The 57,281-nt window shown below is 60.5% G+C and carries 54 protein-coding genes and 1 pseudogene (1 of these 55 running past the window's edge); 20 read left to right on the top strand and 35 right to left on the bottom strand.

What is annotated here, in order from left to right; all coding sequences use genetic code 11:
• Nucleotides 1–442: 442 nt before the first annotated feature.
• Together AC1RR7_RS28465 and AC1RR7_RS28470 are read left to right on the top strand one after the other, a co-directional pair.
• On the top strand, nt 443–1,219 hold the full coding sequence (locus tag AC1RR7_RS28465) for a hypothetical protein (protein WP_493158850.1): 777 nt from the start codon (nt 443–445) through the stop codon (nt 1,217–1,219).
• A gap of 72 nt (nt 1,220–1,291) precedes the next feature.
• Nucleotides 1,292–3,211 (top strand): alkaline phosphatase D family protein, encoded by a 1,920-nt coding sequence (locus AC1RR7_RS28470; RefSeq protein WP_493158851.1) that lies wholly within the window; start codon nt 1,292–1,294, stop codon nt 3,209–3,211.
• 90 nt (nt 3,212–3,301) lie between these two features.
• Here the strand turns inward: AC1RR7_RS28470 and AC1RR7_RS28475 are convergent, their stop codons facing one another.
• Complete coding sequence (locus AC1RR7_RS28475) at nt 3,302–4,474, bottom strand: aspartate aminotransferase family protein (RefSeq protein ID WP_493158852.1); 1,173 nt, start codon at nt 4,472–4,474, stop codon at nt 3,302–3,304.
• A 102-nt stretch (nt 4,475–4,576) separates the two neighbouring features.
• Here AC1RR7_RS28475 and AC1RR7_RS28480 point away from each other — a divergent pair, with 102 nt between their 5' ends.
• The 3 genes from AC1RR7_RS28480 (at nt 4,577) to AC1RR7_RS28490 (ending at nt 6,523) form a co-directional block, all read left to right on the top strand.
• Entirely contained in the window at nt 4,577–5,482 is a 906-nt protein-coding gene (locus tag AC1RR7_RS28480) for a LysR family transcriptional regulator (protein ID WP_102622688.1), read from the top strand.
• A 57-nt stretch (nt 5,483–5,539) separates the two neighbouring features.
• Entirely contained in the window at nt 5,540–5,944 is a 405-nt protein-coding gene (locus tag AC1RR7_RS28485) for a GNAT family N-acetyltransferase (protein WP_493158853.1), read from the top strand.
• Between the two features lie 63 nt (nt 5,945–6,007).
• Nucleotides 6,008–6,523: a DUF6622 family protein gene (locus AC1RR7_RS28490; protein ID WP_273541341.1), complete on the top strand. Its 516-nt coding sequence runs from the start codon at nt 6,008–6,010 to the stop codon at nt 6,521–6,523.
• An 18-nt stretch (nt 6,524–6,541) separates the two neighbouring features.
• Here the strand turns inward: AC1RR7_RS28490 and msrA are convergent, their stop codons facing one another.
• The 3 genes from msrA to msrB are packed head-to-tail and all read right to left on the bottom strand — an operon-like array spanning nt 6,542 to nt 9,632.
• Complete coding sequence (gene msrA, locus AC1RR7_RS28495; protein ID WP_096822801.1) at nt 6,542–7,246, bottom strand: peptide-methionine (S)-S-oxide reductase MsrA; 705 nt, start codon at nt 7,244–7,246, stop codon at nt 6,542–6,544.
• Nucleotides 7,247–7,261: 15 nt separating this feature from the next.
• The gene (locus AC1RR7_RS28500; RefSeq protein WP_493158854.1) at nt 7,262–9,070 is read right to left on the bottom strand and encodes a cytochrome c biogenesis protein DipZ; all 1,809 of its coding nucleotides are present in this window, start codon (nt 9,068–9,070) and stop codon (nt 7,262–7,264) included.
• A 43-nt stretch (nt 9,071–9,113) separates the two neighbouring features.
• Entirely contained in the window at nt 9,114–9,632 is a 519-nt protein-coding gene (gene msrB, locus AC1RR7_RS28505; RefSeq protein ID WP_493158855.1) for a peptide-methionine (R)-S-oxide reductase MsrB, read from the bottom strand.
• 151 nt (nt 9,633–9,783) lie between these two features.
• On the opposite strand from msrB, the gene AC1RR7_RS28510 reads away from it, so the two are divergent.
• From AC1RR7_RS28510 to AC1RR7_RS28520, 3 genes are all read left to right on the top strand, one after another.
• Nucleotides 9,784–10,500, top strand: a complete 717-nt coding sequence (locus AC1RR7_RS28510) for a response regulator transcription factor (RefSeq protein ID WP_096822804.1) — start codon at nt 9,784–9,786, stop codon at nt 10,498–10,500.
• On the top strand, nt 10,497–12,017 hold the full coding sequence (locus tag AC1RR7_RS28515; protein WP_493158856.1) for a sensor histidine kinase: 1,521 nt from the start codon (nt 10,497–10,499) through the stop codon (nt 12,015–12,017). Before AC1RR7_RS28510 ends, AC1RR7_RS28515 begins: the two co-directional genes overlap by 4 nt.
• Nucleotides 12,018–12,137: 120 nt before the next feature.
• Nucleotides 12,138–12,842, top strand: a complete 705-nt coding sequence (locus AC1RR7_RS28520) for a hypothetical protein (protein ID WP_493158857.1) — start codon at nt 12,138–12,140, stop codon at nt 12,840–12,842.
• Between the two features lie 69 nt (nt 12,843–12,911).
• On the opposite strand, the gene AC1RR7_RS28525 is transcribed toward AC1RR7_RS28520, so the two are convergent.
• The 11 genes from AC1RR7_RS28525 to hmpA all read right to left on the bottom strand — a co-directional run bounded on the left by AC1RR7_RS28525 (nt 12,912) and on the right by hmpA (nt 22,480).
• Complete coding sequence (locus AC1RR7_RS28525; protein WP_085709372.1) at nt 12,912–13,403, bottom strand: RidA family protein; 492 nt, start codon at nt 13,401–13,403, stop codon at nt 12,912–12,914.
• A 199-nt stretch (nt 13,404–13,602) separates the two neighbouring features.
• Nucleotides 13,603–13,917, bottom strand: coding sequence for a helix-turn-helix domain-containing protein (locus AC1RR7_RS28530; RefSeq protein WP_096822807.1), 315 nt, complete (start codon nt 13,915–13,917; stop codon nt 13,603–13,605).
• Entirely contained in the window at nt 13,914–14,258 is a 345-nt protein-coding gene (locus AC1RR7_RS28535) for a toxin (RefSeq protein WP_493066643.1), read from the bottom strand. The genes AC1RR7_RS28530 and AC1RR7_RS28535 overlap by 4 nt, the downstream gene beginning before the upstream one ends.
• A gap of 125 nt (nt 14,259–14,383) precedes the next feature.
• Nucleotides 14,384–15,271, bottom strand: coding sequence for a heme o synthase (cyoE, locus tag AC1RR7_RS28540; RefSeq protein WP_085668163.1), 888 nt, complete (start codon nt 15,269–15,271; stop codon nt 14,384–14,386).
• Between the two features lie 10 nt (nt 15,272–15,281).
• Nucleotides 15,282–15,617 (bottom strand): cytochrome o ubiquinol oxidase subunit IV, encoded by a 336-nt coding sequence (gene cyoD / locus AC1RR7_RS28545; RefSeq protein WP_065261339.1) that lies wholly within the window; start codon nt 15,615–15,617, stop codon nt 15,282–15,284.
• On the bottom strand, nt 15,617–16,243 hold the full coding sequence (locus AC1RR7_RS28550; protein WP_007956720.1) for a cytochrome o ubiquinol oxidase subunit III: 627 nt from the start codon (nt 16,241–16,243) through the stop codon (nt 15,617–15,619). Before AC1RR7_RS28550 ends, cyoD begins: the two co-directional genes overlap by 1 nt.
• Nucleotides 16,244–16,246: 3 nt before the next feature.
• Nucleotides 16,247–18,277 carry a cytochrome o ubiquinol oxidase subunit I gene (gene cyoB, locus AC1RR7_RS28555; RefSeq protein WP_096822810.1) on the bottom strand — a complete coding sequence of 677 codons (2,031 nt, stop codon included), beginning with the start codon at nt 18,275–18,277 and terminating at the stop codon, nt 16,247–16,249.
• A gap of 3 nt (nt 18,278–18,280) precedes the next feature.
• A complete protein-coding gene (cyoA, locus tag AC1RR7_RS28560) occupies nt 18,281–19,222 on the bottom strand; it encodes a ubiquinol oxidase subunit II (protein ID WP_096822811.1) in 942 nt (313 codons plus the stop codon).
• A gap of 823 nt (nt 19,223–20,045) precedes the next feature.
• Nucleotides 20,046–20,555 (bottom strand): disulfide bond formation protein B, encoded by a 510-nt coding sequence (locus AC1RR7_RS28565; RefSeq protein WP_025109264.1) that lies wholly within the window; start codon nt 20,553–20,555, stop codon nt 20,046–20,048.
• Between the two features lie 25 nt (nt 20,556–20,580).
• Nucleotides 20,581–21,141, bottom strand: coding sequence for an ester cyclase (locus AC1RR7_RS28570; protein ID WP_493066587.1), 561 nt, complete (start codon nt 21,139–21,141; stop codon nt 20,581–20,583).
• 157 nt (nt 21,142–21,298) lie between these two features.
• Nucleotides 21,299–22,480: an NO-inducible flavohemoprotein gene (hmpA, locus tag AC1RR7_RS28575; protein ID WP_493158858.1), complete on the bottom strand. Its 1,182-nt coding sequence runs from the start codon at nt 22,478–22,480 to the stop codon at nt 21,299–21,301.
• Between the two features lie 163 nt (nt 22,481–22,643).
• On the opposite strand from hmpA, the gene norR reads away from it, so the two are divergent.
• The 5 genes from norR to AC1RR7_RS28600 all read left to right on the top strand — a co-directional run bounded on the left by norR (nt 22,644) and on the right by AC1RR7_RS28600 (nt 26,928).
• The gene (gene norR / locus AC1RR7_RS28580) at nt 22,644–24,197 is read left to right on the top strand and encodes a nitric oxide reductase transcriptional regulator NorR (RefSeq protein WP_493073529.1); all 1,554 of its coding nucleotides are present in this window, start codon (nt 22,644–22,646) and stop codon (nt 24,195–24,197) included.
• Nucleotides 24,198–24,322: 125 nt separating this feature from the next.
• Entirely contained in the window at nt 24,323–25,225 is a 903-nt protein-coding gene (locus AC1RR7_RS28585; RefSeq protein WP_096822815.1) for a chemotaxis protein CheV, read from the top strand.
• A gap of 27 nt (nt 25,226–25,252) precedes the next feature.
• On the top strand, nt 25,253–25,711 hold the full coding sequence (locus AC1RR7_RS28590; protein WP_102622694.1) for a GNAT family N-acetyltransferase: 459 nt from the start codon (nt 25,253–25,255) through the stop codon (nt 25,709–25,711).
• 62 nt (nt 25,712–25,773) lie between these two features.
• Nucleotides 25,774–26,091 carry a hypothetical protein gene (locus tag AC1RR7_RS28595; RefSeq protein WP_102622676.1) on the top strand — a complete coding sequence of 106 codons (318 nt, stop codon included), beginning with the start codon at nt 25,774–25,776 and terminating at the stop codon, nt 26,089–26,091.
• A gap of 87 nt (nt 26,092–26,178) precedes the next feature.
• A complete protein-coding gene (locus AC1RR7_RS28600) occupies nt 26,179–26,928 on the top strand; it encodes a YkgJ family cysteine cluster protein (protein WP_273540385.1) in 750 nt (249 codons plus the stop codon).
• On the opposite strand, the gene AC1RR7_RS28605 is transcribed toward AC1RR7_RS28600, so the two are convergent.
• The 4 genes and pseudogenes from AC1RR7_RS28605 to AC1RR7_RS28620 form a co-directional block, all read right to left on the bottom strand.
• Nucleotides 26,925–27,989, bottom strand: a complete 1,065-nt coding sequence (locus AC1RR7_RS28605; RefSeq protein ID WP_404943113.1) for a methyl-accepting chemotaxis protein — start codon at nt 27,987–27,989, stop codon at nt 26,925–26,927. The two genes, AC1RR7_RS28600 and AC1RR7_RS28605, sit on opposite strands and share 4 nt — an antisense overlap.
• 243 nt (nt 27,990–28,232) lie before the next feature.
• A pseudogene (locus AC1RR7_RS28610) lies at nt 28,233–28,514 on the bottom strand (PAS domain-containing protein); the annotation flags it as partial.
• A gap of 147 nt (nt 28,515–28,661) precedes the next feature.
• Nucleotides 28,662–28,901 carry a hypothetical protein gene (locus AC1RR7_RS28615; RefSeq protein ID WP_096822819.1) on the bottom strand — a complete coding sequence of 80 codons (240 nt, stop codon included), beginning with the start codon at nt 28,899–28,901 and terminating at the stop codon, nt 28,662–28,664.
• Nucleotides 28,902–29,012: 111 nt separating this feature from the next.
• A complete protein-coding gene (locus tag AC1RR7_RS28620) occupies nt 29,013–29,318 on the bottom strand; it encodes a fimbrial protein (RefSeq protein ID WP_096822820.1) in 306 nt (101 codons plus the stop codon).
• A 638-nt stretch (nt 29,319–29,956) separates the two neighbouring features.
• On the opposite strand from AC1RR7_RS28620, the gene AC1RR7_RS28625 reads away from it, so the two are divergent.
• The 7 genes from AC1RR7_RS28625 to AC1RR7_RS28655 all read left to right on the top strand — a co-directional run bounded on the left by AC1RR7_RS28625 (nt 29,957) and on the right by AC1RR7_RS28655 (nt 39,732).
• Nucleotides 29,957–31,117: an efflux RND transporter periplasmic adaptor subunit gene (locus AC1RR7_RS28625; RefSeq protein WP_096822821.1), complete on the top strand. Its 1,161-nt coding sequence runs from the start codon at nt 29,957–29,959 to the stop codon at nt 31,115–31,117.
• Entirely contained in the window at nt 31,114–34,215 is a 3,102-nt protein-coding gene (locus tag AC1RR7_RS28630) for a multidrug efflux RND transporter permease subunit (RefSeq protein WP_249484779.1), read from the top strand. The genes AC1RR7_RS28625 and AC1RR7_RS28630 overlap by 4 nt, the downstream gene beginning before the upstream one ends.
• An 8-nt stretch (nt 34,216–34,223) precedes the next feature.
• Nucleotides 34,224–34,901 carry a heavy metal response regulator transcription factor gene (locus AC1RR7_RS28635; protein ID WP_053123617.1) on the top strand — a complete coding sequence of 226 codons (678 nt, stop codon included), beginning with the start codon at nt 34,224–34,226 and terminating at the stop codon, nt 34,899–34,901.
• Entirely contained in the window at nt 34,891–36,255 is a 1,365-nt protein-coding gene (locus AC1RR7_RS28640; protein ID WP_493158859.1) for a heavy metal sensor histidine kinase, read from the top strand. Before AC1RR7_RS28635 ends, AC1RR7_RS28640 begins: the two co-directional genes overlap by 11 nt.
• A gap of 121 nt (nt 36,256–36,376) precedes the next feature.
• The gene (locus tag AC1RR7_RS28645; protein WP_493158860.1) at nt 36,377–36,598 is read left to right on the top strand and encodes a hypothetical protein; all 222 of its coding nucleotides are present in this window, start codon (nt 36,377–36,379) and stop codon (nt 36,596–36,598) included.
• A gap of 196 nt (nt 36,599–36,794) precedes the next feature.
• Nucleotides 36,795–38,111: an OprD family porin gene (locus AC1RR7_RS28650; RefSeq protein ID WP_273540036.1), complete on the top strand. Its 1,317-nt coding sequence runs from the start codon at nt 36,795–36,797 to the stop codon at nt 38,109–38,111.
• Between the two features lie 112 nt (nt 38,112–38,223).
• Nucleotides 38,224–39,732 carry a sensor domain-containing diguanylate cyclase gene (locus tag AC1RR7_RS28655; protein WP_102621248.1) on the top strand — a complete coding sequence of 503 codons (1,509 nt, stop codon included), beginning with the start codon at nt 38,224–38,226 and terminating at the stop codon, nt 39,730–39,732.
• Between the two features lie 61 nt (nt 39,733–39,793).
• Here AC1RR7_RS28655 and lpxC read toward each other — a convergent pair whose 3' ends face one another.
• The 16 genes from lpxC to mraZ all read right to left on the bottom strand — a co-directional run.
• A complete protein-coding gene (gene lpxC / locus AC1RR7_RS28660; RefSeq protein ID WP_007916984.1) occupies nt 39,794–40,705 on the bottom strand; it encodes a UDP-3-O-acyl-N-acetylglucosamine deacetylase in 912 nt (303 codons plus the stop codon).
• 112 nt (nt 40,706–40,817) lie between these two features.
• Complete coding sequence (gene ftsZ / locus AC1RR7_RS28665; protein WP_025109282.1) at nt 40,818–42,014, bottom strand: cell division protein FtsZ; 1,197 nt, start codon at nt 42,012–42,014, stop codon at nt 40,818–40,820.
• 67 nt (nt 42,015–42,081) lie between these two features.
• Nucleotides 42,082–43,341, bottom strand: coding sequence for a cell division protein FtsA (gene ftsA / locus AC1RR7_RS28670; protein ID WP_007956755.1), 1,260 nt, complete (start codon nt 43,339–43,341; stop codon nt 42,082–42,084).
• Between the two features lie 15 nt (nt 43,342–43,356).
• Entirely contained in the window at nt 43,357–44,223 is an 867-nt protein-coding gene (locus AC1RR7_RS28675) for a cell division protein FtsQ/DivIB (RefSeq protein ID WP_096822827.1), read from the bottom strand.
• 4 nt (nt 44,224–44,227) lie between these two features.
• Nucleotides 44,228–45,202, bottom strand: coding sequence for a D-alanine--D-alanine ligase (locus AC1RR7_RS28680; protein ID WP_096822828.1), 975 nt, complete (start codon nt 45,200–45,202; stop codon nt 44,228–44,230).
• The gene (gene murC, locus AC1RR7_RS28685; protein ID WP_085733672.1) at nt 45,199–46,659 is read right to left on the bottom strand and encodes a UDP-N-acetylmuramate--L-alanine ligase; all 1,461 of its coding nucleotides are present in this window, start codon (nt 46,657–46,659) and stop codon (nt 45,199–45,201) included. Before murC ends, AC1RR7_RS28680 begins: the two co-directional genes overlap by 4 nt.
• A complete protein-coding gene (gene murG, locus AC1RR7_RS28690) occupies nt 46,652–47,722 on the bottom strand; it encodes an undecaprenyldiphospho-muramoylpentapeptide beta-N-acetylglucosaminyltransferase (RefSeq protein WP_096822829.1) in 1,071 nt (356 codons plus the stop codon). The genes murC and murG overlap by 8 nt, the downstream gene beginning before the upstream one ends.
• Complete coding sequence (gene ftsW, locus AC1RR7_RS28695; protein ID WP_096822830.1) at nt 47,712–48,929, bottom strand: putative lipid II flippase FtsW; 1,218 nt, start codon at nt 48,927–48,929, stop codon at nt 47,712–47,714. The genes murG and ftsW overlap by 11 nt, the downstream gene beginning before the upstream one ends.
• Nucleotides 48,926–50,272 (bottom strand): UDP-N-acetylmuramoyl-L-alanine--D-glutamate ligase, encoded by a 1,347-nt coding sequence (gene murD / locus AC1RR7_RS28700; protein WP_493158861.1) that lies wholly within the window; start codon nt 50,270–50,272, stop codon nt 48,926–48,928. The genes ftsW and murD overlap by 4 nt, the downstream gene beginning before the upstream one ends.
• Nucleotides 50,273–50,277: 5 nt before the next feature.
• Nucleotides 50,278–51,360, bottom strand: coding sequence for a phospho-N-acetylmuramoyl-pentapeptide-transferase (mraY, locus tag AC1RR7_RS28705; protein ID WP_096822832.1), 1,083 nt, complete (start codon nt 51,358–51,360; stop codon nt 50,278–50,280).
• Nucleotides 51,360–52,727 carry a UDP-N-acetylmuramoyl-tripeptide--D-alanyl-D-alanine ligase gene (locus AC1RR7_RS28710; RefSeq protein WP_493158862.1) on the bottom strand — a complete coding sequence of 456 codons (1,368 nt, stop codon included), beginning with the start codon at nt 52,725–52,727 and terminating at the stop codon, nt 51,360–51,362. Before AC1RR7_RS28710 ends, mraY begins: the two co-directional genes overlap by 1 nt.
• Nucleotides 52,720–54,183, bottom strand: coding sequence for a UDP-N-acetylmuramoyl-L-alanyl-D-glutamate--2,6-diaminopimelate ligase (locus tag AC1RR7_RS28715; protein WP_102621245.1), 1,464 nt, complete (start codon nt 54,181–54,183; stop codon nt 52,720–52,722). Before AC1RR7_RS28715 ends, AC1RR7_RS28710 begins: the two co-directional genes overlap by 8 nt.
• On the bottom strand, nt 54,183–55,922 hold the full coding sequence (locus AC1RR7_RS28720) for a peptidoglycan D,D-transpeptidase FtsI family protein (protein WP_173861365.1): 1,740 nt from the start codon (nt 55,920–55,922) through the stop codon (nt 54,183–54,185). The genes AC1RR7_RS28715 and AC1RR7_RS28720 overlap by 1 nt, the downstream gene beginning before the upstream one ends.
• Nucleotides 55,922–56,215 carry a cell division protein FtsL gene (gene ftsL / locus AC1RR7_RS28725; protein WP_007956777.1) on the bottom strand — a complete coding sequence of 98 codons (294 nt, stop codon included), beginning with the start codon at nt 56,213–56,215 and terminating at the stop codon, nt 55,922–55,924. The genes AC1RR7_RS28720 and ftsL overlap by 1 nt, the downstream gene beginning before the upstream one ends.
• Nucleotides 56,212–57,159, bottom strand: a complete 948-nt coding sequence (gene rsmH, locus AC1RR7_RS28730) for a 16S rRNA (cytosine(1402)-N(4))-methyltransferase RsmH (protein ID WP_085700843.1) — start codon at nt 57,157–57,159, stop codon at nt 56,212–56,214. The genes ftsL and rsmH overlap by 4 nt, the downstream gene beginning before the upstream one ends.
• Nucleotides 57,156–57,281 carry the 3' end of a division/cell wall cluster transcriptional repressor MraZ gene (gene mraZ, locus AC1RR7_RS28735; protein WP_003205355.1) on the bottom strand. It continues 330 nt past the right edge of the window, so 126 of the gene's 456 nt are visible here — the last part of the coding sequence; the start codon falls outside the window, past its right edge; the stop codon is at nt 57,156–57,158. Before mraZ ends, rsmH begins: the two co-directional genes overlap by 4 nt.

Below are 57,281 nucleotides of genomic sequence, written 5' to 3' on the forward strand. Positions count from 1 at the left end.
TTTTCCGTTTCGACTGCGCCGGAAGTGGGGCGAATTATAGGCCTCCAGAATCTGCCGTCAACCCTTAATTTCGCTTTAGGCTGGAAAGGCCTGTTTTTCGCCTTCTATATAGTCGCAGGCTACTACGCACCCACGCCCCAAAAGACATCACGAAAGGATCCCCATCGAAACGTCACTGGAAACCGTCGCCCTTTTCTCCCTAAAACTGGCTTATGAGGAAGAAGGCCTGAGCCCGATCCTGCGCGATGATCTGGTCATGGGTGATTACCAGTGGGGCATGTTCGAACGGTTGGTGCGCCGGGAAGACGCCCAGACCTGGCCCACTACATAGATGAAGGAAGTGGCGCCACGCCTCTATTTTGATATCTTGCCGTCCATCTTCAGCGCTCATCATCGGGAACGCGCTGATCTCAGGCTATCGAAGGTTTAAGGAAAGGATCGAATGGATTTTTTGTGTTTTCTGGCATTTGTCGCGGCCTGGGGGTTCATGTGGCGCTGGGTGGTGAAAAACCGCGGTAGCTGGAACCTGTTTCTCGGAAACCTCATTGGCGCGGTCGGCGGTTTCATTGTTGGCGTCGTGGTGCTATCCATCTTCCTGTCGTTGTTCCCGTCCGCAAACAAGTCAAAAGACAAGCCTGCGCCCGAGATTGCTAAAGAGGCCACTGCGACGAACCCTGGACTGATGCCAGAGCAGGAGCCGGCCGCAACGCAAGCACCAGTCGCTCCGGTTCCAGCACCAGCACCAGCACCAGTACCGGTTTCCGACAACCTTGCAAGCTATGTCGCCAGCGAACCGCAGAATGAACCTTCACCACCCGAGTCCGCGCTAATGCCCTACTACAGTAAGCGCATGGCAACATCGGTTTCTGAAAAGAAGATCGAAGACACCGCAGGCAAGAACTTTGTCACTCTGCGCCAGATGATGGGCAAGGATCCGAACGCTGACAAATCGGTACTGGCATCGGTCATGTGCACGCCTTTCATTCAGAGCGCCATGCGTTTTCCAATGGCGGCGGTCATTACCCCGCAAGAGAAAACCAGCAGCAAGCGGTTCAAGGATCAGACTTACACCATCAGTAATACTGTCACCGCCCGCAACATGCTCGGCGATGATGTCCGTTACCGGTTCGATTGTTCGATTCAACAACTGCCGGCCAATGACTCGGGTTATGCCGAGTGGCGCCTGCTGGATCTGAAGCTGCAAAAGGCTGGCTCTTAAGCCTCGCTTAAGAGTTGAAGGCGCAGGCTGCGCTATCATCGCCAGCCTGTGCGCCTTGAGCTTTCCCCTTTGATGTCTCGATCCTCTGCTGACCTCTCCCCGCTGCCTCCTGTATTGGCCGGCCCGCTGTTGCGGCGGCTGGAACCGACACGACTTGTATTGTGGCTGGTGGGTACTCGCCAACTGACGCTGACCCTACGCCTGCAAGGTGTGGGAGACATTCCTCTCGACGCAACGAAATGCACGGTCATCCCTGTAGGCACTCGGGCGTTTGTCCATCTGATCGACGTCGTCCTCGACAGCGCCCTGCCCTGCGAAGAACGCATCGACTATGACTTGCTGATTGACGGCGAAACACAGATCGCCGATTGGGCGCCCCATCTCCTGTACCAGACAGACCCGCGCCCGAACTTCGTCCTGCGTTCTCGGATCGATCAACTGTTGCACGGCTCCTGCCGCAAGCCCCATCACCCGGCAGCGGACGGCTTGCTGTGCGTCGATCGATTACTCGCCGCCGAAACCGATCCGCAACAGCGCCCGGCCCTGCTGATGATGAGTGGCGACCAGATCTACGCCGATGACGTCGCCGGCCCGATGCTGCGGGCGATTCACGCCCTGATCGAACGGCTTGGCCTGTTCGGCGAGTACCTCGAAGGTGCGGTGGTCAGCAACAGCTCCAAACTTTATGAGCACCCGGCCAGTTACTACCACCGTGCGGATTTGTTACCCGCACTCGAAAGCAACGAGACATTGCGCGAACGCTTTTTCGGCGGTGCGCGTAAGCCGATTTTCACCAGCAGTAGTGCCGACAATCATCTGGTGACGTTTGCCGAAGTCATGGCCATGTACTTGTTGGTGTGGTCACCAACGTCATGGACATTGATCGACCCGCAAGCGCCAGCGCTGGCACCCGAACGTCGCCAGCGCTATACCCTGGAGCAGACCCGGATCGATGCCTTCAAGGCAGGCCTCGGCAACGTTGCCAGAGCATTGGCGCACTTGCCGAGCCTGATGATCTTCGATGACCACGACATTACCGATGACTGGAACCTTTCCGCGCAATGGGAAGAAACGGCCTACGGCCATCCGTTCTCCAAACGCATCATCGGCAATGCACTGATCGCCTATATGTTGTGCCAGGGCTGGGGCAACAACCCGGATGCTTTCAGCGAGCTGCTGGAGAAAACCCGACGCCTGAGCGACAGCGGTGATGACCACTATCTCGATGCGCCAGTGCAAGACGATCTGATCGATGAGCTGCTGCGTTTTCAGCACTGGCACTTTGTACTGCCGACCAGTCCGGCCCTGGTTGTACTCGACACCCGCACCCGACGCTGGCGCAGCGAAATGGCGCTCAAGCAACCTTCCGGTCTGCTCGACTGGGAAGCCTTGAGCGAACTGCAACAGGAACTGCTCGATCATCCGTCGGCAATCATCGTCTCACCGGCACCGATCTTTGGTGTAAAGCTGATCGAAACGGTGCAAAGGGTATTCAGCTGGTGCGGTTATCCACTGCTGGTGGACGCGGAAAACTGGATGGCCCATCGCGGCGCCGCCCAAGTGATCCTGAATATTTTCCGACACACGCGTACACCGGGTAATTACGTGGTGCTGTCAGGGGATGTGCATTATTCGTTCGTCTACGAAGTGCTAATCCGACACCGCAAGGCCGGCCCGCGAATCTGGCAGATCACCAGCAGCGGTATCAAGAACGAGTTCCCGAAAACCTTGCTGGAATGGTTCGACCGTCTGAACCGCTGGCTCTACTCACCCCGCTCGCCGCTGAACTGGCTGACCAAACGCCGACGCATGCGTATTGTGCCGTACGTTCCCGAGCATGCCGAAGCAGGTGAACGTCTGTGGAACTCGGCGGGGATTGGTCAGGTGTTTTTCAATGAACAAGGGCAGCCACAAGACATCATTCAGCACAACTCGAATGGCGCGCCAAAGACCCGAATGCTCGCACCTGATCTGACGGATTATCCTGAATAGGATTGCGACAATTTCCGACAGGAGATTGCCCGGATGAAAAATGTGGCTGCCGAAAATGATCGGCAGCCACTTCAGACGAAATCAAGAGAGTCACTTTGCCTCAAGCATCCGTCCCATCCCCCTGACAATCATCCCCACCTCCCGCTCATCAATCGTCAACGGTGGCAGCAACCGTATGGTTTTGCCCCGGGTGATGTTGATCAGCAGTCCATGATCCCGCGCAGCAATCAGTGTCAGGTCGCGAATCGGCTGTTTCAGTTCGATGCCGACCATCAACCCTTGCCCACGAATTGCCAGCACATTCGGATTGCCCGCCAGTTCCGCGTGCAAGCGACTGAGCAAGCGCTCACCTTGAATCCGCGCATTTTCCAGCAGGCCTTGTTCCTCGATGATCTCGAGCACGGTGCAGCCAACCCGGCAGGCCAGCGGATTACCGCCAAACGTGCTGCCGTGGCTGCCTGGGGTAAACAGCTCAGCCGCCCTGCCCCGGGCCAGGCAGGCACCAATCGGCACACCGTTACCCAAGCCCTTGGCGAGGGTCATGACGTCGGGAACGATGCCCTCATGCTGGAACGCAAACCAGCGCCCGGTCCGGCCTATGCCGGTCTGGATTTCGTCGAGCATCAGCAGCCAGGCGTGACGGTTGCAGAGTTCGCGCAGGGCTTTCAGGTAACCCGACGGCGCCATTTGCACGCCGCTTTCGCCCTGGATCGGCTCGACCAGAATCGCCACGATCCGTTCGCCATGTTGCTGCTGCACCTGCTCCAGTGCCTCAAGATCACCAAACGGCACTTTGACGAAGTCACCCGGTAGATCGTTGAACCCCAGACGTACCGCCGGGCCATCGCTGGCTGACAAAGTGCCAAGAGTACGACCATGAAACGCATTGGCCATGACCACCACCAGCGGCTGCTCGATCCCCTTGCGCCAGCCGTGCAGACGCGCCAGTTTCAGCGCGGTTTCATTGGCCTCGGCGCCAGAGTTGTTGAAGAACGCCCGCTCCATTCCCGACAGCTGCGTCAATTTCAGCGCCAACTGCTGCTGCCAGTCGATGCTGTAGAGGTTGGATGTGTGCAGCAGTAATCCAGCCTGTTCGCTGATCGCCGAAACGATCCGCGGGTGCGAATGGCCGACATTGGTCACCGCCACACCCGCGACGGCATCGAGGTACTCGCGACCGGCCTGATCCCACAGACGGGTGCCCAGGCCTTTGGTGAAACTCAGGGCCAGCGGTTGGTACGTGTTCATCAGGGCGGCGGTCATGACTTCAAACTCCAGTGAAGGTCGGTGTGTTTGCAGTATGGTTAGCCACCAGAGCTGGATAAACTCGGGAAAACTTCAATCATTTAGAAGCAGGACTTGATAATGGATCTGTTCCAGTCGATGAGCGTCTACGTCAAAGTCGTGGAAGCCGGCAGCATGACCAAGGCCGCCCTGCAGTGCGAAATGTCCACGACCATGGTCGGCAATCACCTTCGCGCACTGGAACAGCGACTCGGCGTGCAGTTACTGCAACGCACCACCCGGCGTCAGCGGCTGACCGAATTCGGCACGGTCTACTACCAGCGTTGCCTGGAAGTATTGGGGCTCGTGACAGACTCCGAACGTCTCGCCGAACAAACCATGGATGAGCCGCGCGGCCTCCTGCGCATCACCGCACCGCTGACTTTTGGCGTCGAACGACTGGCCCCGGCGCTAAGCGAATTTTCCCTGCAATACCCGCAGGTAAAAATGGATGTGGTCCTGACCAACCGCCGCCCTGACTTGATGGAGAGTGGTCTTGATGTTGCGTTCCGGCTGGGGCATTTCGAGCAGTCGAATCTGATCGCCCGGCCATTGATCGACTACACGCTGACCGTCTGCGCCTCTCCGGAATACGTAGCCCGGCGCGGCATGCCACTGACGCCCGAAGACCTGCAACAGCACGATTGCCTGTCGTTCGCCTATCCCGCTGGCGATGACTGGCAATCGGTGGAAAAACGCTGGCGATTGAGTGGTCCGGAGGGGGAAATCATGATCGACGTCAGTGGGCCGATGCTAATGAACACCTCCGCCGGTTTGCATCAGGCGGCCCGTACCGGCATGGGCATCGTGATGCTGCCAGACGCACTGGTGGAACAGGATCTGCGCGACGGCAAACTGGTCACGGTGATTCCCGACTACCAACCGCCGAGCCGCCCATTGCACCTGCTTTATGCTCAGGATCGCTATCGACTGCCAAAGCTTCGGCGCTTCGTTGAGTTTGCGATGCAGACGTGGGGGAAAAGCTGACTACGCTTGGCATCGGTTCAATAACAATCACTTGGTCATCAAGGACTCGATCACCCAATGAAAAACGATCTGACGGTACGCGATCTTCTCCCCGCCGAAACGGAATCGGTGCGGTTGTTTCTCGGGCAGCACGGCTGGGCGCATCGAGTCGGATCCGCGGAGCATTTTGCGCAGTTGATTCAAAACTCGCAGCGGACGGCCGTCGCGCTATCGGGCGAACAGATTATTGGCTTTGCCCGCGGCATCACCGACGGTTTGTCCAATGGCTACCTGTCGATGGTGGTCGTTGATGTGCAGCACCAACGCAAAGGCGTGGGCCGGGCATTGGTCGAACACGTGATGGGCGACAACCCCGACATCACCTGGGTACTGCGTGCGGGGCGCGAGGGAGCCGAAGCATTTTTTGCCAGCCTGGGGTTTGAAACCTCAGTGATTGCGATGGAACGCCCGCGATTGAAATAACGGGTACTGAATGCGACCTCGGCTATTATCCACCTTCTTCTTTTTCAGCATGGATGCTGCACGATGCTCACGATTCTGCAAAACACCCCGATACGGGCCTACGTGTTTTTTCTGATTGTGGTTTATTTCGGGATCAAGGCGTTTTCTCCCCGCCGTGAAAGCCGTCTCTCGATGCTCATAACACCACCCGCTTTTTTGGCGTGGTCGTTGTACTCCCTGAACTTGACGATCGACCCGGTCCTGTTTTTTAGCAGTTGGTTCGGCGCGCTGTTGCTGGGCGGTCTCTCGGCCTGGCTGGTTTTCTCCCGTAAGGGCGTGGTACTCGACGACTCCGCGACTGGGCTGATCATGCCGGGCACCGTGAAAATCCTGATCATGTTCCTGATGTTTTTTTTCGCAAACTATTACTTCGGGTATCAGGATGCCGTAAATCCGGAGCTTGCCGCGTCCCCCGACATGCTGCTGCTCAAGTCCACGGTGTCGGGTTTCATGTGCGGCCTGATCAGTACCCGCTCGCTGAAGCTCTACTGGGCACTGCGAGCCCTTGTTGCCCGACAGTCGCCCGTGACCGCACATTAACCATTGGATAACCGGTGATCACGATCCGCTTTTCACCAGCACCGGTTTCTCCTGATAACGCTGGGCAAACAACTGCTTCAACTGCGCCACTTTCGGCATGTCATTGATCACGATGTACGGATAGCTCGGGTGTTCGGTGAGGAAGTCCTGGTGATAGTCCTCTGCCGGGTAGAAGCCGTTGTAGGTTTCCAGTTTGGTCACGATGGGTTTGCTGTAGGCATGCGCCGCATCAAGCTGGGCGATATAGGCCTGTGCAACGCGTTGCTGATCGGCATTGACCGGGAACAGCGCCGAGCGATATTGAGTACCGCTGTCCGGCCCCTGGCGGTTGAGCTCGGTGGGGTTGTGGGCCACCGAGAAGTAGATCTGCAACAGGCTGCCGTAGCTGACCTGAGTGGGGTCGAAGGTGACTTGCACCGACTCGGCATGCCCTGTGTCGCCCTCACTCACCCGCTCGTATTCCGCCGTATTGGCAGCACCGCCGGCATAGCCGGAAACGGCTTTCTGCACACCTTTGACATGCTGGAAAACACCCTGCACGCCCCAGAAGCAGCCACCGGCAAACACCGCGGTTTCGCTGTGTGCCTGGGTGTTTTCGTCGAGTGCCGGCGGCGGAATGACCACGCCCTCCTCGGCCCCGAAGGAAAACGCCGAGCACTGCGCGACAACCCCGGCCGTCGCGACGCCCAGCAGCAGACGACGCCAGATAGTTTGAGCTTTCATGTTCTGTACTCCTGATCAGCCGAAGGTAAAGGCGTAGGCCGACACGCCCGGATCGAGAAACTCGATGCTGAAGGTGCGGTCCTTCACGTCAGCGGTTTGCCGTACCAATTGATACAAGCGTTGTTCGGTCACGCGACCGCTGCCGTCAGGCGCCACGTCGACACCGTGGGAATCGCCCGGCGCCTGACCATCGATCATCACTTTGAAGCGCACCGGTTTACCGTCTGCCCCAGGGCCCAGCACCAGGTGCAGGTCGCGGGCATGGAAGCGATAAACGATACGACTGGCTGGCGCACTCGCCGTGGCACGCTCGGCACCGACCGCCCATTGGCCGCCGAGGCTCCAGTCATTCAGGGCAAGATTTGCAGGTGTCTTGTAGGCCGCGACCTTGTCAGGCACCAGGCTGGTTTCCGGTACGAAATGTTCTGCGCGCTGGTAGCCGACGTAGGTTTCCGGTGACAGCACCTGATTCATGTCCGGTGCAAGCTGCACGCCTTGAGCGTCTGCGTTGATCAGGCCATCAGCCACGGTTTTTGCACCGGCCTCACGCAACAGTTGCTGGATGACTCTTTCCGACTCGGCGTAGTCCCCTTCGCCAAAATGGTGGTAACGAATGCGCCCCTGAGCGTCGGCAAAGTAATGCGCCGGCCAGTATTCATTGTTGAAAGCGCGCCAGATCTTGTAGTCGTTATCGATGGCTACCGGATAGTTGATGCCCAGTTCCTTCATGGCTTTGGTGACGTTGCCTACATCACGCTCGAAAGCGAATTCCGGCGCATGCACACCAATCACCACCAGCCCCTGATCGCGATACTTCTCGGCCCAGGCTTTGACATAAGGCAGCGTGCGCAGACAGTTGATGCAGGAGTAAGTCCAGAAATCCACCAGCACCACTTTGCCCTTGAGTGCCTGGGCATCCAACGGCGCGGAGTTGAGCCACTGCACTGCGCCATCAAGCGCCGGCAACTGACCTTCGACCGGCAGCGAGCCTGGTGCCTTGGCGGACATTTTCATCGCGCCGCCGGCTGCCATCTTGCTGCCGTTCGCCGCGTCATCCGCTGCGGGAATCTGCGCCATCATCGTGCCGTTGCCCTGAGGGGATTTGCCCGAAAGCTTGCCGACCAATGCCTGCTCCAGCCCTCCGGTGGAGGCGGTCGAGAACCGCGCCAGAATCCCGGTATCAAGACCCAGTGCGATGGCGGCCACACCGGCCAGCATCGCGGCCCCGAGCCCGCGCCGGATCCACTCACCAGTCCCGATCGAACGTTTCATCACAGCAAAGACTTTACCGCCGAGCAGCAACGCCGCCGCGAGAGAAGTCGCGGCACCCGCCGCATAGGCGAGCAACAATAGCGTGGTGGCGATGCTTGCCCCTTGCAGCGCGGCACCGGTCAGAATCAGCCCGAGGATTGGCCCGGCGCAAGGCGCCCACAACAGCCCCGTGGCGACGCCGATCAGAAACGAAGCGCCGGGACGCGGACGATTGTCCTGGCCGGCGGCCTCCGACAAGCGACTGCCGGCGGACACCAGCGGCCGGGTCAGACGCTCGGCCAGACGCGGCAACAGCAGCGTCAGCCCGAACAGTGCAACGAACAGCAACGCGAGCCAGCGACCGTACTGATTGACTTGCACCACCCAACCGCCGCCCACCGCCGCCAACGAGGCGACGAGCGCGAAGGTCAGCGCCATCCCCGCCAACAGCGGCAAGCCACTTTTGATAAACGGCTGCCCGGTGCGAGCGAAGACAAAAGGCAGAACCGGCAGGATGCACGGACTGACGATCGTCAGCACACCACCGAGATAAGCGAGAACCAAGAGCCACATAGTGTCGTCCTGTTGTAAGTGAAGATCGCCGGCGAGCCACGACTCAGGCCGCCACGGGTTTGAAGGTCATGGCCAGACCGTTCATGCAGTAACGCAGACCGGTGGGTTTGGGCCCGTCGTCGAACACATGACCGAGGTGACCACCGCAACGCCGGCAGTGGACTTCCTCCCGCGTCATGCCGAAAGAACGGTCCTGACGTATGGCCACGGCGTGTTCCAGCGGCGCCCAGAAACTCGGCCAACCAGTGCGGCTGTCGAATTTGGTCTCGGACGAGAACAGCGCCAGATCGCACCCGGCACAGGCAAACGTGCCGGTCCGGTGTTCGTTGTTCAGCGGGCTGCTGTAAGCGCGCTCCGTGCCCTCTTTGCGCAGCACGTCGAATTGCTCATCAGTGAGCAACCCATGCCATTCACTGTCGCTGTGGGTCACTTCAAACGCTTCGTCGGCCAACGCCTCGCCGACCAACGCAGAGCCGGTGGATAACTTTGGCAATACACCGGCCAGAAAGGCTGTAAGCCCCAGCCCGCCGCCGGTTGCCAGAATCTGTCGCCGTGAAAACATGGCCGTCTCCCAAAATTCCAGATGCCTGTCGTGGAACACAGCCTAGGCTTGGGTTGATCGCCAAATCCTCACGGGAAGTTAAACAATTCGTGATAACTCGCCCGGAGGAAAACCCGCACAATGCGTTCATCGCGCCGAAGGATTGAGCTTCATGGAACAGACCAAACGCGTCCTGGTGGTCGAGGACGACCTGCACATTGCCGACCTCATTTGCCTGCATCTGCGGGACGAGCAATTCGAGGTGGTACACAGCGCCGACGGCGACGAAGGCATGCGCCTGCTGCAGCAAGGTCACTGGGATGCGCTGATCCTCGACCTTATGCTGCCGGGGGTAGATGGTTTGGAGATTTGCCGTCGCGCCCGGGCCATGGCGCGCTACACGCCGATCATTATCACCAGCGCCCGCTCCAGCGAATTGCACCGCATTCTCGGCCTTGAACTGGGCGCCGATGATTACCTCGCCAAACCGTTTTCGATGCTTGAACTGGTGGCTCGGGTCAAAGCGCTGCTGCGCCGCGTGGACGCCATGGCCCGCAATCTGAAGATGGACGCCGGCAGCCTGAGCCTCGATGGCTTGACCATCGACCCGATCACCCGTGACGTGGCCCTCAACGGCCAGCGTCTGGACCTCACCCCACGAGAATTCGACCTGCTGTATTTCTTCGCACGTCAGCCGGGCAAGGTGTTCTCGCGCATGGATCTGCTCAACGCAGTCTGGGGCTACAGCCACGAAGGTTACGAACACACGGTCAACACCCACATCAATCGCCTGCGAGCGAAAATCGAGGCCGATCCTGCGCAACCGGTGCGCATCCTCACGGTGTGGGGCCGCGGCTATAAATTCGGCACGAGCGCAGAGCAACCATGAAACTGACCCTGACGCAGCGCCTGTCACTGGTGTTCGCCGTGTTGCTGCTGGCGTGCTGCGGCACGTCGGCGTGGTTGCAAGTGCGCTCCAGCCAGATGCATGAGCTGGAGGTGGTGCAAGGTCTGTCCCGGGATCTGGCGCAACACATCGCCCACGACACGGTGCTGATGGACAGCAACGGACTGATGCCCGGTGCGGTGCGCGAATTGTTCAGCCAGTTGATGCTGGTCAACCCGAGTGTCGAGGTGTACCTGCTCGACACCGAAGGCCGGATCGTCGGCAACGCGGCACCGGAAGGACGCCTGCGTCGACAGACTGTCGATCTCGCGCCGATTCGACGATTGCTCAATGATCAACCGTTGCCGATCCTCGGCGACGACCCGCGCAGCGTCGATGGTCGCAAGGTTTTCAGCGCGGCGCCATTGCAGGTCAACGGCAAAGCGGCCGGTTACCTTTACGTGGTCCTGCTCAGCGAAGCGCACGACCGATTCGCCGAGCGCGGCGCCACCAGCGCGGCGCTCAACACGGCGCTGTTGTCCATAGGGCTCGTTGCATTCCTGTGCCTGATTGCCGGTTTGACCGCGTTTAATCTGATCACTCGACCGTTACGACGATTGACCGAAACCGTGGGCCAATTCGACATCAACGGCGCACCGCAATCACTGCCCGTCGCGCCGACACCTGTGGACAAGTCCGCGGACCCGGATGAAATCGCCGTGCTCGACGCGGCGTTCCGGCAGATGCAAAACCGCCTCGGTGAACAGTGGCGCTCACTGACCCGCCAGGATCAGGAGCGTCGGGAACTGGTGGCGAACATTTCCCATGACCTGCGCACACCGTTGGCCTCGCTGCATGGTTACCTTGAAACGCTGTCACTCAAGGACGCGACCCTGTCCCCGGAAGAACGCCGTCGCTATCTGGGCATTGCCCTGGATCAGAGCCGCAAGGTTGGCGGACTCGCGCAATCGTTGCTGGAGCTGGTGCGCCTGGAACATGGATTCGTGCAGCCTGTGCTGGAGAAATTTTCCCTGACCGATCTGGTACAGGACATCTTCCAGAAATTCGAACTGGGCGCCGAAGCCCGAAATGTTGCACTCAAGGCCAGCTTCAACACCAACCTGCCGACCGTCTGCGCTGACCTCGGGCTGATCGAGCGGGTGCTGACCAACCTGTTCGATAACGCCTTGCGCCATACGCCTCCGGGTGGCGAAATCGAACTCGGTCTGAAACCCCAAGGCGCGCTGGTTGAAATCACCGTCAGCGATACCGGCCCCGGCATCGCCGCCGAGTTGCGCGAGGGTTTGTTCCTGCGACCATTCAATATCGGTGGTGCGCGACGCGATGGCGGCCTGGGCTTGCGAATCGTGCACCGGATCCTGCAACTGCACGGGCGCGAGATTCAATTGCTCGATGTCGCGGGACGAGGCGCTACCTTTCGCTTTTCGCTGCCGGTGGATCAACAGAACGCCGAACAGTGGATCGTACGTTCAATGAACCTGAATACGCCGGGCAAATAATCAACTCCACCGGGCCGTTGCTCCGTGACAACAACGTCCCGCTCCCCTAAATTAGTCGGCCTGAAAAAGCCCCCCAAGCTTTCTCGTCTCATCTCAAGTTAAAAAAGTAGTGAAATTTCAATGTCCGATTTCAACACCGCTGAATCCGTAGTCACCCTGTCGTCCAAAGCGGAATACGAAAACTCCATCAATCTTTCACAACACATCCCACAGGCGAAGATCATCAGCGAGATGGTGCTGGACGCGTTCCAGTCGAGCCGCGAAAGCGACCAGATCCGCGAGCTGCGCGCTGCGATCCGCCAGGCCCACGACCGCTTCGATGACGACCAGGCCTACGAGCTGATGGGTGAACTCAAGCGTCTGAAAGATGCCGAAGCCGCCGACATTGCAGCGCTTGAAGACCTGAGCAGCAAATTCCCGATCAGCCGCATCCTGTCCAGCTTCAAGGACGACCCGGCGTTCCAGGAAATCGTCTACGGCCTGGCCCTGAAGGTTCTGAACCAGACCCATCAGGCGATCAGCAACCCGAGCGGCGGCAAAAGCAAAGCCGCACGCGCCAAGAAAGACGTCGAAGTGTTCAGCATCAGCAAGGACGGCATCAGCGTGACCCTGCCGTTGCGCACGCCGCGTTCGCGCTTGAGCGTGGATCGTGAAGCGCTGGAATTCCTCGGTTTCACCTTCGTCGGTGAAGGCGAAGAAGCCGAGCTCGAAGGCGAGACCTTCGTCGACAACGCCGGCACTGAGCACGCGATCAACCGCAAGAACATCATCACAGCCCTGCAACAGCAGACCGCGTTCGACGGTTACAGCATCGCCGCCCAATAAGCGCAGCGCTGACGAAAAAGCCCCGCTCTGAATTTCAGGCGGGGCTTTTTGTTGTTTGGCGTTCAGCGATTACGCCGACGGATGTACTGCTGCGATCATGTCGACTTCAATGGCTGCGTTTTTCGGCAACTGATAGACGCCGACGGTTGTACGCGTGTGGCGGCCAGCATCTCCCAGCACATAACTGAAAACGTCGGACGCACCGTTGGCCACTTCGCTCAAGTCGACGAAGTCCGGGGTCGACTTCACATAGACCGTGACCCGCAACAACGCCCTGACCTTGTCCAGCGAACCGACTGCATCGACGATGAATGCCAGGCAACGCATGGCGCTGATGCTCGCGGCGGCCTGCGCATCCTTGAGCGTCAGCTCCAGCCCGACCCGCCCCGGATACTGAATCTTGCCCTCGGTGCGCGGCACCATGCCACTGATGTACAGCTCATCGTGATGACGAACCAGCGGAGCGTAATTGCCGCCCACCGTATTCTCGCCATTGATGTCGTAGTTCAGCTCTTTTGCCAGGGCAATGAAGCGTTCGTCGCAGGTCATCCTCTCAGTCATTTCGCCCAGCCTCTTGATCGATGCATGAAGAATTGCAGATTACGACAGTTGAACGCCGAACAGTGCATGGCGCCATAACTGACAGGGTTGGATCCAAATCTAGGGCTTTTACCGACACACCGCAACCTGTGGTTGCTTGTACGAAAAAGCCCCGCACGACATTGAACGTGCGGGGCTCTATTTAGACTTGGAAACGACTTTAAACAGCGCTCAGTCGCTCGACCATGTCAGGGAATTTTTCCACCAAACGGATCAGCAAGGCAGCCTGAGCGTTGGGCTTTGATTTCTCCTGCTCCCAGTTTCTGAGGGTGCTTGGACTTGTCCTGATTCGTCTGGCAAAAACTGCCTGTGACATGTGCAGTTTTTCCCGTAACGCTACGATTTCCTGAGCAGCGACTTCGGGGGCTGGTTTGTCCTCAAGTGTCGTATTACGTAGCGTGATTTTTCCTTCGCGTTGAGCCGCCATCTCATCAACGCCCTGCATCAATTCTGCAAACAGGTCGCGTTTTTTCATGGGGTACCTCGTGTTTTCAACTCTTTCTCTATGGCTCCCTTGAGCGCCCTCTCTTGATCGGCGGTCAAATTCTCAAGCTCATCTTTGTCATAAATCGCAAACATCCAAAACTGGCCATCATTCATAAGCCAATAATAGATAACTCGCAAGCCGCCTCGCCTGCCTTTACCACGACGAGCATCCGCCCAACGCAGTTTTCGGAAGCCACCGGTTCGTGGCATGACATCGCCTGCATGCGGATTGTTCTGCATGTAGGTCTGTAGCTCACGATATTCGTCGTCCGTGAGGTAATGACCCAGGTTTGCGGTGAAGAGTGTGGTTTCAAAGAATATTGTTCTCATTAAAAAACTATAAGCAAATTGCTTATAGCAGAACAATAAACACCTTCCGTTGCAGATAAACAATCCTCAACAAAAAACCCCGCTCATCTCTCGATGAACGGGGTTTCTCGTACAGCGTTCGAACCTTACGGCGCGTACGTCAGCAACAGCTCGGTCGGCACCTTGAAGTCCAGGGACATCATGACGCTCAACGCGGTGATGGTGAAGATCGAAAACACGAACAGCTTGCGTGCCCAGACCGTGTCATCCACCGCCTTGTAGCCGGTCCAGGCCATGTACAACCAGTACATGCCCATGGCCGCGGCGACGGCGAGGTAGCTCATGCCGGCGTAACCGCTGAAGGTCAGCATCAAGGTCGCCACGAGGAAGGCCAGGATGTAGAGCAGGATGTGCTTCTTGGCCACCTGGATTCCGCGCTTCACTGGCAGCACCGGAATCGATGCGGCCAGGTAATCGTTGAAGCGGAAGATCGCGATGGCATAGGAATGCGGCATCTGCCACAGACTGAACATCACCAGCAGGGTCAGCGCGGCCATGTCGAAGCTGTTGGTCACGGCCACGTAACCGATCACCGGCGGCATGGCGCCCGACAGACTGCCCACCAGCGTGCCGTGAACCGACTTGCGCTTGAGGTACAGGCTGTAGAAGCCGACGTAGATGATGAAGCCGATCACGGCGAACAATGCAGCCAACGGGTTGGCCACCTTGTACAGCAACGCAACGCCGGCGACACCCAGGACGGTCGCATAGACCAGGGCCAGTTTCAGGGAGATCAAGCCCTGGACCAGCACCCGGTTCTTGGTGCGTTCCATCTTCAGGTCGATGTCACGGTCGATGCAGTTGTTGAACACGCAACCGGAGGCCACGACCAGGGAAGTGCCGATCATGGCGGCCAGGAACACCGCCAGATCTACATGCCCTTTCGAGGCCAGGAAGAACCCGCCTGCCACAGAAAGCACGTTACCGAAAATGATCCCCGGTTTGGTGATTTGGATAAAGTGCTTGAGCGACATCGGGTCTACCTCACTTCGCCATCATGAACGTGTGGATGCTGAACATGATCCACAGCGACAGGCCGACCAGCAGCAGGATCACGATGGCCGTGAAGACGAACGCGATCACGTTGTTACGCTGAGCCACGGAGCGGTCCAGGTGCAGGAAGTAATACAGGTGAACGATCACCTGGATGACTGCGAACAGCAGGACGATTGCCAGCGTGGTGGACTTCGGCAAGGTCGGGAACATCACCAGGCCGAACGGGATGACGGTCAGGATCACCGACAGGATGAAGCCGATGGCGTACGACTTTACGCTGCCGTGGCCAGCATCATGGCTGTCATGGGAGTGTGCATTAGCCATTACAGGGTCCCCATCAGGTAAACAACGGTGAATACGCAGATCCACACCACGTCCAGGAAGTGCCAGAACAGGCTCAGGCAGCTCAGACGGGTCTTGTTGGTCGCCGTCAGGCCGTGCTTGTTGACCTGGTACATCATGATGCCCATCCAGATCAGACCTGCGGATACGTGCAGACCGTGGGTACCGACCAGGGTGAAGAACGCCGACAGGAAGCCCGAACGGCTAGGACCGAAGCCCTCGGAGATCAGCAGGTGGAACTCGTTGATCTCCATGGCGATGAAGCCTGCGCCGAGCAGGAAGGTCATGAACAACCAGCCCAGAACCTGCTGCTTCTTGCCTTTGTACAACGCCAGCATGGCGAAGCCGTAGGTGATCGAACTGAACAACAGCAGAGCGGTTTCGCCCAGCACGTATGGCAGTTCGAAGATGTCGTGGCCCGACGGGCCACCGGCGACGTTATTTACCAGTACCGCGTACACCGCGAAGATCGACGCAAACAGAATGCAGTCGGTCATCAGGTAGAGCCAGAAACCGTATACGGTCATCTCGCCCGAGTCGTGGTGATGGTCATCGTGCCCATGGTCATGACCATGAGCGTGTCCAGCATTGGTCACTAAGTTCGACATTGTTTAAGCCTGTTCCAACTTGGTTTCAACACGGGTTGCGGAAGCAGGGATCTTCCCGGCCGCTACCAGACGCTTGTGCTGCTCGGCTTCGATGCGCTCGATCGTTTCAACCGGAACCATGTAGCCCTGGTCGTCACGTGCAGCGTGGATCACGAAGTAGATGACAGTGCCGGCCAGGCTGGCGATCGCCAACCACCAGATGTGCCAGATCATCGCGAAACCGAACACGGTCAGCAGTGCGCCCATCACCACGCCAGTGGCGGTGTTGTTCGGCATGTGGATCGGTTCGTACTTGGCTGGAGCCTGGTACGCGGTACCGTTTTCCTTGGCCTCGGTGAACGGATCGATGCAGTCTGCTTTTGGCAGTACAGCGAAGTTGTAGAACGGAGGTGGCGACGAGGTCGACCATTCCAGGGTATGGGCATTCCACGGGTCACCGTGTTCGCACATGTTTTCTGGCTTGTTGCGGTCACGCACCGATACGTACAGCTGGATCAGCTGGCAGGCGATACCGACAGCGATCATCACCGCACCGAACATGGCAACGTACAGGTACGGTACCCACTCAGGGTTGGTGGTGGCGTTCAGACGACGGGTCATGCCCATGAAGCCCAGAGCGTAGAGCGGCATGAACGCGACGAAGAAGCCCGAGATCCAGAACCAGAACGCTGCTTTACCCCAGCCTTCGTGCAGCTTGAAGCCGAACGCTTTCGGGAAGTAGAAGCCGAAGCCTGCGATGTAGCCGAATACCGCGCCGCCGATGATCACGTTGTGGAAGTGAGCGATCACGAACAGGCTGTTGTGCAGAACGAAGTCAGCACCCGGGATGGCCAGCAGTACGCCGGTCATGCCGCCGATGGCGAAGGTCACCATGAAGCCCAGAGTCCACAGAACCTGGCTGGTGAAGCGCAGACGGCCCTGGTAGATGGTGAACAGCCAGTTGAACAGTTTCACACCCGTCGGGATGGAAATCAGCATCGTTGCCAGACCGAAGAAGGCGTTGACGCTGGCACCCGAACCCATGGTGAAGAAGTGGTGCAGCCAAACCATGAAGCCCAGTACCGAGATCGCGCCCGAAGCGTAGATCATCGAGTGGTGGCCGAACAGTTTCTTGCCGGTGAAGGCCGAGATGACTTCCGAGAAAATGCCGAAGGCCGGCAGGATCAGGATGTAAACCTCAGGGTGGCCCCATGCCCAGAACAGGTTGACGTACATCATTGGATTGCCACCAAGTTCATTGGTGAAAATGTGGAAATCCATGTAACGGTCAAGGGTCAGCAGTGCCAGGGTAGCGGTCAGGATCGGGAACGAAGCCACGATCAGAACGTTGGCCCAGGTGCAGGTCCAGGTGAAGATCGGCATGTCCATCAGTTTCATGCCAGGGGTACGCATTTTCAGCACGGTCGCGAGGAAGTTAACCCCCGTTAGCGTTGTACCCAGACCGGATAGCTGTAGCGCCCAGATGTAGTAGTCCATACCCACGCCAGGGCTGTATTGCAGACCCGACAGCGGTGGATAGGCAACCCAGCCGGTCTTGGCGAATTCGCCGACGCCCAGGGACAGGTTGATCAGCACAACGCCGGACACCAGCAGCCAGAAGCTCAGGGAGTTCAGGAACGGGAAGGCAACGTCACGCGCGCCGATCTGCAGCGGCACTGCAAGGTTCATCAGGCCGGTGAAGAATGGCATCGCCATGAAGATGATCATGATCACACCGTGAGCGGTGAAGATCTGGTCATAGTGTTCAGGTGGCAGGTAGCCAGGCGAACCCTCGGTGGCCATGGCCAGCTGGGTACGCATCATGATGGCGTCGGCAAAGCCACGCAGCAGCATGACCATGGCAACGATGATGTACATCACACCGATTTTCTTGTGGTCGACCGACGTCAGCCACTCGGTCCACAGGTAAGTCCACTTCTTGAAGTAGGTGATTGCAGCGAACAACGCCAGACCACCGAGCGCGATCATCGAGATGGTGACCATCACGATCGGCTCGTGGAAAGGGATCGCTTCCCAACTTAATTTACCAAACATCGTTTACTCCTCTGCCCCGGCAGCTGAATGCGAATTCGAGTCCATATCCGTTGCCGCCACTTCTTTCTCTTTCTTCTCGTGCTTCAGCGGCTTGCCCGGTTTCATGCCTTCGTACTTGTCGACGATGGTCTGGAACAGGTTCGGCGTGACCGAGGAGTAGAGCTCGACTGGATTGTTCTGGCTTGGCTTGGCAAGGGCTGCGTATTCAGCTGGTTCAAGCTGTTTAGGTGCCTTTTTGACTTCACTTACCCAGGCGTCGAAATCTTCCTGAGAAGTTGCGATCGCTTTGAATTTCATACCGGTGAAACCAGCGCCGCTGTAGTTGGCGGAGATACCGTCCATTTCAGCGTTGCGGTCAGCGATCAGGTGCAGCTTGGTGGTCATGCCCGCCATCGCGTAGATCTGGCCGCCCAGGCCCGGGATGAAGAACGAGTTCATCACGGCGTCGGAAGTGATCCGGAAGTTGACCGGGGTGTGCGCCGGGAACACGATCTTGTTGACCGTGGCGATGCCTTGTTCCGGGTAGATGAACAGCCACTTCCAGTCCAGCGCGACCACTTCGATGGTCACAGGCTTGACGTCGGATTCGATCGGACGATACGGGTCCAGCTCGTGGGTCGACTTATAGGTGATGTAACCCAGAGCGATGATGATCAGGACCGGAATGGTCCAGACCGCCACTTCGATCTTGGTCGAGTGCGACCATTTCGGGGTGTAGACGGCGTTCTGGTTGGAGGCGCGGTACTTCCAGGCGAACAGGAAGGTCATGATGATGACCGGCACAACGACCAACAGCATCAGCAGCGTGGCGGTGATGATCAGGTTGCGCTGTTCCAGGCCGACCTGGCCCGTTGGATTGAGCAAGGTCATGTTGCAGCCTCCCAGCAACAACGTGCCGAGCAGCGGCACTAGGCCTAGTAATCTGGGGTACCTGTTTTTACTCATCTCACGACCTCTAAAGCAGCTTGCGCAATGCAGTTGGGTTTTGATCGCCAACACTTCACCCTGCCAAGGGTTGGCATTTTCTTTGGATTGAATAAGGGCCGCCCGTCGCGCGTCAGACGCTCGACAAATCCTGGGACAGCGGTCAGTTCTTATTCGAATTCGTGGTCAAAGGCCTTGTTACAGACCAATTCCATTTGGTGCGGAAAGTTGGAAGGCACCGACACCTGGGTGTCTCGCAAGCCTTTCGGCCGCTCGACACCCGACTTCCTGCTCAGTTCCTTATAAAGGCTGAACAGTGCCGGGAATTCAGTGCGGGCGATTGTAGATAGGTAGCGCCCTATACACCATGTCTTATCCCGAAATAATTTTTATCCGTTCGAGCAACAATCCATCACCATTTTTGCAAAAGTTCCGCATGTTATCGAAATCGATTCTCAACAAAAACACCAAAAAATGTAGGTCTATCGGCCTCAGTTCAGACAGCTCCGAAAGCTTTTTCTGACGTCGCGATCCGCGCAAAGCCCGATACCCCAAGGCTTTTGGCCATGTGCCAGCGTCTGTTAAAACTGCCTGATCCGGCACACGCGTGCAAAAACAGACAAACGCTGAAACAGACCAATCCTTTTTTGTAACAGCGCACCAATCCGTGCCTGTGAAACGCACTGCGACACAGCGCGTGTGACAACATGTCGCACACCTGTCGCACCGTCCCTTGCCGTTCGTCACGGTGTTTTCACAAAGACCCTGAAATGCAAAACGCCCCGATTTGCAGAACCGCAAATCGGGGCGTTTGTTTTATCGGCGCCGGGGCCGAAAAGTTGATTCAGCGCAGTGCTTTTCGGTTACGCGAAGTCAGCAGCGGCACCAGGATCACCACCAGCACGAAGGCCACCAGCGCCCATTGCGCCAGCGACAGACCGAGGATCGGCGGGTACGGCGTCGAGCAGAAACCGTCTACCTGAAAGCCCAGCGGGAAGATCTTCGCCAGCGGCAAATCATCGACGATCGGCTGCAGTACATCGATGCCGCAGCTCACTGCCGGGTAGAACTGGGTATACACGTGATGCCCTGCGACACCGGCCCCGGCAATCGCGCAGATCACCACCAGCACTTCGAACACGGTGATGCTGCGGCGGGTGCGCATGGCCGCGCCGATGAACGCGAACAGCGCGATCAACAGCAAGGCATAGCGCTGCAGGATGCACAGCGGGCATGGCGCCTCGCCCAGCACGATCTGCATGTACAGCGCGCCACCGATCAGCGCCAGGCAGATGATGCCCAGCAGCACCAGAAAGCGCCGCTCACGTCCCAATCGAATCGTTTCCTCGCTCATCGCGTTTCCCTTTCATGTCCATGGTTCAGCTGGCCGGCGGCTGCGCTTGCAGTTGCGCCATCAGGCTGATGTTGTCTTCGATATGCCAATTGGCCGCGATGCGACCGTTGTCGATCTGATAGATATCGGTTGCCCGGAAGTCTACACGCTGGCCCAGCCCTTTGAGAGCCTTGAACGTACCGGTGAAATGCCCGCGAAAGTGCAGATGCACCACCACGCGGTCACCGGCGACAATCATTTGTTCGATCTCGCAGCTCAAGTCCGGTACCGCCGTGCGAAAGAACTTCGACGCCAGCAGCGGTCCAGTCGGCCCTTGCACCCGGCCTTCCGGCGGGGTCTTGTCGACAAACTGCGGCGACAGGGCTGCGGTGGCCAACGCCTCTTCGCCAGTGTTCCAGAAACTGCCATAACGCCGCGCCGCCAATTCCATTGCATCACGCTGGGCCTTGGGCAGGCTCTGATCGACGATCAGGGTCTGCGGCTGGATCAACGCGGATTCGGCAAAGGCAAACGGACTGGACAGCAAGGCAACCGACAGGCCCAAAGTGGCCAGGCTGAAACGGCGGGAAGAAGCGAAGTGCGACATGGGGGCGATCCTGATCATGTAAACGAACGAGCGCCTATCATCAGCATCGGGGAATAAACGATAAACCGGTTAAGAAACGATTAACCTTTAAACACTTTTTAAGAATCAGAACGGTTCGAAAAAAAGCGACCCGAGGATCTCGGGTCGCTCATCAGGCTTATTCCAGAGCAGCCGCCGGCCCGAAGAACTCGTAACGGCTCTGTTTCTCCGGCACACCCAGCGCCTTCAGGTGACGCTTGATCGCCCCCATGAAGCCTTTCGGCCCAAGGAAATAGACGTCCACGTCATGCTGCACCGGCAGCCACTCACCCAGTTGTTCCTGGCTCAGCAACCCGACCTTGTCCGCCGCCGGGCTCACGCCGTCATCTTCGGCGTAGCAATAGAAACGCTTGAGCTGCGGATGACGCTCGGCCAGACCATCGATCCAGTCACGGAACGCATGCACGCTGCCATTGCGCGCGCAGTGAATGAAATGCACCGGACGCTCGGTTTCCAGCGCCGCTTCCAGCATGGCCAGCGTCGGGGTGATACCGACGCCGCCGCTGATCAACACCAGCGGTTTGTCGCTGGCAGTCAGAGTGAACTCGCCCGATGGCGGGAACAGTTGGATGCTCGCACCGACATGCAGTTGATCGTGCAGGTGATTGGACGCACGACCACCCGGTTCACGCTTGACGCTGATGCGGTACTGACCCTTGTTGGCCAGGGCCGACAGCGAGTAATTGCGGCGGATTTCTTCGCCGTCGAGCACCAGCTTCATGCCGATGTACTGCCCCGGCTCGGCCGCGAGGATCGGGCCTTTGTCCGCTGGTTCGAAGTAGAAGGAAATGATTTCCGCGCTCTCCTCGACCTTGGCCGCCACGATAAACTCCCGCGCCCCGCGCCAGCCGCCGACGGCTTGTTCTTTCTGGTCATAGATGGCGGTTTCGGCGCCAATCAGGATGTCGGCCAATTGGCCATAGGCCGCGCCCCAGGCACTCATCACTTCCGGCGTGGCGATTTCTTCGCCGAGCACTTCGGAGATGGCGCGCAGCAGGCAGGTGCCGACGATCGGGTAGTGTTCCGGCAGAATCTGCAACGCCACGTGCTTGTTGATGATCTTGGCCACCAGATCGCCCAACTGGTCGAGCTGATCGATGTGGCGGGCGTACATCAACACGCCGTTGGCCAGGGCACGAGGCTGGTCACCGCTGGCCTGGTGAGCCTGGTTGAACAACGGGCGGACTTCCGGGTACTCGGAGAGCATCATGCGGTAGAAATGGGTGATCAGCGCTTCACCGCCGCTTTCCAGCAGAGGCACAGTGGATTTGACGATGGCACGATCCTGGACGCTAAGCATAAGGGTGACTCCTGAGCTTTCTCTAAAAGTGCCTTAACCGTTTCAGTTATCGTGCCAACTAAATTATCCATATAAATCAATAACTTGAAATTTATGTAGTCAGATCGACACAAGCACCTCTATAGTCGCTTCGACTACAACGCGTCTCTTTGACTACAAGACCATGTCTGCCAAATCCCTGCTGACCGCCCTGCTCCCACTGGTTTCCGACCTGTCCCGCGAACTGCCCGAAGGCGAGCGCTACCGGCGCCTGCTCGAAGCCATGCGCGCCCTGCTGCCGTGCGATGCCGCTGCGCTGCTGCGCCTCGATGGCGAGTGGCTGGTGCCGCTGGCTGTCGACGGGTTGAGCACCGACACCCTCGGCCGCCGCTTCAAGGTCAGCGAACACCCGCGCTTTGAAGTGCTGCTGGCAGGCGCCGGCCCGACCCGTTTTGCCGCCGACAGCGAATTGCCCGACCCTTATGACGGACTGGTCGACGGCCTCGACGATCACCTCGAAGTCCACGATTGCCTCGGCTGTCCGTTGTTCGTCGATGAAAAGCTTTGGGGCCTGATCACCCTCGACGCACTCGATCCGGAGCGCTTCGAACCGATCGAACTCGATGCCCTGCAGGCCTTCGCCAGCCTCGCTTCGGCCACAGTGAACGCCGCTGAGCGCATCGAACGACTGGCGATCCGCGCCGAGGACGAACACCAGCGCGCCGAGGTGTATCGCCAGGCCAGCGGCCAGCAGAATCGCGAAATGATCGGCCAGAGCAAGGCCCACAAACGGCTGGTGGAAGAGATCAATCTGGTCGGCGGCAGCGACTTGACCGTGCTGATCACCGGCGAAACCGGGGTCGGCAAGGAGCTGGTGGCCCAGGCGATCCACGCCGCTTCCAAGCGTGCCGACAAGCCGATCATCAGCCTCAACTGCGCGGCCCTTCCGGACACCCTGGTGGAAAGCGAACTGTTCGGCCACGTGCGCGGCGCCTTCACCGGCGCCACCAGCGACCGGCGGGGCAAGTTCGAACTGGCCAATGGCGGCACACTGTTTCTCGATGAGGTCGGCGAGTTGTCGCTGACCGTCCAGGCCAAGTTGTTGCGGGTTTTGCAGAGCGGCCAGTTGCAGCGTCTGGGTTCGGACAAGGAACACCAGGTCGATGTGCGCCTGATCGCCGCGACCAACCGCGACCTGGCCGAAGAAGTGCGCAGCGGTCGCTACCGCGCCGACTTCTATCATCGTCTGAGCGTGTACCCGTTGCGGGTCCCGGCGCTGAGAGACCGGGGCCGCGATGTGCTGCTGCTCAGCGGTTACTTCCTGGAACAGAACCGCTCGCGCATGGGCCTCAACAGCCTGCGCCTGAACAGCGACGCGCAGGAAGCGCTGCTTGCCTACACTTGGCCGGGCAACGTACGGGAACTGGAACACCTGATCGGCCGCAGCGCGCTGAAGGCGCTGGGCAACTGCAAGGTGCGGCCGAAGATTCTCAGCCTGAGCGCGATGGATCTCGACCTGCCGCGTGAGGTTGTGGATAACTCGCCGGAGCCGGCCAGTGCCGTCGTCGCGATGCCGTTGATTTCCGGGGATCTGCGCGCAGCCACCGAGCAATATCAGCGGCAGTTGATCAGCGCAGCACTTGAGCGTCATCGAGACAACTGGGCCAGCGCCGCGCGTGAACTGGGGCTGGACCGGGCGAATCTGGGGCGCATGGCCAAGCGGTTGGGGATGAAATGACAGTCCCGCCGTCGGATTGGCGCCAGAATCCCTAAAGCCTGCCGGTTACAAGTCGATAACCCGGCATCAATAGTTTTCGGCGATTTCCACCCTCGCCCATCACCTTTTTTCCACAGAAGGTTTTTATGTCTTCCAACAAAGCCCGCGCAGATTCACTTTCGCTTCTGCTGTTTACCTTGCGCAGCGGCAAGCTGATGGCGATCAACCTGCTGAAAGTCAGTGAAATCATCCCCTGCCCGCCGCTGACCAAGCTGCCGGAGTCGCACCCGCACGTCAAAGGCATCGCCACCCTGCGCGGTGCTTCGCTGTCGGTGATCGACCTGAGCCGTGCCATCGGTGAGCGTCCGCTGGAAGACCCGAACGGCGGCTGCCTGATCGTCACCGATGTCAGCCGTTCGAAACAGGGTCTGCACGTGCAGGCGGTGAGCAAGATCGTGCATTGCCTGACCACCGACATCAAACCGCCGCCGTTCGGCTCCGGCGGTTCCCGCGCCTACATCACCGGGGTGACCTCGGTCGACGGCACTCTGGTGCAGGTGCTGGACATCGAGAAGGTCATCCACAGTATCGCCCCGGCGCAAATCGAGATGGCCCCGACCGACCTGAGCATGGAAGACGCCGAAGTGCTGGGCAACGCGCGGATTCTGGTGGTCGACGACAGCCAGGTGGCGCTCCAGCAATCGGTGCACACCCTGCGCAACCTCGGCCTGCAATGCCACACCGCCCGCAGCGCCAAGGAAGCCATCGACTGCCTGCTGGACCTGCAAGGCACGGCGCAGCAGATCAACCTGATCGTCTCCGACATCGAAATGTCCGAGATGGACGGCTACGCCTTCACCCGGACTCTGCGCGAGACCCCGGACTTCGCCCACCTCTACGTGCTGCTGCACACCTCGCTGGACAGCGCGATGAACAGCGAAAAGGCCCGTCTCGCCGGCGCCAACGGCGTGCTGACCAAGTTCTCTTCGCCAGAGCTGACCCACTGCCTGATCGAAGCGGCCAAACACGTCGCCGCCCACGGACACTGAGCCTTGAGCGAAACGTTCTGTTTTCTGATGCGGCGCGACCTGAGCCAGGACGTGCCGGCCATCGAGTGGCCGAATGGCATCGAACTCACGACCTATAGCGCCGAACGGGCGCCCGCCGTGCATGAACTGATGCAAATCGGTTACCGCGAAGGTGGCGGCCGGGTATCGGCGCTGGACGTCTGGCAACAGCAGTTTGAAAACGATCCGGAATACGATCCCGCATTGTGCTTCATCGCCAGCGATGCAGACGGCGTCCTCGGCGTGGCGCAATGCTGGACCAGTTCCTACATCAAGAATCTGGTGGTGCATCCCCGCGCTCAGGGTCGTGGATTGGGTCGGGCGCTGCTGCTTCATGCATTCAAGGTGTTTCAGGATCGGCGCGAAGGCTTTGTCGATCTGAAGGTGCTGGAAGACAACCGTCGGGCGCAGAGCTTGTACGAAACGTCCGGAATGTATGTGGTCCGCCGGGAATTGGTGCCGGACTGACAAACTAAAATCCTGCGGCATACTCAAACCCTGGCGATCAAACCTCCAAGGATGCCCGAACCATGAAACGTCTCGCCCTCTCCGTGCTTTGTCTCATTGCCCCGTTTGCCCACGCTTCCAGCCCCGATGCCTGGGCCGCCCATGACAAAGCCGTACTCGCCAGCTGCACCAAGGCCAGCGGCCTGAAAGACGCCAAACCGGTCGGCAATGCCGCGCAATTCGACGACCGCGTCGGTTACACCGCACTATTGCTGCAAGGCCAGTACCCGCAAAAACACATGAAGGGCCAGCAAGGCACCGAGTTGTGCCTGTACAACAAAAAGTCGAAAACCGCGTTCGTCACCGAATGGGACTCGATCCGCCCGACCGCCAAGCCCTGAGTGAATGGCGCACAACTTGCTTCAACCCAGGCCTGCATGGCGGCTTTACGTCGCCGTTTCACACCCTGATTGAAGATCGCCCGCTCAATGAATACGACGTTTTCCTGCGTAGGTTGCGGCAAATGCTGCACCGATCACCACGTGCCTCTCACGCTGGCCGAAGCCCGTATGTGGGCGGCTGACGGCGGTCAGGTGATCGTGTTGGTGGAGGCATTTCTCGCCAACGGCCTGGGCCTGCCGGAACAGCAGCGTGAGCATGCGCAGCGTCGTTCGGCGGTAGTACGCAGCGGAAACTCCGACGCCCATGTGGCGATCACCTTCGCCGCCTACAACGTCGGTCCCTGCCGGAATCTTGACGAAGACAAGCTGTGCCGCATCTACGAGCGCCGGCCGCTGGTGTGTCGCATCTATCCCGCCGAAATCAATCCGCACATTCCGCTGAACCCGGCTGCCAAGGACTGCCCGCCGGAATCGTGGGAACAGGGACCGGAACTGATCGTCGGTGGTGAATTGGTGGATCAGGAACTGGTGACGCTGATCCAGCGCTCCCGTCAGGCGGATCGCGATGACATCCGGACCAAGGATGCGATTTGCGGACAACTTGGGATCCGCACCACCGCACTCAAGGGCGACGGGTTTACCGCGTACCTGCCGGACATGGGCGTGTTTGCCTCGGTCATCGATCAGGTCACCGCGCAGCCATTGAGCGAAGTGTCCAGTGAATGGCTGTTTCACCTCTCCGGTGATGATGTCGCCGGGCAAGTGCTGGCGGCGGGTGCACACGTGGTCACCGAGCCGCCGCAGACTTACGCGTTCATTTCCCTGCGCGCGGCCTAGGATCCCTGCCGTCGCCCCCAGAACTCCCGCGCCAGCGAACGCAAATCCCCCGCCAGCCCCGCCACGTCCTGTGAGTTGAGCTGGCTCTGGCGCCCTTCGTCCACCGTCAGTTCACACGCCGTGCGAATACTGACGATGTTGCGGTTGATGTCCTCGCTCACCGCGCTCTGCTCTTCGACTGCGGCAGCAATCTGCAGGCTCATCTCGGTGATCTGCTCGACCCGCCCACTGATCCCGTCCAATGCCCGTGCCGCACGCTGCGCCTGTTCGACGCTGTTATCCACATGCTCGCTGCTCTGCTGCATCACCAGCACCGCATCCCGCGCACCGTTTTGCAGGGTGCTGATCATCCGCTGAATCTCGTTGGTCGACTGCTGAGTGCGCTGGGCCAGACCCCGCACCTCATCGGCCACCACCGCAAACCCACGCCCGGCATCCCCGGCCCGCGCAGCTTCGATCGCCGCGTTGAGCGCCAGCAGATTGGTCTGCTCGGCGATGCTGCGGATCACCTCCAGCACTCCGGAAATCTCGCTGCTGTGACCTTCGAGCTGATGAATCACCTCGGTCGCCCGCCCCAACTCCTCGGCCAGCCGCAACACCGCACTGCGACTCTCGCCGACCAACAGATGACCTTCACGGGTTTCCGTCCCCGCCATATCCGCCGCCACCGACGCCTGCTGCGCATGGCTGGCAACCTCGGCCACACTGGCCGCCATCTGATGAATCGCCGCCGCCACCTGATCGGTTTCCGCCTGCTGCGCCAGCGTACTGGTATGACTGCTGTGCAGATGATCGACCAGTTGCGCGGCATGCCCGGCCAGCCGTTGCGACGCATCACCGATCCGCCCGACCACCGCGCCGACCTGGGCTTCGAGCATCTGCAAGGCGAACTCGATCTGCCCGAACTGATCCCGCCGCCCGGTATAAATGCCCTGGCTCAACGGATTGTCGGCAATCAGCCGCGCCCGTTCGGTCAGTCGCTCCAGCGGCCGCAGCAACCAGCCCACGCCCAGCGCACACGCGCCACTGCCGGCCACCAGCGCAGCGGCTTCGATGCCCATGGACTCCGGCCGCAGCCAGGCTTCAATCCCCAGTACCACCACCAGCACCGAACTGGTCAACGCCATGATCCGCGCCCGCAACCCCAACACCGGCAGCCGCTGCCAACGCGACACCCGCTCCCCGCGCAACTGCGCGTAAGCCCGCTCTGCCGCAGCGACCTGCCGCGCATCCGGCCGGGTACGCACCGACTGAAACTCCACCGCCGCACCGTTCTGCGTGACCGGCGTGACATAGGCACTGACCCAATAGTGATCACCGTTCTTGCAACGATTCTTCACCAGCCCCATCCACGACCGCCCGCGCTTGAGCGTCTGCCACATATGGGCAAACGCCTGCGCCGGCATGTCCGGATGACGCAACAGGTTATGCGGCGTGCCCAGCAGCTCGTCACGGCTGTAACCGCTGATCTTGATGAAGTCGTCGTTGGCGTAGGTGATCGCGCTGGTCAGATCGGTGGTCGAGAGAATGTTCGCATCCGGCGCAACATCGACATTGCGCCCGGTCACCGGGAGATTGATCTTCATGGAAAGCGCGCTCGTTTTATTGGAAAGAGTCGGCAGGGCTGCTGACTCTAAGCGCACTAACTGGTTAAACGTTGATCTGGCTCAGGAACTGAGCACTTAGCCATCACTGTGATCGAAAATCACAGCGACGGCCGAGGCGGGAGTGAATCAGCGCTTGCCCATCGAACGGCGAGTGCCCGACGGAGCGACGCCCGGGATCTTGGCATGACGGTCACCGTCTTTGCCCTTGAACTGCGGCTGCTTGGCCGCTTTGGCAGCGGCCAGGTCACCTGGTTTGAACGGGAACTTGAAGGCCGGGATCTTGGCTTTGGTTTCGTTGGTTTCAGCATGCTCGGCCGTGACGTCGCTGATAGCGTCATCAACTGGCGGTTGGGTCGGGGAAGTCATAAAAGCTCCGCAAAGCAAAAAGTCGGGCCCGAACAGTGAGCCGCGAAGGCGCGCAGTATACCCGCGCGCCCAATATCGGCACCTGAAGATTTACACGGCACGCCGAACGGCCTACAGATAACTGATGGTGACAATGCCCTTGTCGCTCGAAGTCTTCAGCGCCTCATACGTGACGGACAACGGCAACGCCTCATGACTGCACGCATTGCGATAGGAATCGACATCAAGCGTCAGGCCAGGCTTGACCTCAACCTGCCGCGACGCCTTCGAACCCAACGCCCCGACACGCCCCACCTCACAACCGGAATCGACAATCCGCCCGCTGAACCGGATCTCACCGGAACTCGTCTGCGGCGCGGCAAAGACACAAAGCGGAAGCAAAACAAGCCCAGCCGATATCGCGATATTCAACTTCATGGCAAAGACACTCCCGAAAGACCCACCCCAATGGCGTCAGGGCCGTACACCGTGTATCCGCTGGTGGGGGCGGATCTTTAGAAGCGTAGATGGCGCGGGCCGGGAAAGATGAAAATCCAGAGATCGCCACCACCACCACCACCACCACCACCACCACCACCACCCTGCTCCTCACCACTCAACACGATGAGCGTTAGCTCAAGTACCGCTTTTGACGTACCGGCCCCTTCGGCAGGCTGAGTGGAGGGATTCATCCGGGGGTAGGCGCGTAGCGCCGTTTGGCGAAGCCAAACACATCGAGAGGAGGTGCAGCGAAGCAAACCGTAGGCGATGCCCCCGGATGAATCCCGGAACGAAGGAACGCCGAGCCACAGCGAGGCGCCGTACGCCGGGGCCCAGCCTTTTGGTTCCTTTTTGGCGTTTGAAAAAGGGACTCGCCGTAAGGGCGAAACCGCCAGCGGCAGCACCCGCAGAAACGGATATTCACAAAGAACACCCAAAGCCTGGCCGGCCCAAAGGCCGCCAAGCCAAAAGCCGAAACTGACAGCGCCGTCAGCTAGCCGTCACCCTCCTGACCCCCAAACAAGTTTATAAAGAACCAACCTGCCCAAACCCCGTCCCCCTGGCGCCCCACAAGCATGCAAATCCAGAAGAAAAAGGCCCTGCTCGCCACCCTGCTGATCGCCCTCGCAGCCGCTGGCCTGTGGTACGCGATAAAACCCGCACCGGCCAAACTCGCCGCCCCCACCGCCATCCCGGTCAGGGTCGTCGCCGTCAGCGAAAAAGATGTCCCCCGCTACACCAGCGGCATCGGCTCGGTCCTCTCGCTGCACAGCGTCGTGGTGCGACCGCAGATCGACGGCATCCTCACCAAACTTCTGGTCAAAGAGGGTCAACTGGTCAAACAGGGCGACCTGCTCGCCACCATCGACGACCGCTCGATCCGCGCCAGCCTCGACCAGGCCCGGGCACAATTGGGCGAAAGCCAGGCGCAACTGCAAGTGGCGCTGGTCAACCTCAAGCGCTACAAACTGCTCAGCGTCGACGACGGTGTATCGAAGCAGACCTACGACCAGCAACAGGCACTGGTCAACCAGCTCAAAGCCACCGCCCAAGGCAACCAGGCTTCGATTGACGCAGCGCAGGTACAACTTTCCTACACCCAGATTCGCTCCCCGGTCACCGGCCGCGTCGGGATTCGCACGGTCGACGAAGGCAACTTCCTGCGCATGACCGACACCCAGGGTCTGTTCACCGTGACCCAGATCGACCCGATCGCCGTCGAGTTTTCCCTGCCGCAGCAAATGCTGCCGACCCTGCAGGGCCTGATCAGCGATCCGCAGCGCGCACAGGTCAAGGCGTACATCGGCGCCGACACCGACGGCGAAACCGGCAACCTGCTCGGCGAAGGTCACCTGACCCTGATCGACAACCAGATCAACGCCAACACCGGCACCATTCGCGCCAAGGCCGAATTCGACAACCCCAATCAGAAGCTCTGGCCCGGCCTGCTGGTGACGGTAAAAATTCAGACAGCACTGGATAAAGATGCGCTGGTGGTCCCGCCCACTGTCGTACAACGGGGACTGGATCAACACTTTGTATACCGGGTCAACGGCGACAAGGTGGAAGCCGTTCAGGTGCAAATGGTTTACCAGGGCAGCGGTCAGGACATCATCAAGGGCGTGAAACCCGGCGACGTATTGGTCAGTGACGGCCAGTCACGGCTCAAACCCGGTTCGACCGTGCAGGTCATGAGCGAGCCGCCGCAGGTGGTGCAAGCGGAGCCCAAGCCATGAAGCAGCACAAAGGCGTTTCGACCTGGTGCATTGATCACCCGGTGGCGACGATTCTGCTGACCATCGCATTGGTGCTGGTCGGGGTGATTGCCTTCCCGCGCCTGCCGATTGCCCCGTTGCCGGAAGCGGAATTTCCGACGATCCAGGTCTCCGCGCAACTGCCCGGCGCCAGCCCGGACACCATGGCCTCGTCCGTGGCCACGCCGCTGGAGGTGCAATTCAGCGCCATCCCCGGCATGACCCAGATGACCTCCAGCAGTGCGCTGGGCTCCAGCCTGCTGACCCTGCAATTCACCCTCGACAAGAGCATCGACACCGCCGCCCAGGAAGTGCAGGCCGCGATCAACACCGCCGCCGGCAAACTGCCGAAAGACATGCCGACCCTGCCGACCTGGAAGAAGGTCAACCCGGCCGACAGCCCGGTGTTGATCCTCAGCGTCAGCTCGACCCAGATGCCCGGTACCGAACTCAGTGACCTGGTGGAAACCCTGCTGTCGCGTCAGATCAGTCAGATCGACGGTGTAGGCCAGATCAACATTACCGGTCAGCAACGTCCGGCGATTCGTGTACAAGCCTCGGCGGACAAACTGGCCGCCATCGGCCTGACCCTCGCCGACATTCGTCTGGCGATCCAGCAGACCAGCCTCAACCTCGCCAAAGGTGCGCTGTACGGCGAGTCGAGCATTTCCACGCTGTCGACCAACGACCAGTTGTTCCACCCTGAGGAATACAGCCAGCTCATCGTTTCCTACAAGGATGGCGCCCCGGTTCACCTGAAAGATGTCGCCAAAGTCGTCAACGGTTCGGAAGATGCCTACGTGCAAGCGTGGGCCGGCGATCAACCGGGGGTGAACCTGGTGATCTCCCGCCAGCCGGGGGCCAACATCGTCGAGACGGTGGACCGCATTCAAGCCGCCCTGCCCGGCCTCGAAGCCATGCTGCCGGCCTCGGTGCAGGTCAAAGTGCTGATCGACCGCACCCAGACCATTCGTGCCTCCCTGCATGAAGTGGAAATCACCCTGCTGATCGCGATCCTGCTGGTGGTGGCGGTGATGGCGCTGTTCCTGCGCCAGTTGTCCGCGACGATGATTGTGTCGGCGGTGCTCGGCGTATCGCTGACCGCCAGTTTCGCCTTGATGTATTTACTCGGTTTCAGCCTGAACAACCTGACGCTGGTTGCGATTGTGGTGGCGGTCGGGTTTGTGGTCGACGATGCGATCGTGGTGGTGGAGAACATTCACCGTCATCTGGAGGCCGGCGACAGCATGCGCGAAGCGGCGGTCAAGGGCGCCGGCGAGATCGGTTTCACCGTGGTCTCGATCAGTTTCTCGCTGGTGGCCGCGTTCATTCCGTTGCTGTTCATGGGCGGCGTGGTCGGACGGTTGTTCAAGGAGTTCGCCCTGACGGCGACTTCGACCATCATGATTTCCGTGGTGGTGTCGTTGACGTTGGCGCCAACGCTCGCAGCGCTGTTCATGCGCAAACCGGTGCATCACGCCCATGACAAACCGGGGTTCAGCGAGCGCCTGCTCGGCTGGTACGAAAAAGGCCTGCGCCGCGCCCTCGCCCACCAGAAACTGATGATCGCGGTGTTCGGTGTTTCTGTAGCGATGGCCATCGGTGGTTACATCTTTATCCCTAAAGGGTTCTTCCCGGTGCAGGACACCGGCTTCGTCCTCGGTACGACGGAAGCCGCCGCGGACATTTCCTACAGCGACATGGTGAAAAAACACCTGGCGATGGCCGAAATCGTCGCCGCCGACCCGGCCGTGCAGGCGTTTTCTCATTCGGTGGGCGTGTCCGGCAGCAACCAGACCATCGCCAACGGCCGCTTCTGGATTGCTCTGAAAAAACGCGGTGATCGCGACGTTTCGGCCAGCCAGTTCATCGACCGCATCCGTCCGCAACTGATGAAAGTCCCCGGCATCGTGCTTTACCTGCGCGCCGGCCAGGACATCAACCTCAGCTCCGGCCCGAGCCGTGCGCAGTATCAATATGTGCTCAAGAGCAACGACGGGCCGACCCTCGCCACCTGGACTCAGAAACTCACCGAAAAGCTGCGCAGCAACCCGGCGTTCCGTGATATTTCCAACGACCTGCAACTGGGCGGCAGCATCACCCACATCAGCATCGACCGCAGCGCCGCTGCGCGTTTCGGCCTGACGGCGAGTGATGTCGACGAGGCGCTGTACGACGCGTTCGGGCAACGGCAGATCAACGAGTTCCAGACCCAGGTCAACCAGTACAACGTGATTCTGGAGCTGGACACCAAACAGCGCGGCAAGGCCGAAAGCCTCAACTACTTCTACTTGCGCTCACCGCTGAGCGGGGAAATGGTGCCGCTGTCGGCGCTGGCCCGATTCGATGCACCGACCATCGGCCCACTGTCGATTGCCCACGACGGCATGTTCCCGGCCGCCAACCTGTCGTTCAACCTGGCGCCCGGCGTGGCATTGGGTGACGCGGTGATCCTGCTCAATCAGGCCAAGGCCGAGATCGGCATGCCGACCGCGATCAGCGGCAACTTCCAGGGCGCGGCCCAGGCGTTCCAGAGTTCACTGGCCAGCCAGCCGTGGCTGATTCTGGCGGCGCTGGTGGCGGTGTACATCATCCTTGGTGTGCTTTATGAAAGCTTCGTCCACCCGCTGACAATCATCTCGACCTTGCCGGCAGCGGGCCTTGGCGCGGTGATCATGCTGTGGATCTGCGGCCAGGACTTTTCGATCATGGCGCTGATCGGGCTGGTGCTGCTGATCGGTATCGTCAAGAAGAACGGCATCCTGATGATCGACTTCGCCCTCGAAGCGCAGCGTCATCGCGGGCTGTCACCGCAGGACGCGATTTTCGAGGCGTGTATCACGCGGTTCCGGCCGATCATCATGACCACCCTCGCCGCCCTGCTCGGCGCGCTGCCGCTGATGCTCGGCTACGGCACCGGCGCCGAACTGCGCCAGCCGCTGGGGATCGCGGTCGTGGGCGGCTTGCTGGTCAGCCAGATGCTGACGCTGTTCACCACACCGGTCATATACTTGTGGCTTGAGCGGCTGTTCCACAAGCCCAAACCATCGCCCGTCGCGGCGCTGGCAACGACAGACTGAGGCGGGTCATGCGCGTTCTGATTATCGAAGACGAAGAGAAAACCGCGGACTATCTGCACCGCGGCCTGACGGAACAGGGTTACACCGTGGATCTGGCTCGCGACGGCATCGAGGGCCTGCACCTGGCGCTGGAAAGCGACTACGCGGTGATCGTCCTCGACGTGATGCTGCCGGGCCTCGACGGCTTCGGCGTACTGCGCGCGTTGCGTGCGCGCAAGCAGACGCCGGTGATCATGCTCACCGCCCGCGAACGGGTTGAAGACCGGATCCGTGGTTTGCGCGACGGCGCCGACGATTACCTCGGCAAGCCGTTTTCCTTCCTCGAACTGGTGGCGCGCCTGCAAGCGCTGACCCGTCGCAGTGGCGGCCATGAACCGGTGCAAGTGAGCATCGCCGACCTGTGGATAGATTTGATCAGCCGCAAGGCCACCCGCGCCGGCACGCGACTGGACCTGACCGCCAAGGAGTTTTCGCTGCTCAGCGTGCTGGCCCGGCGTCAGGGCGAAATCCTGTCGAAAACCGCGATTGCCGAGATGGTCTGGGACATCAATTTCGACAGCGACGCCAACGTTGTCGAAGTCGCGATCAAGCGTCTGCGGGCCAAGCTCGACGGGCCGTTCGACGAGAAACTGCTGCACACCATCCGTGGCATGGGTTATGTGCTGGAGAGCCGTGGTGTCCAGTAATTCGATTGCGCTGCGCTTGAGCGGGATGTTCACGCTGGTGGCGCTGCTGGTGTTTCTGTTGATCGGCGGCGCGCTGTATCAGCAGGTGGACAAGGGCTTGGGGCTGCTGCCGGAAGCCGAGCTGGACGCGCGTTATAGCGTGCTGGAGTCGGCACTCAACCGATTCGGCACTCCCGAACATTGGGTGAAGATCAACGCCAAACTGAACTTGCTCGGCGAAGAAGACAAACGCATCCGCTTCTGGGTGGTGAGCGGTGACCCGGGTTATGAATATGGCCAGCCGGACGCCATGATCCGCGCCTTTGCCCAAGGCCCCCTGGGCATGCGCGACCTGCAACTGCCCAACCATGATTACCCGCTGAAAGTGCTGCTGACCGAACTGCCGGCCAAGGACCAACGCCCGCCCCTGCGCTTCATGATCAGCATCGACACCGAGACCTTTCACCAGACCCAGCACAACCTTCTTATCGCCTTGATCGGCCTGGCGATTGTCGGCGTGCTGCTGGCTTCGGCATTGGGTTACTGGGTGGCGCGGATCGGCCTCAAGCCACTGATCAAGCTGTCCCACGAGGCGCAACGCCTGGCACCGCCGCTGCGGGCCGGACGCCTGCGTCTGTCGCCGTTGCCACCGGAACTGGAACAGTTTGTCGACTCGTTCAACTCGACACTGGAGCGGGTTGAACAAGCCTACTCACGGCTGGAATCGTTCAACGCTGACGTGGCCCATGAGCTGCGCTCACCGCTGACCAACCTGATCGGCCAGACCCAGGTTGCCCTCACTCGCGGGCGTTCTGCCGAACATTATTTCGAAGTGCTGCAATCCAACCTCGAAGAGCTGGAACGCCTGCGCTCGATCATCAACGACATGCTGTTTCTGGCCAGTGCCGACCAGGGCAGCAAGGCCACCAAACTGACCTCGACGTCACTCGCCGATGAAGTGGCGACCACCCTCGAATACCTCGATTTCATCCTCGAAGATGCACAGGTCGAAGTACGAGTGAGCGGCGACGCGCAGGTGCAGATCGAGATCGCTCATTTGCGCCGGGCGTTGATCAATCTGCTAAGCAACGCAGTGCAACACACCGCGCCAGGACAGGTGATCGAAGTGCAGATCACGGTCGAGGAACATCAGGTCAGCATCGGCGTGGCCAACCCTGGCTCACCGATTGCCAGCGAGCATTTGCCGCGCTTGTTCGAACGCTTCTACCGGGTCGATGCGTCGCGCAGCAACAGCGGCAACAACCATGGTCTGGGGCTGGCGATCGTCAAGGCGATTGCGCTGATGCATGGCGGGGATGTGTTTGTGCGCAGTGATCGCGGAATGAACACTTTTGGCATTCACCTCCCGGTCTGAGGATCTGGATCGTTGCCATTCCCGCAACAGTCATTTATGAAAATCACGCTGTTTCCCAACGCCCGGCAACCTTATCTTTGCCCGCACCAAACAGCACTTGCCAAGCAAGAAGGTTTTCAAGATGTCCAACAGTATGGGTATTGCCAGCGCTTTCGTTTTGTCCTCATTGATCCTGTCGCCGATGGCGATGGCTGAAGAATCGCAGTCGTTCGTAGCGCAAAACGCCGCTCGCGCCCAGGCATTCGAGCAGTATCAGGCAGACGTGATGGCCAAGGCCCAAGACGCCACGCAAGCCCCTCAGGCCGCAACTTCCAAGGTTCAGGCAGCCGAGAAAGACAGCTGAATCGCGCACTACGCAACGTTTCCCTCGACGCGGTTGTTTGGCTCTTCCCGTTCAACCGTCGTCCTTCCAGGCCGCTGACTTTCAGCGGCCTTTTTTCGTTGTGGTGTGCAAGCGGACAGGTTCGTCTCTTACAATTAGAAACATCCCGCACCTCAAGACATTGAAGTGTCAGTTGACCCAAGGAGCTTTACCGCACGTGCGTTACCCAGTTCGCTTCACCCCGCTGTTCATTGCAATTGCCGCAACGATTGCCCCCGCCGCCCACGCCGCCGAACCCGAGAAAGAAGGCTTCGTCGAAGGCTCGAGCCTCAACCTCAATGCCCGCAACTACTACATGAACCGTAACCGCCTGCAGCAGACGGACGACAACATCGAGTGGGGCCAGGGTTTCCTCGGCAAATTCCAGTCGGGCTACACCGAAGGCACGGTCGGTTTCGGCATTGATGCCCACGCCATGCTCGGTCTGAAACTCGACGGTGGTGGCGGTACGGACAACTCCAGCATCCTGCCGGTCAGCGACGGCAACGGCAAAGCGCCGGGCTCGTTCTCCACCGCGGGTGGCACGCTGAAAATGCGTGCGTTCGATACCGAACTGAAGGCCGGTGACCTGTTCCTCACCAACCCGGTGATCGCCGGCGGTGAAAGCCGCATGCTGCCGCAGACCTTCCGTGGCGTCAGCCTGACCAACCACAGCTTCGACGGCTGGATGATCGAAGGTGGCCAGGCCAGTTTCACCAAACCGTACAACCAGAGCGGTCACAAACGCATCGGCACCTCTTACGGCACGCTCGCCGAGCACGATGACAGCCAGCACCTGAACTGGGCCGGCGTGGCCTGGAGCGGCGTCGAAGGCCTGACCAGTAGCCTTTATGCTTCCGAGCTGAAGGACATCTGGAACCAGTACTACTACGACCTCGACTACACCTGGGCGCTGAATGATCTGGTGACCCTCAACCCGGGCCTGCACTTCTATCACACGCAGGACACCGGCGACGCGTTGCTGGGCAACATCGACAACAACACCTACAGCCTGCATTTCACCGTCGGCATCGGCAGCCACAGCGTCACCGCCGCGTACCAGCGGGTCAACGGCAACACGCCGTTCGACTACATCAGCCAGGGCGACAGCATCTACCTCGACAACTCCCAGCAGTACTCGGACTTCAACGGCCCGAATGAGCGCTCGTGGAAACTCAAGTACGCCTACGACTTCGCTGGTCTCGGCATGCCGGGTCTGACTTCGGCCGTGTCCTACTCGCGCGGCACGCTGGACCTGACCAAGGTCGACCCGGACAGCAAAGGCTACGCCACGTGGTACAGCGCCGAAGGTCGCAACGCCAAGCACTGGGAACGTGACATCGACCTCAAGTACGTGGTGCAGAGCGGCCAGGCCAAAGACCTGGCGGTACGTCTGCAATGGGCCACCAACCGTGGCGGCAACGGTTACGGCGCGCTGGATACGGACACAGATGAATACCGCGTGATCATCGACTACCCGATCAACGTCTTCTAAGATCGGCGCTACAGTAAGAAGGCCAGCCTTATGCGCTGGCCTTTTTCTTGCGTGTGCGGCAGCGACGTTTGTACAACTACGCTTAGAAGACTCTTCAACCGATAACCCAACCATGATCGCGAGCCGTACCCCACCCGTTGCGGGCAAGACCGGACGCCCCGAGTTGCTGTTGATCCTCGGCAGTCTGCTGAGCGTCATCGCGATTGTGTGCATCGTCACTTTTTTGCTGATTCGTGAGCACGCCAACGCTCAGGAATCGGCAACGCGCAGTGCCACCACCATCGCCCAACTCATCGATGCCGATGTGTTGCGCACCGTTGAGCTGTACGACCTGACCCTGCAAGGGCTGATCGCAGCGGCCCAGCGCGATGACCTGAAAAGCGTGTCACCGCAGATTCGTCACCTGGCGCTGTTCGACCGCTCGACGACGGCGCGCTTCAAGGGCGACATCCTGCTGCTCGACAAACATGGCGAGGTCATCGCCGACTCCTCGCGGGTCGAACCGCTGCCGGGCAATTTCGCCGACCGCGATTACTTTCTCGCCCACGCCTTCAACCGCGACACCGGCATGTACATCAGCCGCCCGTTCAAGCCACGTTGCGACTGCGACGACGCCAACCAGTGGCGTGTCAGCTTCAGCCGGCGCATCTCTTCGGACACCGGTGAATTCCTGGGTGTGGCGGTCGCTTCGATGAAGCTCGATTACTTCGACCAGTTGTTCAACAGCCTCGACATCGGCGTCGACAGCACGCTGAACATCATCAACAACGACGGTATCCTGCTGGCCCAGAAGCCCTATCTGCAAAGCGATTCGATCGGCAAGAGTTTTGCCGCCCGTCCCAATGTGGTGCGGATTCTGCGCGACCGCAGCGGCAATGGCAGTTTCAGCAGCATTTCGAGCATGGATCACCAGCAACGGCTTTACACCTACTCTCAGGTCGGCAACCTGCCGCTGACAGTCATCGTTGCGCTGTCGAGCGATGAAGTGTTCGGGGCGTGGAAGCGCACGGCGATTCTGATCAGCGGTGCCACCGGTGTGCTTTGCCTCGGCCTGTTATGGCTGACCTGGCTGCTGGCCCGGGAGCTGCGCCTGCGGCAACGGGCCGAACGAGAACTGGCGCAACTGGCGGCCACCGATGCCCTGACCGGCGTCGCCAACCGGCGGATGCTCGATCAGGCGCTGCGACACGAATGGTTTCGTGCCCAGCGCTCGGGCAAGGCACTGTCGGTGCTGATGGTCGATGCCGATCACTTCAAGGCATTCAACGACCGGCATGGCCATCAGGCCGGGGATCAGGCACTGCGTGAACTGGCCAAAGTGATTAGCGCCAATGTGCGGCGCCCGGCGGATCTGGTGGCACGTTATGGCGGTGAAGAGTTCTCGGTGATCCTGGCCGAAACCGACAGCGTCGGCGCGCAACAGATTGCCGAGCATGTGCGGGCGGCGGTGGAACAGTTACCGCGCCTGGAGGGGGATGAAGTGCCGATGACCGTGAGCATCGGTATCAGCACCTGGACAGCGGCGAGCGAAATCAGTCTGGAGCAGTTGATGTTTGCAGCGGACAAAGCGCTGTATCAGGCCAAGGAAGGTGGCCGGAATCGAGTGGTGGTGGCGTCCTGAAAACAGGCATAAAAAAAGGCCACCCAAAGGTGGCCTTCAAAAAACTAGAGAGGTTTTTTACTTACACCGCCGCAACCGGGCGCATGTAAGAGATTGGTGCGGTGCTGGCGTCTTCGAACGTCACGACTTCCCAGGCATCTGTCTGCTCAATCAACTTGCGCAGCAGCTGGTTGTTCAGTGCGTGGCCGGACTTGAAGCCCTTGAACTCACCAATCAGGCTATTGCCCAGCAGGTACAGGTCGCCAATTGCATCGAGGATCTTGTGCTTCACGAATTCGTCTTCATAGCGAAGGCCGTCTTCGTTCAGTACGCCATCGGCATCGACCACGATCGCGTTTTCAACGCTGCCGCCGAGTGCGAGGTTGTGCTTGCGCAGGTACTCGATGTCACTCATGAAACCGAAAGTACGGGCGCGGCTGACTTCTTTTACGAACGAAGTGCTGGAAAAATCCACGCTTGCACTTTGGGTGCGGTCCCGGAAAACCGGGTGATCGAAATCGATCTCGAAGCTCACCTTGAACCCTTCGAAAGGGACGAAAGTGGCGCGCTTGTCGCCGTCTTCCACTGTCACTTCACGCAGGATGCGGATGAATTTCTTGGCGGCGTCCTGTTCTTCCAGGCCTGCCGATTGAATCAGGAATACGAAAGGTCCTGCGCTACCGTCCATGATCGGGACTTCGGACGCGGAGAGCTCGACGTAGGCGTTATCGATGCCCAGGCCAGCCATGGCCGAGAGCAAGTGCTCTACCGTGTCCACTTTGACGTCGCCGTTAATCAGCGTCGTCGACATAGTGGTTTCACCGACGTTTTCCGCGCGGGCAGGAATCTGCACCACAGGGTCGAGGTCAGCGCGACAAAACACAATGCCAGTGTCGACAGGCGCAGGCTTGAGGGTCAGGTAGACCTTCTCCCCGGAGTGCAGGCCTACACCTGTGGCACGGATAATATTTTTCAGTGTGCGTTGTTTAATCATGGCTTGGGCCGCTTCAGCGCAAATTGCGAACTGGTATCAACAAAGGCTGGCGATGATAGCAGACCATGCCTTTGCTGAACACCAATCACCTTCATAGCCCTGATACATTCCATCAATCAGCCTGACGACGCAGGAAAGCCGGGATGTCCAGGTAGTCCAGATCATCTTGCGGATTCATCTTCGCGGCAGTCGCAGCACCGGCCTGAGCCTGGTTGCGCATGACGGTCGGACGGTCCAGGTCACGGTAGTTCACCGCTGGCGCTTCCTGACGGGCGGGAGCCGGTTGTTGCACCTGAGCGGCAGCCATGGAGGTGTGAACGGTGTTGTCGATGACCTTCACAGGCTTCTCGATTTTCGCGCCCAGACCGGTGGCAACCACGGTTACGTGCAGCTCGTCGCGCATGTCCGGATCGATAACGGTACCGACCTTGACCATCGCGTGCTCGGAGGCGAAGGCTTCGATGATCGAACCCACGTCGGAGTACTCACCCAGGGACAGGTCAGGACCGGCAGTGATGTTCACCAGGATGCCGCGTGCACCTTGCAGGTTCACGTCTTCCAGCAGCGGGTTGCGGATGGCCGCTTCGGTCGCTTCACGTGCACGGTTCGGACCGCTGGCGCAGCCAGTGCCCATCATCGCCATGCCCATTTCGCTCATCACGGTACGCACGTCGGCGAAGTCGACGTTGATCATGCCCGGACGCTTGATGATGTCGGAGATACCGCGAACGGCACCGGCCAGTACATCGTCAGCCTTGGCGAAAGCCGACAGCAGGCTGGCGTCTTTACCGAGGATGGTCAGCAGCTTCTCGTTGGGAATGGTGATCAACGAGTCGACGCTTTCGGAGAGCATGCGGATGCCTTCGTCGGCGATCTGCATACGCTTACGGCCTTCGAACGGGAACGGACGCGTTACGACAGCAACGGTCAGGATGCCCATTTCCTTGGCCACTTCGGCGATGATCGGCGCAGCACCGGTACCGGTACCACCGCCCATGCCAGTGGTGATGAACACCATGTTGGTGCCGGCCAGCACTTCAGCGATGCGCTCGCGATCTTCCAGCGCAGCCTGACGGCCGACTTCCGGGTTGGCGCCGGCGCCCAGGCCTTTGGTCACACCGGTGCCCAGTTGCAGAATGGTGCGCGCGCCGATGTTTTTCAGCGCTTGAGCATCGGTGTTGGCGCAGATGAACTCGACGCCTTCGATGTTGCTCTTGACCATGTGGTTGACAGCGTTGCCGCCGCCACCGCCAACACCGATAACTTTGATTACCGGGCTTGCGGGGATGTTGTCTACGAGTTCGAACATTTTCCCTCTCCTTACATTCTCTAGTTTTTTCGCCTACTGCATTTTGTTGCGGTGCTGCGGTAAAGCTTTAGAAGTTGCCTTGAACCCACTTCTTCAAACGGTCCAGCAACGGCGCCTGAGGCTCATCGTTGCTGTAGCTGTCGCGGCTGCCGATGCCCGAGAACGAGATCCCGTCGGACTGCTTCTGCAGGCCGTACATCAACAAGCCAACGCCAGTGGAATAAATCGGGTTGCGCACCACGTCATCCAGACCTTTCACGCCATGGGGCACGCCCAGGCGCACCGGCATGTGGAAGATTTCCTCGGCCAGTTCGGTGGCGCCTTCCATTTTCGACGTACCGCCGGTCAGCACGATGCCGGCCGGGATCAGGTCTTCGTAGCCGCTGCGACGCAGCTCGGCCTGGATCAGGGTGAACAGCTCGTCGTAACGCGGCTCGACCACTTCGGCCAGGGCCTGACGGGACAGTTCGCGCGGCGGACGGTCGCCGACGCTCGGCACCTTGATGGTTTCGCCGGCACCGGCCAGTTTGGCCAGGGCGCAGGCGTAACGGATCTTGATCTCTTCGGCGTACTGGGTCGGGGTGCGCAACGCCATGGCGATGTCGTTGGTCACCTGGTCCCCGGCAATCGGGATCACGGCCGTGTGGCGGATGGCGCCTTCGGTGAAGATCGCGATGTCGGTGGTGCCGCCGCCGATGTCGACCAGGCACACGCCCAGCTCTTTTTCGTCGTCGGTCAGTACCGAGTAGGCCGAGGCCAGTTGCTCGAGAATGATGTCGTCGATTTCCAGACCGCAGCGGCGCACGCATTTTTCAATGTTCTGTGCAGCGTTGACGGCGCAGGTGACCACGTGGACCTTGGCTTCCAGACGCACGCCGGACATGCCCAGCGGCTCGCGCACGCCTTCCTGGTTATCGATCACGTAGTCCTGCGGCAAGGTGTGCAGCACCCGCTGGTCAGCCGGGATCGCCACAGCCTGGGCGGCGTCGAGTACGCGCTCCAGGTCAGCCGAGCTGACTTCGCGATCACGAATCGCCACGATGCCGTGGGAGTTCAGGCTGCGGATGTGATTGCCCGCCACGCCGACGAACGCCGAGTGAATGCGGCAGCCCGCCATCAGTTGGGCTTCTTCGATCGCGCGCTGGATCGATTGCACGGTGGACTCGATGTTCACCACCACGCCTTTCTTCAGGCCGCGGGACGGATGAGTGCCGATCCCGACGATTTCCAGCGAGCCGTCGTCCGCAACCTCGCCGACCAGCGCCACCACCTTGGAGGTGCCGATATCGAGACCGACGATCATTTTGCCGCTTTGCACGTTTGCCATGGGTCCTGCCTCTTCTTAATTCTTTGCGACAGCGGGTTGGGCTGTCGTCGGCGCTACTGGTTCCCGCCAGCCAACAGCGAGGCCGTTGGCATAGCGCAGATCGATGCGCGCAATGTTCGTAATCTGGTCTTTAAGCGTCTTGTCATAGATGGCAATGAAGCGGCGCATCTTTTCCACCAGGTTGCCGCGTCCCAGCAGCAACTCGATGCCGGGGCCGGAACTGCCGGCACCGGTAGTCAGGAACCAGCTGCCACGTTCACGCAGCTCAAGGCGCGCAATCGAGAAGCCCATTGGCCTGAGCATCTGGCTCAGCACCTGATACTGCTGCATCACTTGCTGCTGGGCCCGCTGCGGGCCGAACAGCTGTGGCAAGTGTTCGTAGTTCGCCAGTTCCTTGGGCGTGAACGCCTGGCCCTGGTTGTTGAGCAGCGACTCGTCGCCCCAACGGGCCACAGGCAGTTGCTCTTCGAGGCGGATCACCACCTGGTCCGGCCACACCCGACGGACTTCGGCGTGAGCGATCCACGGCATCTGCTCCAGCTCGGTGCGCATGCTCGCCAGGTCGATGGTGAAGAAGCTCGACGCCACGTACGGGGCGATTCGCTGCTGCACCGCTTGCTGGCTGATATAGCTCAGGTCGCCCTGCACCGCGATCTTGGTGATCGGCCGGTCGGCGTACGGCAACAACCGCTGCGCGCCTTCGTAGGTGCCGAACCCGAGCACCACCAGCAACACCGGCCAGAACAGGCTTTTCAGGAAACCGAAATTGGCTTTGGGCAGGCGCGCGGACATCGGCTCTTTGGCCACCATTCGGCTGGCACCCCGCGGCACCGGCTTGCGGCCGGGAGCGGGTGGCTGATGTCTGAGCTGTGCGCCTTGCATGGTCTTAACCTCGCGCCTCTTTCTTGCCATCGGCATCGACACTGGCGGCCAGAATGGCCAGGACCAGTTGCTGGAAATCCAGACCGGCCGCTTTCGCCGCCATCGGTACCAGGCTGTGATCGGTCATGCCGGGAGCGGTGTTGACTTCCAGGAACCAGAATTTGCCGTCGGCGTCCTGCATCACGTCCGCCCGACCCCAACCACCGATGCCCAGCGCCTCGCAGGCTTGCGCCGTGAGGTCCATGAGTTCTTTTTCCTTGGCGGCATCCAGCCCGCACGGAATCCGATACTGGGTATCGTTGGCGATGTACTTGGCGTCGTAGTCGTAGAACGTGTGTGGCGTACCCAGGGCGATAGGAGGCAACACCTGGTCACGCAGGGTGGCGATGGTGAACTCCGGACCGTGGATCCATTGCTCGACCAACACTTGCGAATCGTAGGTACTGGCCGCTTTCCATGCGTCGATCAACTCGGACGCAGAACTCACTTTGGCCATCCCGATACTTGAACCTTCATGCGCCGGTTTGACGATCAAAGGGAAGCCCAGTTCCGTCGCTGCCGAAATACAATCGGCCTCGCTGCGCAGCACGGCGTGACGCGGCGTCGGAATCCCCAACGTGTGCCAGACCTGCTTGGTGCGCAGTTTGTCCATCGCCAGCGCGGAAGCCAGGATGCCGCTGCCGGTGTACGGAATGCCGGCCACTTCGAGCAGGCCCTGCATACTGCCGTCTTCACCGCCACGACCGTGGAGGATGATGAACGCGCGGTCGATCTTCTCGCTCAACAAGCGCTGCAGAATGTCGGCACCGACGTCGATCCCGAACGCGTCCACACCAGCGCTTTGCAGCGCAGTGAGCACAGCGTTGCCGGACTTCAGCGAGACTTCACGCTCGGCACTCAAGCCACCGAACAGCACGGCAACGCGGCCGAAGTCTTTCGGGGCAATGGTGGAGAACAGATTGGCGTAGGCAGCAGTCATTTCAACTTCCCCTCGACCGGCGCCGCCACGGCACCGGCGAACAACTCGCTTTTCAACAGTTTCGGTGCGAGGCCGCCGATGTCACCGGCGCCCTGGCACAGCAGAATGTCACCGGCACGCAGCAGCGGCTTGACCAGCGGCGCGAGATCGACACCGCGCTCGATATAGATCGGGTCCAGCTGACCGCGCTGACGGATGCTGTTGCACAGTTTGCGGCTGTCAGCCCCCGGAATCGGCTCTTCGCCGGCCGGATAGACTTCCATCAGCAGCAGCACGTTGGCGTCGGCCAGTACATTGACGAAGTCGTCGTACAGGTCACGGGTGCGGCTGTAGCGGTGCGGCTGGTAGACCATCACCAGGCGGCGCTCTGGCCAGCCACCGCGCACAGCCTTGATCACGGCCGCGACTTCGGTCGGGTGGTGACCGTAGTCATCGACCAGCATCACGTTGCCGCCGTCCACCGGCAGTTCGCCGTAGACCTGGAAGCGACGACCGACACCCTGGAACCCGGACAGCCCCTGAACGATGGCTTCATCACTGACGCCTTCGTCGGTGGCGATGCAGATGGTCGCCAGGGAATTGAGCACGTTGTGGTTGCCCGGCATGTTCACGGACACATCCAGCGGCTCGCGATCAGGGCGCAGCACGGTGAAGAAGGTCTGCATGCCTTGCTGGCGCACATTGATGGCGCGCACGTCAGCGTCTTCGCTGAAGCCGTAGGTCACGGTCGGACGTTTCACCTGCGGCAGGATTTCACGCACCACCGGGTCGTCCAGACACATCACCGCCAGACCGTAGAACGGCAGGTTGTGCAGGAACTCGACGAAGGTTTTCTTCAGTTTGTTGAAGTCACCGTCGTAGGTCGCCATGTGGTCGGCGTCGATGTTGGTGACCACGGCCACCAGCGGTTGCAGGTGCAGGAAGCTGGCGTCGCTCTCGTCGGCCTCGGCGATCAGGTAGCGGCTGGTGCCGAGCTGGGCATTGGTGCCCGCAGCGTTCAGACGGCCACCGATGACGAACGTCGGGTCCAGGCCACCGGCCGCGAACACCGAAGCGATCAGGCTGGTGGTGGTGGTTTTGCCGTGGGTACCGGCAACGGCGATGCCGTGGCGGTAGCGCATCAGCTCGGCGAGCATCTCGGCACGTGGCACCACCGGAATACGACGCTCAAGGGCGGTCGCGACTTCCGGGTTGGAGGTGTTCACGGCGCTCGATACCACCAGCACATCGGCGGCAGCGGCGTTCTCGGCACGGTGACCGATGAAGATCTGCGCACCGAAGGATTCCAGACGCTCAGTGACCGGCGAAGCCTTGAGGTCGGAGCCGGACACGGCGTAACCCAGGTTCAGCAGCACTTCGGCAATGCCGCACATGCCCACGCCGCCGATCCCGACGAAGTGGATGCGACGGATGCGGCGCATTTCCGGTTGCGGCATGGCTTTCTGATTCTCAACCATGGGCCACCTCCAGACAGGTATCGACCACGCTGCGGGTGGCTTCGGGTTTTGCCAGACGGCGGGCCGCTTGGGCCATTTCTTCGAGTCGTTGCGGTTGCATCAAGACCTCTGTCAGGCGCGCGGCAAGGTCCGCGGCACCAGTCGTTCTTTGCGGCATCAGGAAGGCAGCGCCTTCGCGGGCCAAATAATCGGCGTTGCGGGTCTGGTGATCGTCGATCGCGTGGGGCAAGGGCACCAGCATCGAGGGCAGACCGGCGGCAGCCAGCTCACTGACGGTCAATGCGCCTGCGCGGCACACCACCAGATCAGCCCAGCCATAGGCCTGGGCCATGTCCTTGATGAAGGGCTGCACCTGCGCATCCACGCCGGCGGCGCGGTAGCGCTCCGCAGTCACTTCATCGTGATTTTTGCCGGCCTGATGAAACACTTCCGGACGCAAGTCGGCAGCGACTTGTGCCAGGGCTTCAGGTAGCAACTTGTTCAACGGTTCTGCGCCCAGGCTTCCGCCCAGAATCAGCAAACGCGCCTTGCGTCCGGCCAGGGCCGCACGCGGTGTTTCGAGGAACAGCTCGCTGCGCACCGGGTTACCGGTGGTACGGCGGCTGTCCGACAGGGTAAAGGTGTCGGGGAAGGCTTCACACACCCGGGCGGCGAACGGCACCAGCAACCGATTGGCGGTGCCGGCCACGGCGTTCTGCTCGTGAACGATCACCGGCACACCGGCCAGTTTGGCGGCGATGCCACCAGGGCCGGTCACGTAACCACCGAAGCCGACCACACACACCGGACGCAGCCGGCGAATGATCGCCCGCGCCTGCCACACCGACTTCAGCAGCATGAACGGCGCCTTGAGCAGCGACAGCTTGCCCTTGCCGCGCAGACCGCTGGCGTTGATGCGGTGCAATTCGAGGCCGGCGGCCGGCACCAGGTCGTTTTCGATCCCGCGTGGCGTGCCGAGCCAGTGCACGGTATAGCCGCGTGCCTGAAACTCACGGGCGCAGGACAGTGCCGGGAACACGTGGCCACCGGTGCCGCCGGCCATGATCAATACGTTAGCGCCCATGATTCGGCTCCTCCGCGAAGTCGCTCTCATGGAATTCCATCTCTTCACTGCCCAGGTGGGTCCGACTCTCCCACTCGATCCTCAGCAACAAGCCAAGGCAGGCGCAGCAGATCACCAGGGAACTGCCGCCATAACTGAGGAACGGCAAGGTCAGACCCTTGGTCGGCAGCAGGCCGACGTTCACGCCGATGTTGATCAGGAACTGGCCGATCCACAGGAACGACAGACCGTAGGCAACATAAGCGGCAAAAAACTGTTTGGCTTTCTCGGCCCACAGACCGATGTACATGCCGCGAATACACACGAACACGAACAACGCCACGGTGCACAGCGAACCCACCGCGCCCAGCTCTTCAGCCAGTACCGAGAACACGAAGTCGGTGTGGGCTTCCGGCAGGTAGAACTGCTTCTGCACGCTGTTGCCCAGCCCCACGCCCAGCCACTCGCCGCGACCGAACGCGATCAAGGCCTGGGACAATTGATATCCGGCGCCGAACTGGTCGGCCCACGGGTCGGCGAAGTTGGTCAGACGCGCCATCCGGTACGGTTGCATCTGAATCAGCAACACCACCGCCGCCACCGCCAGCACCACCATCAGCGAGAACCGGAACAACCCGACCCCGCCGAGGAACAGCATCGCCGCCGCTGCGCCCATCATTACGACGGTGGCACCGAAGTCCGGCTCCATCAGCAACAGGCCGGCCATTGGCAGCAGCACGATGAATGGCTTGAAGAAGCCCATCCAGCTCTCGCGCACTTCCTTCTGGCGACGCACCAGATAACCGGCGAGGTAAATCACCACGAACACCTTGGCGATCTCGGACGGCTGAACGTTGAAGAAGCTGAAACCGATCCAGCGCATCGAACCGTTCACTTCACGGCCGATCCCCGGGACGATCACCATCACCAACAGACCGAACGCACCAATCAGCATCAGCCAGCCCAGCCGCTGCCAGGTGGCGATCGGAATCATCATGGTGACGATGCACGCGCCCAGTCCCAGCACCACGTAGATCAGGTGACGGGTCATGTAATAAAGAGCACTGCCCGACTGCACCGCACCGACTTCGGTCGATGCCGAAGCGATCATGATCAGGCCCAGGCCGAGCAGCGCCAGGCAACCGGCGAGCATCGGGAAGTCGAGGTCGATCCCGCGCCCGGTGATGATCGGCGACGGATACGGCTTGATGATGTTTCTCAGGCTCATGCCAGTTCCTCCACGGCGCGGACGAACTGGTGACCACGGTCTTCGTAATTCTTGAACATGTCGAAACTGGCGCAGGCCGGCGACAGCAGCACCACGTCACCCGGCTGGGCGGCAGCGCGGCATTGTTCGACCGCATCGACCAGCGAACTGGCGCGGATCAGCGGCACGGCGTCGCCGATGGCCTCGCCGATCTTGTCGGAGTCGCGGCCCATCAGGATCACGGCGCGGCAATGAGCGGCTACCGGGCCACGCAGGTCCTTGAACTCGGCACCCTTGCCATCGCCACCGGCGATCAGCACGACCTTGCCTTCGATGTCCGCACCCAGGCCTTCGATGGCAGCCAGTGCGGCGCCGACGTTGGTGGCTTTGGAATCGTTGTAGTAACCGACGCCGTCCAGATCACGCACCCACTGGCAACGGTGTTCGAGACCGGCGAAGGTGCGCAGCGCTGCCAGCATGGCGTCGAACGGCAGACCGACTGCATGTCCGAGCGCCAGCGCCGCGAGGGCGTTGGACTGGTTGTGGGCGCCGCGAATCTTCAGTTCACGTACCGGCATCAGGTTCTGGAATTCGAAGGCCAGGTATTTCTCGCCATTCTCTTCGCGCAGGCCGAACGCCTTGAAATCGGGTTTGGTGAGGCCGAAGGTCCAGCATGGCTGGCCCTCGCCCATCAGCGGACGGGTCAACGCGTCCTGACGGTTGACCACGAACTGCTTGGCGCCACGGAAGATCCGGTGCTTGGCCAAGTGATAGGCCGGCAGACCGCTGTAGCGATCCATGTGGTCTTCGCTGATGTTGAGCACGGTCGCCACTTCGGCGTTGAGCTGGTCGGTGGTTTCCAGCTGGAAGCTCGACAGCTCCATCACGTACAGCTCGACGTCATCGCTGAGCAAGTCCAGCGCCGGCGTACCGAGGTTGCCGCCCACAGCCACGCGCTTGCCGGCCGCAGCCGCCATCTCGCCGACCAGGGTGGTGACGGTGCTTTTCGCATTGGAACCGCTGATGGCCACGATCGGCGCCTTCGCGTTACGCGCGAACAGCTCGATGTCGCCGGACAACTTCACGCCACGGGCCGCGGCGGCTTGCAGGGCCGGGGTCGCCAGCGCCAGGCCGGGGCTCACGTAGAGCTCGTCGGCACGGCACAGGAACTCGACGTCCAGCTCGCCACAACGCACTTCCACGTGCGGATAGTCACGCTGGAGCGTGGCCAGTTCCGGTGGATTTTCCCGCGTGTCGGCCACAGCAAACGCCACGCCCCGGTTCGCCAGGAAGCGAACCAGGGACATGCCGCTCTTGCCGAGGCCGACAACGATGCGGAAGTGGTCAGAAGCGATCAGAGACACTCGTTCTACCTCAGCTTCAGGGTGGCAAGGCCGATCAGCACGAGAATCACGGTGATGATCCAGAAACGGACGATCACACGCGGCTCGGGCCAGCCCTTGAGTTCAAAGTGGTGGTGTATCGGAGCCATGCGGAACACACGGCGACCGGTCAGCTTAAAGGAGGCAACCTGAATCACGACTGACAGGGTTTCCATCACAAACACGCCGCCCATGATGAACAGGACGATTTCCTGACGGACGATCACCGCGATGGTGCCCAGGGCGGCGCCCAGCGCCAGTGCGCCGACGTCACCCATGAAGACTTGCGCCGGATAGGTGTTGAACCACAGGAAGCCCAGGCCGGCACCAATCAGCGCGCCGCAGAACACGATCAGTTCGCCTGCGCCCGGTACGTACGGGATCAGCAGGTATTCAGCGAATTTCACGTTACCCGACAGGTAGCAGAAGATGCCCAGGCCACCGCCGACCATCACTGTCGGCATGATCGCCAGACCGTCGAGGCCGTCGGTCAGGTTGACCGCGTTGCTCGAACCGACGATCACGAAGTACGTCAGCACGATGAAACCGGCGCCCAGCGGAATGCTGTAGTCCTTGAGCATCGGCAGGATCAGGGTGGTTTCCACCGGAGTGGCGGCAGTCATATAAAGGAAGATCGCCGCGCCGAGGCCGAACACCGACTGCCAGAAATACTTCCAGCGACTCGGCAGGCCACGGGAGTTCTTCTCGATCACCTTGCGGTAGTCGTCGACCCAGCCGATGGCGCCGAACAGCAGGGTCACCAGCAGAACGGTCCAGACATAACGATTGCTCAGGTCAGCCCACAGCAACGTGCTGACGCCGATCGAAGACAGAATCAGCGCGCCACCCATGGTCGGCGTACCGGATTTGGACAGGTGCGATTGCGGGCCGTCGTTACGAACGGACTGACCGATCTGACGGTTCTGCAGGGTACGGATCATCCACGGGCCATAGCACAGTGACAGGACCAGCGCGGTCAGCACACCGAGGATCCCGCGCAGGGTCAGGTACTGGAAGACCGCGAAGCCTTTGTAGAACTGTTGCAGATACTCCGCTAGCAGCAGCAGCATTAATGTTTCTCCAGACTGGACCCGCACAGGGCCGCAACGATGTTTTCCATCGCTGCGCTGCGCGAACCCTTGATCAAAATGGTGGTGTTTTTGTCCTGCTCGGCGCCGAGGGCCTGGATCAGTTCGGCCTGTGTGCCGAAGTGATGCGCCTCGTTACCGAATGCGTTCACGGCGTGGACCATGTTCGGCCCGACGGCGTAAAGCGCGGAAACCTTGCCCCGGGCGTATTCGCCCACGTCGCGGTGCCCCTGCTCCGCCCAGTCGCCCAACTCGCCGATATCCCCGAGCACCAGAACGGTGCGGCCGGAAAAGCCGGCGAGTATATCAACGGCCGCACACATGGAGGTGGGGTTCGCGTTGTAAGTGTCATCGATCACGCGCATGCCGTTTTTCGCCAGTTGCGCGACGGTGCGACCCTTGACCGGTTGTACCGCGCCAAGCCCGGTGGCGATGCCGAACAGCGACACGCCCAGGGCGTGAGCGGCAGCGGCAGCGGCCAGGGCATTGGCGACGTTATGGGTGCCGAGCAGGTTCAGTTGAACCCGTTCCACACCTTCAGGACTGTGCAGGTTGAACGCTGGGCAGCCACGGGCGTCGGTGGCCAGATCGCTGGCGTGGAAATCTGCCTGAGTGTTGCTCAGGGCAAAGGTCAGCACCTTGCGACCGGCAGCGCGGGTCTTCCAGATACCGAACGCCTTGTCATCGAGGTTCAGCACGGCGACGCCATCGGCCGCCAGCCCTTCGATGATTTCGCCCTTGGCTTCGACGATTTTCTCCGGCCCGCCGAACTCACCGACGTGAGCGGTGCCGGCGTTGTTGAGGATCGCTACGTGCGGCTTGGTCAGCCCGACGGTGTAGGCGATTTCACCCAGACGCGAAGCACCCAGTTCGATCACCGCCGCGCTGTGTTCCGGGGCAAGTTCGAGCAGGGTCAGCGGCACGCCGAGATCGTTGTTCAGGTTGCCACGGGTCGCGTGCACCGAGCCGCGTGTGCGCAGGATGCTCGCGAGCATTTCTTTGACCGTGGTCTTGCCGCTGGAGCCGGTGACGGCGGCAACCGGCTTGGTGAACGCGGCACGGTTCAAGGCCCCTAGCTGGCCGAGGGCCTGGCGGGTGTCCTTGACCAGCAATTGCGGCAGCGCGCTGTCGGCGACTTCGCGCTCGACCAGTGCAGCAACGGCGCCTTTGGCGGCGACTTCATTCAGATAGTCATGACCGTCGAAACGCGGGCCGGTCAAGGCGATAAACAGTTGGCCAGCCTTGATCGCGCGGCTGTCGATGCTCACGCCGTCAAAACTGGCGTCGACGCTGATCAGACGGGCGTCGAGCGCGTTGGTCAGTTCGCTGAGTTTCAGGGCTTTAAGCATGGGCCACCTCCCACGCGGTCAGGGCGTGATCCGCCTCGACCAGATCAGAGAATGCATGACGCTCGCCATTGATTTCCTGATAGTCCTCGTGACCCTTGCCGGCCAGGACAACCACGTCATCAGCCGAGGCGCTGGCGATCAGTTGCGCAATGGCCTGGCCACGGCCGGCCACGAACGTCACATTATCCACAGCCGCAAAACCGGCGCGGATGTCATCGAAAATCACCGCCGGATCTTCGGTGCGCGGATTGTCATCGGTGACCAGCACGCGGTCGGCCAGACGCTCGACCACTTCGGCCATCAACGGACGTTTGCCGCGATCGCGATCACCGCCGCAACCGAACAGGCACAGCAACTGGCCTTTGACGTGTGGACGCAGTGCGGTCAGAACTTTTTCCAGCGCATCCGGCGTGTGGGCGTAATCGACCACCACCAGCGGCTGGGTGCCACCGCCGAGACGCTGCATGCGTCCGGCCGGGCCTTCGAGTTTCGGCAGCACCTTGAGAATTTCGTCGAGGGCGTAGTCCAGACCGAGCAAGGCGCCAACCGCAGCCAGTACGTTGCTCAAGTTGAAACGGCCCAGCAATGTGCTGCGCAGATGATGTTCGCCCTGCGGCGTGACCAGCGTGGCGCGCACGCCATGGTCGTCGAACTGCGCTTCGCGGACATACAGATAGGCACTGCTGTCGAGCAAGCTATATGTAATCAAACGCGAATCACGCTTTTCAGCGGCCAGTTGCCGGCCGAAATCGTCGTCCAGATTGACCACGCGGCACTTCAGGTCATTCCAGGCAAACAGCTTGGCCTTCGCTTCGGCGTAGGCCTCCATGGTGCCGTGGTAATCGAGGTGATCGCGGGACAGGTTGGTCATCACCGCCACGTCAAACGCCAGTGCAGTGACCCGGCCCTGATCCAGACCATGGGACGAAACTTCCATGGCCACGGCTTTGGCGCCGGCCTTTTTCAGGTCGCCCAAGGTCGCTTGCATGGCGATCGGGTTCGGCGTTGTGTGCAGGCCGCTTTGCAGCGAACCGTAGAAACCGGAGCCAAGGGTGCCGACGATGCCGCAATGCTGGCCGAGCAGGTCCAGCGCCTGCGCCACCAGTTGAGTCACGCTGGTCTTGCCGTTGGTGCCGGTCACGCCCACCAGGTTCAGGTGATGACTTGGCTCACCGTAAAAACGGCCGGCGATGTCCGACAGCTGCGCCGCCAGGCCTTTGACCGGAATCAACGGCACGTCAGTGATCGGCAGCACGGTGGCACCTTCCACTTCGTAAGCCACGGCGGCAGCGCCACGAGTGAGCGCGTCAGCAATATGCGCACGACCGTCGAACTTGCCGCCCGGCACCGCGAGGAACAGGTCGCCCGCGCGCACGTTGCGGCTGTCGAGTGCCAGTTCACGGATCAACAGATCGTGGCCGGCGTGGGGGAAAATCTTGTTCAGACTAAGAGACATCAGCCGCGCCCTCCATTGGCTTTCAGCGGAACGGCCGGGGTGGCGTTGGCCTGTTGTGTTGTCGGCAGGTTGTCCGGGGTCACGTTCATCAGACGCAGGGTGCCGGACATCACACGGCTGAACACCGGCGCCGAAACCAGACCACCGAAGTAACCGGCCTTGCTCGGTTCATCGATCACCACGACGATGGCGTAACGCGGATCGCTCATCGGGCCGAAACCGGCGAACAGCGAGCGGTACGAGTTTTCGGCGTAACCCTTGGTGCCCACCGACGTCTTGCGCGCAGTACCCGACTTGCCCGCCACGTGATACGCCGGCACCTGCGCACGGAACACACCGCGCGGGGCCTCGATCACCTGTTGCAGCATGCCTTGCATGGTTTTCGCGACGGCTTCCGGCAGCACCTGAGTGGTCTGTGGCGCCTTGTCGGTTTTGATCAGGGTCAGCGGCGCGAGGCGACCGTTGTTGGCCAGCGCCGAGAACGCGTGCACCAGCTGAATCGCGGTCACCGAAATACCGTAGCCGTAGGACAGCGTTGCGGTTTCGGCTTTACGCCACTCGCGGTAATTCGGCAGGTTACCGACACGTTCGCCCGGGAAGCCGAGGCCGGTGTCCTGGCCGAGGCCGACTTTCTGCGCGAGACGGAAAATGGTTTCGCCGCCGATATCGAACGCGACCTTACTCATGCCGACGTTACTGGAATTGATCAGAATGCCGGTCAGGTCGAGTACCGGACCTTCGGTTTTCGATACGTCCTTGATCGTGTATTTGCCGATCTGCAGGGAGCCCGGATACACCTCGACGGTGTCGCTCGGTTTCCAGCGGCCGGTTTCGATCGCGGCGCTCATCGAGATCGCTTTCATGGTCGAACCCGGTTCGAACACGTCGATCATCGCGCGGTTACGCATCATCGCCGGTTGCAGGTTGCGACGGTTGTTCGGGTTGTAGGTCGGCTGGTTGACCATGGCGAGGATCTCGCCGGTTTTCACGTCCATGATCACCAGGCTGCCAGCCTTGGCGCCGTTCTCGATGATCGCGTTACGCAGCTCGCGGTTGGCCAGGTATTGCAGACGCAGGTCAATGGACAACGCCAAGGGCTTGCCGGCCTTGGCGTTTTTGGTGACCTGGACATCCTTGATCAGCCGTCCGCGCCGATCCTTGATGACTTGCCGCTTGCCGGGCACGCCGGCCAGCCATTCATCGTAGGCCAGTTCGACGCCTTCACGACCGTGGTCATCGATGTCGGTGAACCCGACCATGTGCGCGGTGACTTCACCGGCCGGGTAGAACCGGCGGAATTCTTCGATGCCGTAGACGCCCGGTACTTTCAGGTCGAGCACGGCCTGGCCCTGCTCGGGGGTCAGCCCGCGCACCAGATAAATGAATTCTTTGTTGGCCTGGGCTTCGAGGCGTTCGGCCAGGGCTTTCGGATCCTGCCCCAGCGCCGCTGCCAGTGCCGGCCACTTCTCTTTGGCCGTCTGCATTTCCTTGGCGTTGGCCCACAGTGTGGTCACCGGGGTACTCACGGCCAGAGGCTCGCCGTTGCGGTCGGTGATCAGGCCACGGTGTGCCGGAATCGGAATGTGACGAACGCTGCGCGCATCGCCCTGCCCCTTGAGGAAGTCACGGTCGACCACTTGCAGGTCAATGATGCGCCAGCAGATCGCGGCCACCATCACACCGAGCAGACCTACCAACAGACGGAAGCGCCAAGGGAAGAGTGCCCCTTCGAGTTTCATCATGGCGCCACCATCTTCACGTCAGCCGCGCCAGGGATGTGCATCTTCAGTTGTTCGGTGGCCAGCACTTCGATCCGGCTGTGGGCGGTCCAGGTGCTTTGCTCCAGGATCAGGCGCCCCCACTCGGCCTGCGCCTTGTCGCGCACGCTCAGTTCGTTGTACAGGGTATTGAGCAACTGCCGGTTCCAGTGGGCGCTGTAAGACACGCCGATGGCCGACACGAGCACGCCGATGAACAGCAGCAGCATGAAAAAGCTGCCGCCAGGCAGTGGCTTGGCGAAAAGCTTGCTCACCGCAGCTTCTCCGCGACGCGCATGACGGCGCTACGGGAACGTGGGTTGGCTTTGAGTTCGGCGTCGGAGGCCGTCTGCGCTTTGCCATGGACTTTGATTTTCGGTTCGAACGCGACGTGGCGAACCGGCAGGTTGCGCGGCAGGTTGTCGGCTTCGCCTTTCACCAGCTTGCGCATGAACAGTTTGACGATGCGGTCTTCCAGCGAGTGGAAGCTGATCACGACCAGACGACCGCCCACTTCCAGGCATTCGAGTGCGGCTTCAAGGCCCGCTTCCAGATCGCCCAGCTCGTTGTTGACGTGAATGCGCAGCCCCTGGAATGCACGGGTTGCCGGGTTCTTGCCCTTTTCCCACGCCGGGTTGGCGACTTTCAGGACTTCGGCCAGATCGGCGGTACGCTCGAACGGCGTGATGTCACGACGTTCGGCCACGGCGCGAGCCATGCGACCGGAGAAACGCTCTTCGCCATATTCCTTGAACACCCGGGCGATTTCTTCCACAGGCGCGGTATTGACGAACTCGGCCGCGCTGATACCACGGGACGGATCCATGCGCATGTCCAGCGGGCCATCATTGAGGAAACTGAAGCCGCGTTCGGCATCATCGAGCTGCGGCGAAGACACGCCGAGGTCGAGCAGAATGCCGCTGACCTTGCCGGTCAGACCCTGTTCGGCAACCACCGAGCCGAGCTCGGCAAAGCTGCGCTGCACAACGACAAAGCGGCCGTCTTCGGCCGCTAGCGTTTGCCCGGTGGCAATCGCTTGAGGATCCTTGTCGAATCCGATGAGCCGGCCGTCGGGACCGAGCTTGCTGAGGATCAACCGGCTGTGCCCGCCGCGCCCGAACGTGCCGTCCAGATAGCAGCCATCAGGACGTACGGCGAGAGCCTCGACGGCTTCGTCAAGCAGTACGGTGATGTGGTTAAAGCCGCTATCAATAGTCACAGGATCAAATCACGCAGTTCGTCAGGCATGGCGCCCGGTTGTTGTATGGCAGCCAGGTCAGCGGCAGAAACCGCGTTCCAGGCATCTTCGTCCCACAATTGGAACTTGTTCAGTTGGCCAAC

The organism is Pseudomonas sp. GW821-FHT11G12 (assembly GCF_058808055.1).

Coding starts and splice junctions, on each gene's coding strand:
- AC1RR7_RS28465 (WP_493158850.1), top strand. CDS start 443: ATGGATTTTTTGTGTTTTCTGGCATTTGTCGCGGCCTGGGGGTTCATG.
- AC1RR7_RS28470 (WP_493158851.1), top strand. CDS start 1,292: ATGTCTCGATCCTCTGCTGACCTCTCCCCGCTGCCTCCTGTATTGGCC.
- AC1RR7_RS28475 (WP_493158852.1), bottom strand. CDS start 4,474: ATGACCGCCGCCCTGATGAACACGTACCAACCGCTGGCCCTGAGTTTC.
- AC1RR7_RS28480 (WP_102622688.1), top strand. CDS start 4,577: ATGGATCTGTTCCAGTCGATGAGCGTCTACGTCAAAGTCGTGGAAGCC.
- AC1RR7_RS28485 (WP_493158853.1), top strand. CDS start 5,540: ATGAAAAACGATCTGACGGTACGCGATCTTCTCCCCGCCGAAACGGAA.
- AC1RR7_RS28490 (WP_273541341.1), top strand. CDS start 6,008: ATGCTCACGATTCTGCAAAACACCCCGATACGGGCCTACGTGTTTTTT.
- msrA (WP_096822801.1), bottom strand. CDS start 7,246: ATGAAAGCTCAAACTATCTGGCGTCGTCTGCTGCTGGGCGTCGCGACG.
- AC1RR7_RS28500 (WP_493158854.1), bottom strand. CDS start 9,070: ATGTGGCTCTTGGTTCTCGCTTATCTCGGTGGTGTGCTGACGATCGTC.
- msrB (WP_493158855.1), bottom strand. CDS start 9,632: ATGTTTTCACGGCGACAGATTCTGGCAACCGGCGGCGGGCTGGGGCTT.
- AC1RR7_RS28510 (WP_096822804.1), top strand. CDS start 9,784: ATGGAACAGACCAAACGCGTCCTGGTGGTCGAGGACGACCTGCACATT.
- AC1RR7_RS28515 (WP_493158856.1), top strand. CDS start 10,497: ATGAAACTGACCCTGACGCAGCGCCTGTCACTGGTGTTCGCCGTGTTG.
- AC1RR7_RS28520 (WP_493158857.1), top strand. CDS start 12,138: ATGTCCGATTTCAACACCGCTGAATCCGTAGTCACCCTGTCGTCCAAA.
- AC1RR7_RS28525 (WP_085709372.1), bottom strand. CDS start 13,403: ATGACTGAGAGGATGACCTGCGACGAACGCTTCATTGCCCTGGCAAAA.
- AC1RR7_RS28530 (WP_096822807.1), bottom strand. CDS start 13,917: ATGAAAAAACGCGACCTGTTTGCAGAATTGATGCAGGGCGTTGATGAG.
- AC1RR7_RS28535 (WP_493066643.1), bottom strand. CDS start 14,258: ATGAGAACAATATTCTTTGAAACCACACTCTTCACCGCAAACCTGGGT.
- cyoE (WP_085668163.1), bottom strand. CDS start 15,271: ATGTCGCTCAAGCACTTTATCCAAATCACCAAACCGGGGATCATTTTC.
- cyoD (WP_065261339.1), bottom strand. CDS start 15,617: ATGGCTAATGCACACTCCCATGACAGCCATGATGCTGGCCACGGCAGC.
- AC1RR7_RS28550 (WP_007956720.1), bottom strand. CDS start 16,243: ATGTCGAACTTAGTGACCAATGCTGGACACGCTCATGGTCATGACCAT.
- cyoB (WP_096822810.1), bottom strand. CDS start 18,277: ATGTTTGGTAAATTAAGTTGGGAAGCGATCCCTTTCCACGAGCCGATC.
- cyoA (WP_096822811.1), bottom strand. CDS start 19,222: ATGAGTAAAAACAGGTACCCCAGATTACTAGGCCTAGTGCCGCTGCTC.
- AC1RR7_RS28565 (WP_025109264.1), bottom strand. CDS start 20,555: ATGAGCGAGGAAACGATTCGATTGGGACGTGAGCGGCGCTTTCTGGTG.
- AC1RR7_RS28570 (WP_493066587.1), bottom strand. CDS start 21,141: ATGTCGCACTTCGCTTCTTCCCGCCGTTTCAGCCTGGCCACTTTGGGC.
- hmpA (WP_493158858.1), bottom strand. CDS start 22,480: ATGCTTAGCGTCCAGGATCGTGCCATCGTCAAATCCACTGTGCCTCTG.
- norR (WP_493073529.1), top strand. CDS start 22,644: ATGTCTGCCAAATCCCTGCTGACCGCCCTGCTCCCACTGGTTTCCGAC.
- AC1RR7_RS28585 (WP_096822815.1), top strand. CDS start 24,323: ATGTCTTCCAACAAAGCCCGCGCAGATTCACTTTCGCTTCTGCTGTTT.
- AC1RR7_RS28590 (WP_102622694.1), top strand. CDS start 25,253: ATGCGGCGCGACCTGAGCCAGGACGTGCCGGCCATCGAGTGGCCGAAT.
- AC1RR7_RS28595 (WP_102622676.1), top strand. CDS start 25,774: ATGAAACGTCTCGCCCTCTCCGTGCTTTGTCTCATTGCCCCGTTTGCC.
- AC1RR7_RS28600 (WP_273540385.1), top strand. CDS start 26,179: ATGAATACGACGTTTTCCTGCGTAGGTTGCGGCAAATGCTGCACCGAT.
- AC1RR7_RS28605 (WP_404943113.1), bottom strand. CDS start 27,989: ATGGGCATCGAAGCCGCTGCGCTGGTGGCCGGCAGTGGCGCGTGTGCG.
- AC1RR7_RS28615 (WP_096822819.1), bottom strand. CDS start 28,901: ATGACTTCCCCGACCCAACCGCCAGTTGATGACGCTATCAGCGACGTC.
- AC1RR7_RS28620 (WP_096822820.1), bottom strand. CDS start 29,318: ATGAAGTTGAATATCGCGATATCGGCTGGGCTTGTTTTGCTTCCGCTT.
- AC1RR7_RS28625 (WP_096822821.1), top strand. CDS start 29,957: ATGCAAATCCAGAAGAAAAAGGCCCTGCTCGCCACCCTGCTGATCGCC.
- AC1RR7_RS28630 (WP_249484779.1), top strand. CDS start 31,114: ATGAAGCAGCACAAAGGCGTTTCGACCTGGTGCATTGATCACCCGGTG.
- AC1RR7_RS28635 (WP_053123617.1), top strand. CDS start 34,224: ATGCGCGTTCTGATTATCGAAGACGAAGAGAAAACCGCGGACTATCTG.
- AC1RR7_RS28645 (WP_493158860.1), top strand. CDS start 36,377: ATGTCCAACAGTATGGGTATTGCCAGCGCTTTCGTTTTGTCCTCATTG.
- AC1RR7_RS28655 (WP_102621248.1), top strand. CDS start 38,224: ATGATCGCGAGCCGTACCCCACCCGTTGCGGGCAAGACCGGACGCCCC.
- lpxC (WP_007916984.1), bottom strand. CDS start 40,705: ATGATTAAACAACGCACACTGAAAAATATTATCCGTGCCACAGGTGTA.
- ftsZ (WP_025109282.1), bottom strand. CDS start 42,014: ATGTTCGAACTCGTAGACAACATCCCCGCAAGCCCGGTAATCAAAGTT.
- ftsA (WP_007956755.1), bottom strand. CDS start 43,341: ATGGCAAACGTGCAAAGCGGCAAAATGATCGTCGGTCTCGATATCGGC.
- AC1RR7_RS28675 (WP_096822827.1), bottom strand. CDS start 44,223: ATGCAAGGCGCACAGCTCAGACATCAGCCACCCGCTCCCGGCCGCAAG.
- AC1RR7_RS28680 (WP_096822828.1), bottom strand. CDS start 45,202: ATGACTGCTGCCTACGCCAATCTGTTCTCCACCATTGCCCCGAAAGAC.
- murC (WP_085733672.1), bottom strand. CDS start 46,659: ATGGTTGAGAATCAGAAAGCCATGCCGCAACCGGAAATGCGCCGCATC.
- murG (WP_096822829.1), bottom strand. CDS start 47,722: ATGGGCGCTAACGTATTGATCATGGCCGGCGGCACCGGTGGCCACGTG.
- ftsW (WP_096822830.1), bottom strand. CDS start 48,929: ATGAGCCTGAGAAACATCATCAAGCCGTATCCGTCGCCGATCATCACC.
- mraY (WP_096822832.1), bottom strand. CDS start 51,360: ATGCTGCTGCTGCTAGCGGAGTATCTGCAACAGTTCTACAAAGGCTTC.
- AC1RR7_RS28710 (WP_493158862.1), bottom strand. CDS start 52,727: ATGCTTAAAGCCCTGAAACTCAGCGAACTGACCAACGCGCTCGACGCC.
- AC1RR7_RS28715 (WP_102621245.1), bottom strand. CDS start 54,183: ATGTCTCTTAGTCTGAACAAGATTTTCCCCCACGCCGGCCACGATCTG.
- AC1RR7_RS28720 (WP_173861365.1), bottom strand. CDS start 55,922: ATGAAACTCGAAGGGGCACTCTTCCCTTGGCGCTTCCGTCTGTTGGTA.